Below are 56,166 nucleotides of genomic sequence, written 5' to 3'. Positions count from 1 at the left end.
CGACAGCACATGGCTGAATCAGGGACCCAGGCGGGGCGGCGCCCAAAGCGTTACAGCCGATGCCTGGTGAGACAATTATCTGGTGTTCACCATAGGGGATTGGTTGAGGCGGGACAGTGATCATCTGGAACGTGTTCCAGTCAAGAATCTGCATTTCTTTCGTCATCATGTCGCGGTCGATAACGAATGTCCCGGTGTACGTGTTTACTGAAGAGAAGTTGGTGCAGGGGCTGTTTGTGTTGATGCGGCAGTCATGAGGCATGACCGGCGTCAGTGAGTTCGTGTCTGACTCGAAAATCTGGTTCGTAGTCCCACTTACAGTAATGCTCGAGGACTGCGACCAACCCATGGTCGTAAAGCCACGAATGAGCTTGCCGGCGACGTTTTCCTGATACTTCACAACCACCGAGATCGTTTCCCCTGGGCGAACGTTTGCCGTAGTACTGCCATCGGCAAAGGTCACACTGAGGTAGGTGGGCTCTACCGTGGTGGCGCCTCGAGCAACTTGTGCGACTAGGCCCAACAGCAGAAATACCGTAGGTAATAACATCACGTAATTAAGGAAAGCTTTGAGGTGCACGCGCAAGTGCAGGCGGCCGGCTTCTTTGGTGTGGCCATGTTGGAGATTAGATTTGCCAGTGAGTCTTGCACTTCGCAGGGCGGTTGCTGGATACCGCCACCAGGTAGCTAATGCCATATCTTTAAGGTCCCCTTCAGGGTTTTGCACTATCTGCCTCGCCTGACACGCGTCATTTGATGGGCAAGATAGAAATAGCCGAAGGGTCCTAAGCAAAGGGGGCAGTTCGCCCCAGGTTCAGGGACGAAAAAATGGCACCACAAGGTACGCCTGGCAGGAATCTGGCACGTATAGCATTTTTCAATGGCATTTATGCCACTTGGCTTTTGGCCTTTTCAGCTTTCTCGACTTCCTAGGTCGCTAGGACCTGGCTTTCTAGCCGATGGTATTTGTGGGCTGGGGAAAATAGGTCGAAGATTCTTCGAGCGAAGAAACAGCTAGTTCGATGCGGAATCTGGAGGATTTTTTCTCATCATGTCCCTGAAAGGGAGCTGATTGACCTGTAGTCGTAATGCATGCGCGTATGATTCTCATTAACATATAATGAGGGTCTTCCTGTGGGATTTTTAGGGCTGCACCTGCTTGGCAGGTTGATGAAGCTGTCGGTTTTACTTTCACTCGTGCTGTCAGCGCTAGCCATGCCATTGCAGTCGATGGCGGCTACAGAGTGCAGATACAACGGAACCGCCCCGTACACCTTTTTAGGTTGGACAGTTTTCTACAATGGCAGCTTGGGCGAAAGGACGATCATTTGGTGGGACGGTGTGAACGTCTACCTGGGGAGCGGTCAACAGACCTCAGTCCAAGCTGGCGGTCACACGTACACGATGGGGGACTATGTCGGCGAGACCGAGGATAGTGTTGCTACGAACGCGACCTTCTACGTATGCCGCGAGTCTTCTAATCAGCCTCCTTCAGTCGGCAATGTTGGGCTCACTGCACAGGAAGACACCTCAGCTTCCATAACGCTCACTGCCTCTGACCCAGACGCCGGCGATTACCATTCGTTCCGGATCGTCTCATCTCCAAGCGCATCGGCCGGTTCGGCGGTGATCAGTGGCGCGACACTGACATTTACCCCCAAAGCGAACTGGAACGGAACCACGTCACTGACCTACCAGGCCACCGATAGCAAGGGCGTGGTATCAAACGTTGCGACGGTGACTATCACCATTACGCCAGTCAACGATCCCCCGATAGCACTTCCACTCAGCCTGACGGTCGATGAGGACGCTGTAGGAAGCGTTGCACTCGGGGCAACTGATATCGATTCACCGATACCGACAATCTTTCAGATCGTGACTGCGCCAAACCCTGCATATGGCTCGGCGGTCATATCAGGCGGATCGTTGATTTTCACCCCGGCCGCGAACTGGAATGGCACAACCTCGCTGACCTATAGGGCCCAGGACAACAGCGGAGCTTGGTCTACTCCTGCCGTGTTGACGATCACGGTCAGAGCTATAAACGACCCTCCAACAGTCGTGAATCGTGTGCTGAGCTTGATGGAAGACAGCCAGGCTGTGCTTCTCTTGAGCGCAATCGATGTCGATAGCTCAACGTTTACTTATGAGTTAGTGGCCCAACCAGTAGTAGGCAGTGTCAGCATTTCTGGTGCACAGCTCTCGTACACGCCTCCCCAGGACTGGTCAGGTGACACGAGTCTGACGTACAGGGCCAGGGACGATTCTGGTGCTTGGTCCAATGTCGCCACCGTCAACATCACGGTGAGCCCGGTCAATGACCCGCCAGTTGCGATGCCACTGTCCCTGGTGATTGATGAGGACACCCGCGGAGTCGTTACTTTGCTGGCGACGGATATTGATAGTGCCCAATCCTTCGAGTACGAGTTGGTCGGTCTTCCAGGGGGAGCTGTCGATGTTTCCATTGAAGGCGACCAGCTCGCTGTCAAACCATTTCTCAACTGGAGTGGAAGCGTGTCAGTTGGCTATCGCGCCAAGGATCAAGGTGGCGAGTGGTCTTCCACTGCGCTTGTGGCTGTTACCGTGCGCCCGGTGAATGATGCCCCGGTGATTTATCTGCCAATGAGGATCAAATCCCGTGAGTCTGAATCGGTGTCCGTGAAAGGGCGCGTGCAGTAGCAAACGGCGATTACAGAAGTGGGACCGGTCCGGGCTCAGTAATATGAGCTCGGATTTCGCGAAGGGAAGGGGCCGGCTTGCCATCCTCATAGCGATACGTGGAGTCCAGGGATACCTCATCAACCTGAGTGACATCTGCTGCAGAAAAGTCTTTGCGGGCCTCTTCACCAAAATGGGCAATGTGCAATTCGAAGGCTTCTTCTGCGCTTCGAGCTGCATAGATGTCACTGTCACCGACCCAGTAAAGCTGCAGGGGCGTTCCCTGCAGCGGGCTGGACATCTTAGGCAGTCGCTGGTCTGCGCTGTGCTGGATGTCGGTTACGATGGCATGCATTTCAGACTCCTTCAGCCGCCTTGGCTGGCCACTCACATTCGTTGAAACTTTCGCTCAGCATTCGAGTACTGAGCGATGAACCAAGCCTGCCATTCTCCACTGGCGCTCAGATTTGCAAGTTAGATTCTACGGTCACATGGCGTGGAAGCTCGTCAATTCTTCGGGTGCCTCGGCACTTGGGGAATGAGGTGCAGCCAAAGAACACCCTGTCCTTGATCCCCCCATTTTGCCCCTTACCGAACCGAGGCGTCATAACACCGGTGCACCTTGGGCAGGTGACCAGTTTTGCAGCGTCATAAATCGAGATCGGCGTGTTCGGCACATTGAGAGCGGCGGTCGCGCTGGCCGGCGAATCAAGAGGGGATTGAGGGACGGGTAGGGGGATACTATCGTGTGCCACAGTCTGACCTGAGGGCGAAGCCTTAAACATCTGGGCGAGTGCGGAGCCGTCAATAAGCTCCATGCTGGTGCCTTTGGCGAATCGAACAGCATCTGCTGTGAAATTCCCTGACGTGACTACAAAACCACCTGCTGCGCCTCTGGCGGACATCACGCCATAGAGTTCTCGCACCACCTGCACACTGACTTTCAGAGCTTTCCATTGTTTGCACTGTACGAGAAACAACTCGCCGCCTTTGTGCATCACGAGGTCGATGCCCCCGTCAGCACCTTTCGCGGTTTCCGAGACGGAATATCCGCGCCTGCGAAAGGCCTCTCCTACCATCTGCTCGAACTGCTCCCAGCTGAGGTTTCTAATGGCCTGACCAGTTAGGGGAGCGGAGCCGATCTTGTTGAACCTACGAGCGCGTGCTTTTCTTTGGATCCAGCCAATCACGCCTCCCAGGATGAAGATTGGTGGAATGATGAACTGGCCTATATGTGCCGCGATGGTTGCAAAATGAATAGCAAGCGTGTCGGCCAGGTGACCAGCATCGAAGGTTTTCATCACGGGGAACTCCTCGCCCCCGAAGAAGCGAAGAGTCGCAAACGTTACGCCAGCGATGATCAGATTCGCCCAGAGCGGGATCTTGATAGCAATATTCAGCAGATCATCGAGAAAGGATGTTTTGCGGCGGCGGGCCATGTGGGTCTCCTGAAAAACTGATTGATGCATGATGGAGACTCGGATCGAAAAGGGGCGCCCTATTGGCGCCCTTATCCGGTGCTAACCGGGCAGGATCCGGATGAAGTATCCAAATGGCTCGAACGCGTCGAAGGGCCAGCCTGATTCTCCGGCCGGGGGCTTCATGTAGCTCAATTGCGCAATATCAGGATCATGGATCACTACCTGAAACTCGGAATGGGGCTCTGTGACCACCCAATGCCAAGAGTTCTTTCTCCCATTGGCAACCTTCAAGATGCAAAGGCTATCCTCTGGGTGGTGCTCCCAGCCCCGCCAACGCTTCATCTCACAGCTAATGCCGTGCTCCCTAAGTCCGCTCATTAACTCGGAGAAATTGCTCGAGAAAGCGGGTTTGTTTCCTCTCTTTACCCCAAATCCCAGGCGCTGGAAGGTGTTTCTGGCTATGGGGTAGTTCGTGGCAGCAATCATTGCCAGGCATGCAACACCACAGCCGTGAGTATCTTCTTGTTGAACGGTCGCGACCTTTAGGTTGTGGAGTGATCTGCGGCGCATGGTTCAGATCTCGTTGCTAGTGGACAGGTACAAAGGCTGGTAGCCCGGCAGCTTGACGAGCATGTTGTCTCGATCCACTTGCAAACCACTTCCCTCGAAAAGGTCCGCGACCCAAAGAACCGATGAGTCGAACAGTTTCTTAGCCGATTCGCGGGCGCTCTTCACCAAACCGGACTCGTGGTATGCGATCCGCTCATCGCTTGCACACAGGAAAAGAACAGTGCGGCGTGGATGGCACATTTGATAGGCCTGGCTGAATTCGTGGGCCGCTTCTACTGGCGAGAGGCCGGTGTATCCGCGAGCCTCCATAGGTGTGGTAGCAGCAGTTGTTGCCCGGTAGGTGTCGTACTGTCTTTCAAGGGCTTCGCGCGCAATCCAGAAGCTTCTTTCGTTTGCTGAAAGCCAGTCGATTGCTTGGGGGGCGTCATGTGGGAGGTCATAGGCGTCTAGTAATGCCTCGAGGACATAGAAGCCCTGAGGAATTGAATTTATCGCTGACATGGTAAGAGCAAGCGGTGCCCAGTCAGGTTTTCCAGCGGCCCTTCGTGTCTGCTGTCCGTCCGAGACATAGAATCCGAACTGGTCAGCCTTTGCTTTGGAGTACTCAAAAGTCTGCTGACCAACCAGGTGTTTTTCGCCGCGGGCCTGGGGCATCAGGTTGTGATTGGTGTCCTGCCAGTGCTGCGCCACATCGTGACCAGGCCCGGAGTGACTTCGACGAGTCGCGAGTCCAGTCCCCAGCACGAACATTGCGCTCGGGAGGAGGAACAGGATGTAGATGACCCCCATGGCCCTTCTAGCAAGGGAAGCGAATTCTTCTTGCGATAGTTCTACGGTTTCCCACTCAGAGCATGTGACGCTAGGCAGAAGGCTCTGATCTGCCTCAAGCTGCATGGAGCTGGAAAAGCCTTTGCATTGCTCTGACTTCACACGCCCTTGCGCAGATGGGCTACCAAGTGACTGCAAGTAGGAGGTGGCTTCGGTCAGCAGTTTGGAAGGTGCAAGCTCCGGAGCGATGCTGCTTCCAAGCAGGATCAAGAGTCCCAGTAAAAGGCCTGGGACGAGAGTTGTGGTCAGGAAAGCGAACCTGAGTGCCCAGGTCAGTGTGGAAAATCGAAATGCTGTATACCGCTTTTGTAAGGTGCTCATGGCGTCTCTGCTCCATCTAGAGACCGCCATCCTCACATCGCGAGGTCGTGAGGGGACTGGGTATCTGCCCCGTCAACAGGGGCGGTTGAGCCAAGCCAGACCTTATGATGATTAGGGAGCAGAAAGTGCCGCGCTAAGGAGTTCCTCTGGGGAGAGGTTTGCTCCGAGAGCGTCAATGACACCAGGGTTGAAGGTGATGGCCACGCCTCGAGGAAGAGCCTGCACCATACTGGCGATCGGCGCTGGGGCTTGGGAACCATTTACCCGAAGCATTCTCTGCAAGAGGCTTCTCGCCTGGCTTAGTACCTGTTCGTGGTTGGACGCGGTGGTCAAAATCTGGACGCGGTTCTTCTGCATCGTTGCCTCAGCGATCTTAGGGCCAAAAGGCCGCATTCTGGTTCCTAGAAATTTACCTTGTAGCCGGCCTCTTTGGCTGCTGCTTCCAAGTGCTGGAGGTGATCCGTTGCCTCAGCTGCTTCGCCGTATGTTGGCCATTTGGACCCCGTAAGCTTTTCTGAGAGGGCGTTGGCCAGCATCTCTCTGATCTGAGTGTCCACCTCACCAAATTCCTGGATCTTCTTGTCGATTCCCGCCGGACACATCAAGGCGACTATTTGGGGTTGGGTTAGCCGAATGCCGGTAACAGACTCAAGCTCATCCACCGCGTCGCCAAGGAGGGCGCGATTGAGCGTGACGTTGGGCGAGGTGGTTACGAGGTGTTTTTGAAGGTGCTCCCGGCGGCGTGAGGTTCCGCTGGAAAGCTCAGCCGAGAGTGTGATTTTCCTCGCCTGTATGGCCCGAGGAAGGCGCCCAGAGAGCTTGTGGGCGTAACGCCGGGCCAGTTCGTACTCGAATGGATAGAGGCCGAAGCCATTGGCTTTGCGAAAGGCTTCCACGTCTACATACAGGAAGCCCTTGGTCCGAGCTTCCGCCTTCAAGCTATCTGAAAAAACAGAGCGGCCTTTGCCAGTTGTCCCGACTATGTGGGTGGTAACAAGAGAGTCGATCGAGGTCTCGATTTTTTCACCGCCCTGTGTGACAAACCGCATGCTGGCTGAATTTGCGAAGGGATGCATTGGCGTTCTCAGCTGTCTGATGATTGATGTCTACCTTGGGGTGACATGCTAACAATGAATTGGCGGTCCGCAACCGCCAGTGGGGGTGGGAAGCGGGAAGGGCTAGCGGGGCCAGCCCATTCCATATTACTGAGCAACTCGGAGCCGGAGTGTGGCCCGCTTGTTCTCGATCGTCTTAAGCTTTATGGGGGGAGCTACAAGCGATGGCGCATCATTTATGCTGCCGACCATTACAGGAACACTTATCTCCGCCGAGTATGTTCCGTTCGCATAAACGGCTTGATATTTGAAGTTTGTAGTGCCGTACCAGTTAGGTGCTGGAATGAACACGAACCTATCTCCGCTGATGCTTATTTTTCCGGCGGCAGTAGGAACATTGCTTGTGATCCTGAAATTATAGTTTGGCCCGGCTCCGGGTATAAGAACGGTTGTCTGGGTGTCTTCTTTCGTATCTACGGAGGGAGGCTGTATGACTTCGATGTACACCTTAGCCATTGTCGTTAGGAACGGAGAGGTTAGTTGTCTGAGGTGAGACCTGAAAGACGCTTTGCCCGTCCATCCAGGGTTTGGTTTGAATAGTGCAACGCCACCATATGGAACAGCGGCCCCACCAACTACATCGAACATGGCTGCTGGGCCGAAAAGATCTGCAGTGTTAGTGGTGTCAAAGAAAATCGTGGTGTACTCAGTATCTGCGGGTATGTACAGGTACAGATCCTTAGCTACTGGATAGGGCTCGGGGGCTAACTGGCTGCTCACTGTAATGCTTGCGGTAGCAATGTTAGAGACCTTACCCGTGCTGTCCTTTACCCGATACTGGATTGAGACGGGGCCTGTAAAGTCGTACGGCGGGGTCCAGAGGAACCAGTCTTGCGTACCTGGATAGCCAGCAACTGACGAGCTCACCAGCTCCCAGCCCACGATGCTGTTGCCGTCTGGTGAATAAGCGACGTCAGATGGCCAGAAGGTAAAACTCTGGTTCTTGTAAAGGGTGCGGCTGAAGTCATGCGCAACGGGAGGGGACTCCATCGACTTTACGGTAATTGGGACCGTGTAGTCTGCAGAAGCACCGCCGCTTTGGTAGTTAGCACGATATTTAACTGTTGTGGTGCCAAACCAGTTCGCTTTAGGTGTGAACGTGAGTGTGCCGCCGCTGATAGTAGCTGTGCCATTTGGAGACTGAGCAGTGACGACATAGGTATAGCCGGAAGTCGGGCCAAGGCTTACCGATTTTGCAGCATTTTCGTTTGTATCAATGGAGATATTCGGGGCGACGTAGATCGATGCTGTGGCTGTTGTAGTTGATGCGGTATTCGGATAATTCGCATCACCGTTAATGCAGTAGTACTGATAAGAATCTGCGCCGGTATAGCCAGTTGTTGGGTTGTAGACCATGGCCATGCCCCAGAAAGCGGCTGTGCCGTGTTGCGGCTGAGTCGCCGGAGGTGCATTTAGATTTGTAGTGAACCCATTGGTACATACCGCGCCCCCTAATCCTTGAGTGTTCTTCTGGGTGTAAATGAACACATTGCCGGCTTTAGGATGGCCAGCAGGGTTTAATGCATTTGCAATGGTTACATTGAATCTGACAATCGGAGATTTCTCTCCATTCTGATCGACGCCCCTGAGCTGGTATGTGGTTACCCCGCTGGCTCCCAGTACCTTCGGTCTAAAAAATATTGCGCCGAAGTTAGCCTCAACAATACCAATGCTAGGCTGAGAAATAATCTCGACGGTCTGGACTTTGCCACCATCAGGATCCTTAAACATGAGTTCGATGTTATCCATCGTCTCTTGGAACCGGTAAATGTTGACATTAACGTCGTACCCGACGGTCGAATACGGCGCTGCCGCAAATGCTTGGTTACCAAGCACTACAGCAACAATGACCATAAGGGCCTTTAGCACAGTCGACCTGACGACCGTCGACATTTTGCGGGTTGTTTTCATTTGGCACCTCGGTGAAAAGCATGTGGGGTGTCGTTGATTGTCTGATCGATGCAGGGCGAGTGAATTTGGGATCGCTGTCTTGGGCATCGAGGAGAGAGGTCTGACCGGCAGAAGCGCTTCTTCAACGCTTGGATCTTCTCAAGTGGGACATGCAAAAATGCATCTATTCGCCCCTGTGACTGGGCCAGTTCCAGGCAAAAATGTATTAAGTGGTGCGTCAGCAGCCGCGGGAGCTTGCGGTTTCCTATTCGGTGGCAGAGTGCATGGAGAGGTTTGACCCACCGATAGGGACGAATACGGCTTATGCGTACAACACAGGGCGTGAAGATAGAGGGAAGGGCGGGAGTGAGTTCTCCGCTGGTTACTTCAAGGGAGCTGAAAATGGAAAGCTGGGAGAAGGGGCCTCAATTCACCGTAGAAGGGCTTTCAATCAGAGTACTTTGCGCACACGGAGAGGATCCGGTAACGGCCGTATCTGCTAAGGAGGGGCGTTTCTACTACGCAGAAAAGGTGCAAGGCCTGCCTGCTGATGTCCTGGACCCAGGTCATGATTGGCTTACGAGATTCCTGGAGCGTGCTAAGCGCAAGAAGCTGCAGCAGGAAGAATTCCTCGGACGTCAGGCTAATGGACTCCAGCGGTTAGCGCTGGCTCGATAAGCCAGCGCCATAGGCCGACCATGTTGGTGATACTGAAACAAACCTGCATCGATAACATCCACCACGCGCGGATGTGAATCGCAAATCCTGAAAGCAGGACGTTGCTGATCGAAAACCCCACCCAGCCGTAGCTGGACACCGGGGTATTTGATGCAATCAGCGCGGCACCAATAATCCCCGCCACGGCGCCTACCCCTTCCATCACTCGAATCAAATTCATCGCCAAGGGCTCCCATCCGTATAGGACGATTCTCACGCCAATGGGATATAGGAGGCTGGCAATTGGGCCCAGAGAAGGGGATGGCCCGCCGCCTCACACGAGACTTGCTTTGAGTGAGGAGGCGAACCTGGTCGTGGTGTTTAAAGAAGAGGCCTGGCTAGCCGCGGCTTGTGTTCGGGTTAGTGAGTAGGCGGCGACAGTTTTATTGCGCGGCGGCGCTCTAGGCGCCATAGCAGCCGTCCAAGCAACCAGTTGAGGAGGGCACCTGCAGACAACGCGATCGCTGCCACTAGCAGAAGCTGGGCAAGGCGATTCAGGATTGGGGATTCCGACAGACCTAGGAAGAAACCGATTTCCTCCTGGTATAGCCAGGAGACGGACAACAGCGCCGAGAAAAGGATCACGCACATGGAGCGTGACAGGAATTCGATCAGTTTGATCATTGTGGTCTCGCAAAAGTGCCGCCGGCGAACCGGCGGCTATGGTTCAGGGCCTTAGAAACTATCGGAGGTTGAGAAGCCACCGCCGCCGAAACTGCTCGAGCTAGAGAATCCGCCACCACCGAAACCCGAAGAGCCAGAGCTGAAACCGCCTCCGCCAAAAGTATCTTCGTCAGGGATACGGCTGGCAGAACTTTCGACTTTGCTTGTCACAGAGCTCGACGACAAACTGCCTGCCATGTAGCCGATCAGGAGGCTGTCGAGGTCCAGTGAGTCGGAATACCGATATTTCGAGCTGTTGTAACTCGAGGTTTTGAGTTTCCTTTCGATGTCTTTAGCACGCTCGTACTGCCGAGATTGAGCCTCGCGCTCTTCTCGCAGCTTAGGTATAGCGTCACGAACCTTCCGTAGTTCCTCATACAGATTTCGGGCGCTGATAGCGTAGGCGTCATCAGCTGGGTTCTCAGTTTTCCGGCAAAGCTCTACCAGCTCGGAAATGGACTTCTGTTGTAGTGCGCCGACCATGAGGTCGTGTGCTTTACGGTGGTAGACGTCCGTTTTAGCAGAGAACTGATCGAGCTGCTGGTGGATGGAGTTTGCCTTCTCTTTAAGGTCGGCGATCAGCTGCTCTTTGGTTTCAATCTCTTTTTCGAGGTCGACCAACTTGAAGCGTTCGGCTGCATCCTGGCGCTGCTTAGCTACCTCCGTTTCACGAGCTTGGACTTCAGAAATGAGGTCGTCCATTTGCTGCTGGTTAGCGGTGGCCAGGGCGAGAAGAGTGTCGTAATTGGACTTGTTGCGGAGATAGTTGATGCGGCCAGCTACCCAGCGATCGAGGAAAAGAGAAACCTTGCTGCCCGCGTATTCTTGCGTACCGAAGCGTTGACGCTCCAGGTAGAGGAATAGCTTGCTGGATCTGAAGGCTGGAAGCTTGTGCTCAACTTCGGCCTTGATCTCAGCGTACGAGGGGGTCCCCAAGGTCGCAGCCAATTGAGCGTCGTCACGAGCGTTCACCGCGGCACGAAAAGCTTCATCGGCGCCCAGCGCCTTAAGCATCTCGCCCTCGATATCGTCGGATTTGTTTTTAAGAGCCTGGTGAGTGGAGATGGTTTGGCCTATCTCAGCTTCAACACGGGCGAGATTCTCTTGCAGATGCACGATTGCACTCTGCCGGGTAGCCAATGTGGTTCTAACCTCGTGGTTCAGCAGATTGCTGTCACCGAGTTGAATCGCGGCGATTTTGCTGAGCTGATCAAGGATCTGTTGCTCCAACTTCAACTCATCGGAAGTCGCCTGGGTCAGTGCTCTATCAGAAGCACGGAAGGTGCTTTCGAATTTGCGGGTGTTGTCCTGAACCCGCTGAATAACTGTACTTGCCTTCATTGGGTCACCATTCCAGGATCATGTTGTGAGACGGGTGGGCGCGATCGCTGTAGCTGATCTCGAAGGTTCGGTCTGCCTTTGAGCCCATGTCCCTCTGGTCAACCTTTCCATCAGCCTGCTTGTCGGCCTTGACTCGTTGGTACTCATCCGAAGGCACGCGGAGGCCAAAATACTTCACCTCGCGGGTCTGCCCGCTTTCTGAGCTGGTGATCTTCAAAGGCACGACGCGGCCAGTTGGATCGACTGCCTCGACTATCAAGTACCAAGCCTTTCCCTGTCCGGAAGAGGCGCCGTTCTGAATTCGCTCAGCCCCAGATTTGATCCCGGTCCGATCGACAATTCGCAGCTGGAAAGGGGTAAGTGCGTAGGACTTCATTGCCTCAAGCTCATCAATGACGCTCTCGGCACCGCGGATATCAAGCCCTTTGATAGCTTCTCTCGCCCTGTCAGCAGTGAGGTTGACCAGGCCGTAATCAGACTTGCTTCGCAGCTTCATTGCGTTGAAATCAGCGATCACTTGGTCAAGGTGCGACTCGGTAGCTTGTACACGCGCGCTGTCGCTAAGGAGCCTGGTCAGAGCAGCTACAGCTTTCCGAGCTGCTTGGAGGTCCGACTCCGTGCTTGCTTGATTGATCAGTCGTTCTGCTTCAGCCGCGGCCTTGGGAAGCGTTGGGTAACGACCCTTCATCGACTGATAGTCGGAACCAGCAACTGTCGTTGAGAGGTCTTCGTTTGCGCTAATGAGCGCGATCGCAGAGTTGAGGTCTTCTTTGGCAGAGTTGATTCGGTTGTACGCCTTGTCTAGACGTGCCGATTGGGAATCGAGCGTTTGCTGGTTCTCTTGCCGGGATTCGTAGCTAATGCTCTTGAGAGGCTCAATTACATTCAGCTGTTCAGCCTCGGCTGCTGATGCACGAGCTCTGAGCAGCATGCGGTTGGCAGCTGGGAGCTTCGCTTCGGCCAGCGAGCTTGCCAGCCTGGTGATCCTTACTTGGACATCCAGGATCTCAAGAGTGAGGTCTGCGCTGCTGCTCTTAAGAGTTGACGCAGTATCGAAAAGGGAAGCTACCACACCCTCCTGGTGCGTTTTGAATGCATACGACCCCAGACTGAAGCTCACAACACAAAAGAGGCATCCCAAGATCGCCCTTGGCACCCATACGCGACGCGATATGACAAGTGCTGCCCAAGTCCGCGAGAACATACCGAGCTTCGGGGCATCAAACATCAGACGCTTGGAGAAGTACTCTTTGACGCCCTTATCCAGAACGTCGCTGCTTACCTCGATGTTTTTGCTCTGGTAGTAGTCGCTCAGCCGGCGCACGACTTCTGCGCGGCGTTCTGGGAGATTCAGAAGGTCTTGCACAAGCAGCTGGCGATGTCGCAGTTCATCCACGACCCCCATTGCTCCCATTTGTTCGGAGAGAGTGATGCTGCCCATTTACTGCCCCTTGGCTACCAGTGCTGTGAAGCGGCGCTTTGCGGTCTCAGTTGCATCGGCGATCTCGTTTGCTGCAGCGGTCGACTCCTTCCGAAGCTCGTCGATGAGGCTGAGGCTGCTTTCCTGGAAGGCGACAACGGCATCTGCCAGTGCCTTCACAGACTCTACCTTCAGCGTGGAGCCATAGCCCGATCGCAAGGCCTGGTTGAGTTGGTCGGTACCAGTGGTGGCTAGGGCCTCAAGGGACTTGCCCATTCCGTCCTTCATTGCCTCCAGGGTATTGGTGGCCTCAGCTAGACCGCTGTTCGAGGTGAAGGCCGCGGCCAGCCCCGAGAAAACAGTTTCGTTTGTACTGAAGAAGGAAATGGAGCGCTGGCGGAGGCGCTCTTTGACTGTCTGTGCCTGCTGGAGGCGAGCGAAGACGACTTCTGCGGTGTTGTAGCCAACCTTCAAGTCATCCGCGATGTCCTTGATGATCTGGTAGGACTCGTCTTCCTGCTGCACTGCACGAAGGGCTTCATCACGCTTCAACTCAAGAGCGCTACGTGCAGCTTGGTCATCCCCAGTGGCGTCTGCTACCGCTGCACTTGCGGCTTCCAGGTCAGCTTTGCGCTGATTGAGGGCATCAGTAGCAGCCGAAAGAACCTGCTGTGCCTCAACTTCTGCACTTTTCAGCGCCATACGGAAATCTTGGTAGGCGCCCAGGATAGCGGCTTCGATCTCAAGCTGTTCCCCACAGGACTTCACGACCTCCAGATACGACTGGTGGATTTTGTTGAAGCGGTCTGGAATCGAACCACGGCTGAGCTTCATCCAGTTGAGCTTCAGCTTTTCGGTGAAGTCCAGCTTGCCGTCGGCCATCCACAGCGCCATTTCGGCAGCGTCGTCGCGAATGGAGTTGAAGCTGGTGGTGATTTCTGCGAAGCGAGTGGAAATCTCCATCCCCTGGATTTTCTCGCGGATGACCGCGTTGAAGGCAGAGGATTGCTGCAGAGTTGCGGCGATAGATGCGACCTTGTTGAGGTCGTACTTGGCGACTTTGTCCAACAGCTTAAGCACCGGTGCTTCTTGGACTTCAGGCTGGAAGAGAATGCCAACAGTGCGAAGCGTGCTTACAGCGCGATCGAGGTAGTTCATTCGAAACCCTTGGGATGACGTGGTTAGGGAAGGCGACTTTTCAGTGCACCCTGATCCTCCCATAGAGTTGGAATATGCAAGTCCCGCATTAGCGCCCCGCAGTGGGGCCAATTGATGGTCTGTACGCCCGCAGCGACCAATTGAGAGAAATGGGTCTGTAGGCAGCAGGTATTTGCCCCCGCTACCGGGCCGGATTCGCCCCCGAGCCAGGCGCGATATAGAAGAGACTGTTTCGAGATGTCCTGCAGGATGGCGCGGCTTCCGCAGAGCTCCGACCCACCAACACCCGCAGGCGGAAGATCATTTGCAAAGGACTTTCGGGCATGAAGAACATATGGGCCGTAGCTGCAACCGTTATCGGGTTCGCAGTCGCGACTAGCACTTATGTGGAGGCAAATGCAGGGCCAGCCGCTTCAGGGGTGAGGGCCTCGGCTGAGACTACATCTCAGGAAAGTGCTCCTGGGCCGCAAGCTCCGGTAAAAATCACAGACGTGCGCCGGTATATGTCGCAGTTCCGCCAGCTTTTACCAGGAGAAAAACGCCTTCTGCTGCCAATCAAACAGTGGAAAGTTTCTGATGATGGGACAGGATTCGATATCTGTGGCGGGGCTATCACAAGGGGTGGCGAATGCGAGGTTGGCGGTTTTCTATCCGCAAGCCGCACCATCCCATTCGTGTCCCCAGCCGAAGCTGTGACGGCCGCGGATCCGAAAGCCAAGCTCGTAGAAATTGAGCGAGAGAAGAGGTACCTCCGACTCATCTTCACGATTGATCCTGCATCAAAGGCCACGACGTCCTCGCTGCCAAGCGGGAGTGGCATTTCCTATGGCGGAGCTTTCCCCAATGCAGGATCGATACCTGAAGAGCCAGGCAGCGCAATCGAACAGATTGCGAGCTTCCTGACCTGGTTGGTTCCGCTAGGGACTCTGGGAGTGCTGGTCTCATGGCTAGTGTGGAGCTCCGGTCCAGCACCTTCATCTTCCCGCATGGTGAGTACAAGCTCTCAGCATTCATCCAGTCAGCGGCCCCAGCCTGTACCTCACCTCGAGCAGGTTATTGGCCAGGCTTCTTCGCCTCCCCTCCAGCTAGAGCCAGAGCCGATTGAGCCTCGCAGGCCGGGTTACCGAAAGGTGGTCTTGGACTGACCAATTCCGGCGCAACGAAGGTACTTCGCCTCTCAATTGGCTACCTCGTAAGGGGCAGATGAGCTCCCTCGCGAGCCCCAAAAAAAGAACAATGAGACATCCCTGGGCTTTGTGCCCTCTCGGAAATCGCTTGAGGACAAATTCATGAGCAACTCGATCCCCTCCTATGACAGCCTCGACATCCCGATCCGCCTCTCATTTCCCGTGATCAGTATCAATACGTTTGAGCTGTCTCGAGCAGAAAGCGCTGTACGTGATTCGGCAAAGCGGCTGAAAAAAGGCTTTAAGCTGATGGAGTTCAAAGCGCTCCCTTCGCCGAATTTCTTTACGGAACTGGCCGGTAAAGCGAGCGGAGACGACCTTAATGGTGTTGTAGTTCTTGATCGGTTCTTCTTCGATCGGGCAAAGGTTAACCCTGAAGCTATCCCGGCGCTTAAAGCCTCAATTGAAGAGCTGGAGAGACACGGAATAAATTACATCATTGCAGGACGCGATGACGTCAACGAAGAATTTGTATATCACCTTGATCTTCCGCCAATGGAGCAGGAAGAAATTACAAACCTCCTAAAGGAGTGCGAAGCAAATATCCCAAGCTCTGGGGAGCTTTTCCATGCGACCGAACGGGTGGTGATCGCTAATCATGCCCGCGGGCTTAGCTACACCCAGATGAAAAACGTCTTTAACTACATTGCATACCTCAAGTACAAAAACCAGGATTACCTGGGCGAGATTCGGCGCGAGAAGAACCACATTCTGCGCGATGTAGGGCTGGATGTTCTGGAGTCTGTACCAATCGGAAGTGTTGGTGGTCTGGAAAACCTCAAAGAGTTCTTGGACATTCGAAAAGCCGGCTGGGATCGAGATCTTCCGGTGAAAGGACTTCTGTTGGTGGGCGTTCCTGGAGGCGGTAAATCACTTGCCGCAAAAGCTGCCGCTGATGTATTTGGCACCGCTCTTGTAAGCCTTGATATGTCTCGGTTTTATTCAAAATTCCTCGGTGAAACTGAGGCTAAGTTTTCCCGTGCGCTGCACACCATCGAGCAGATATCTCCTGTAGTCGTATTGATCGATGAAATGGAGAAGGCTTTTGGAACCGGTGAAGGTGAGCACGAGGTTTCCAAACGGCTGCTGGGGAAATTCTTGAGTTGGCTTCAGGAGCGAAAGAAGAAGATCTTCATTGTTGGTACTGCCAACCGTGTCAGCGCACTGCCGCCTGAGCTTATGCGGGCTGGCCGATGGGATCGTTCCTTTTTTATCGACCTACCGTCCCAGGCTGAAAGAAGTGCGATCTTTGGGATTCATCTGAGGAAGAATCAGGCTGCCGTGGATGAGTTTGATGTGCCCATGCTGGTACGGATGAGCGAGGGGTATACAGGCGCCGAAATCGAGCAAGCTGTAATTGACGCTCTGTATTTGGCAAATGCTAAAGATCAGCAGATTAACCAAGGGATTCTGGTCGAGGCACTGCAGCAGATCACACCAACAAGCGAGACGAGAAAGGAAGACATCAATCGCATTCGAGAGCTGCGAAATAACGGCTTCTATCCAGCGAACCGCTATGAGGAAGAGACCCCTCAAGCAGGCCGTCGAATTAGCGTTTAAGAACTGAGGGAGTACCAAGATGAGCCACATCGTTAAAGGCAGAGTTTCCGTTGCTTACCAGGACAAAGATGTCCTCATCAAAGCGTTGCAAGTAGTTGGCAATGTTTATGTGGACGAGCGGCTGTACCGGGTAGGTGTAGGTTTCACCTCCGAGAAATACAGTTTGGTGCTGGTTGATAAGAGTGATACACACAAGCGGATTGGTTACAACCTAGAGAGTGGGGTGTGGAGCCAGTTTCAAGAAGACTGGGGAAGCTACGGGGAGTGGACAAAGGCCGCGGCGTCCAAGATCCAGGATGCCTACATTGCTTTCCACTACCAGAAGCAACTGGAAAGTGATGGCTTCAATGTGACAGTCACGCAACTGGCTGATGGTAGCCTTAACGTATTTGCAGAGGAGAAGTCATTTTGAAAAGTGTGACGATCAGAATCCACGAAGGGAAGATCAGCGCGGATTACACCGGTTTCGTGGGAAAGGCATGTGAAGCCCTGGACGATCGTATTCGTCCTGAGGGGCTTGTCGTTGAAGAGAAGGAATTGAAGCCTGAACATGGGTTTGTTACTGCAGGTGATCAGCAGCAAACTGTAGAAAGCAACTGGTGATGCTTATGAGCCGTAGGGGAATTCTCCTTCTGTGCGGGCTAGCAGTGGCGACTCTACCTGGGTTATCCCTAGGGGGGCCGTATGGGGTAAAGCCGGCTGAAATTCAGCCTGCTCGCATCCTCCTTGATGGAGAAAAGGTAGAAACCTACGGCCAAAACAAATGGGCACCATCATCTACTAAAGATGGTACGGGGATTGTGATCTGTGGAGGCCAGTTTAGTCGGGGAAAATGCAGGGTTGAATCGGAGGGCATGATGGGTGTGTTGGGGGCTAAAGAAAGCGCCCCAGTTCTTCCGCTGTCTGAGGCGATAGCAGCTGTTAATCCTCAGGCCAAGTTAATAGACGCACAGGTGCAAGGTCGTTCACTTAAAGTCTACTACAGGGTAGATACTGCAAAGCCTTCTGATCTGAGTGAGAAATTACCGACCGGCTTCGGTATTGATTTCAAAGGAAACAGTAGTGATGCCCCAATCATTAATTTCTGGGACTGGGTTGGGTTCTGGGCAGTCGTTCTCGCACTAGCGTCTGTATATGTGATCTGGTCCTTCAAGAGCACGTCGGTGCAGCGTGTGGTTGGGAATACAGCCCCCGTTACTCCTAGTGCGTTGAGTCATATTCCTATTCCAACATATCTGCCGACTTCGCAGGTTGCCAACAGTATTCATGCTTCAGATAGGTCGCAAACAGGCGGCCTGTCGCCAAACCACGAAATTGCCAAAAGAAAAATCATTCTTGATTAGGACATTGTTCCTCATGAAATCATTAAAAGCGACGCCAAACGTATTGGATGGACGTGCGGCATCGGTGAGGTGTCCACGTAGAATCGTAGTAAAAGATGGTGTCGTCTGTGGATTTCACGATGAGGTTAACTTCGAGGGGTTAACCCTCGAGAGCTACGAAAAAAAACGTGTATCAAAGATCATCCCAGACAACCTCTGTTTGAGGGTCTGCTTCTACATCTTGAGAATTGGCTTCGGCGAGGTTGGTATTGTTTCTGATTGGACCAGAAGTTGGCGGTGTATTTGGCTTCTGGTGGTTGATGCTGAATCTAAAGGGAGGTTTCATGATCGGCAAGAAGCGATCCGGTTCGAAAAAGAGTTAATATTCCAGCAAGGGAAACTAAATGTGGAGGGCGCAAATGCTTAATATCTGTCTGCGCCGCACAATTTTCTTTGTTTTTCTGTGTGGTTGGCTAATCACACCGGTAACAGCATCTGAGGATCGTCAGCCCGAACGAGTCCGTGAAATTAGCCTCCAACCTAATCAGTGGCGGGACACTTCTCATGGCGTTGAATATTGTGAGGGCGTTTTCAGGCGCTATGGCGGGTCTGAGAGCGAGGCTAAGTGCCGCGTTAGTGTCGGAGGTATTTCGGGTTTCATTGGCTCGATGCGTGATGGGAAAGCTATTCCATTGGCGGACGCACTAGTAGTAATGAATGGTATGAGCCTAAAGCGCTATCAGGGCAATGTTATTCGAACGCATGAAAAACCATCTCGTGGTTTAGTCGTGACTTACTCCCTTGTTGAGAGGCCTGGCGCAAATGCAGATGTGTCCCTTGCGGGTGAGTCGGAGAAGACGCCTGAGGTAGAGAAGAAAGAAAAAGACGTTCCAGGTTTTGTCTATTTACTCGCCATCATAGTAGTACTTGGCTTTGCCTTCCTCTCCTTAGCCTATCCCTTGTTCGGTCCGTTATCACTTGGTAGCGGACTGGTTATCGTTATAGCAGGGTTGGCTATCGGGGGGGACTTCCAATTTGGCAGTCGCATTAATTGGCTCTTTCTGCCTGCTAAGTTCGGTATGCATTTTTGTATTCTGCCATTTGAGGAGTAAGGCTGAACGAGCCAGGTACGAAGAGTACAGAGCCACGTATGTATCAAGTCTGAGATACACGTCAGAAGCAAGTTCGCTTCCTCCTGCTCCAGTTCCCCCCGTGGGGGAGATTTTGGGTGCAGAGCGTGGTGCAGAGTCAGTGGTCGTCGCGCAGTCGCCAGTTGATCTGGATCTAGGCCTGGACTCAGGTAGCAAACTCCCTCCAGGCCGGCGGCGCATTGTTCTTGATTAGGCCGAGCCCGCCGGCCGTCCCGTCGGTACTTGTGGAGAGTCATGCGTTACCTTCGGCACATACACGGCATCGGGTTCCAATGTGATGGAACAGGTTGCTGTATCGGCATGCTGTGCTCTTGGCGAACAGCCTGGACGAACCGTGAGCGTGAGAAAGTCCTTAAGCTGGGACTGACATCTATCGGGAGCAAGAAACTCGAGAGCTTCACTCAACTGGTAGCCGTTGAGGGCCATCGTAGAAACGCCGGTGTCACTTCCGGGCTGAAGGTGGATGGCCAACAGTTGGAGTATCGTAGCCTCAAGGGCGGCCGTGTCGCAGCCGGCAAGTCGAGTATCCGCTTGTAGGAGTTGATGAAGCCGGCCTTCAACGCTTCCTACTTCTCTGTTAGTGACGAGCCGAGGAGGGGATGAACTCCGAGGGCTGGCTGCCGATATCCAGGCTTCCAAAGGGCCGGGATCGACCTGAAGGGCCGCACATGGCGGCTGCTCGGTGCTGACGTGGTCGTGTAGCCAGTATCTCCCCAAATGCCACAGTGTCCCGCAGTTCCAGCATTGCTGGCTTCCCTCCAGGCCTGAGACCGAGAGGGGGCGGTAGTAGTGTTGTGCGCTATGTTCAGGTGAGTTCATGTTTGGCCTGACTATGAGGTAATTGGGCTACAGCTGACACGTAGGGATGAGCTCTACCGGAACCCCACGGGAGTCAATCAGGCTCTTCATCGCGTAGGGGTAGTTGTCGTAGATGACACCATTGAGATATCTCCCGGCGCGTTTCTTTCCGGCACGATTCATCCAGGCATCGTTCTTGACATCGCCAAGGTCAGAGGTGGCTCTATCCGTTCCGTGCTCTGTCACACACATGACCGGTACGCCATCTACAACGGGATGGCCAAGCGATTTGGGGCCGCGTGGACACCAAGCGCCCCATTGCTTGAAGAAGAAGGGCACATTCATTCGGGCGCACTGTTTCCGAAGGCTCTCTGCCCAGTCGGGATGCATTGGGCGAGCTTGATCACCAGACTCGCCTCCAACGACGACCCAATCAATTCCGGCTCGTCGGTATGCGATACCTTCCTTTTTCGAGAGGGAGTTGTAGGTGAAGTCCCCGTCCTGGACGCGCAGTAAGTCGACCGGGCCAAGAAGCGGTTCCAGACTCAGCCAACGAACTGCCGCGGGCGTATCGAGTAAATGAGAGATTCTGGCTGCTTGTTCTTGGTCTTCGACGCTCACGCCAAGCCAAAGATTAGGGAGAGGCCATACTGAGCGCAGATCCATTGCGTGGTCAGCACGAAGGATCTTCGCCTCAGCCTCAATACGATCTACAACGTGCGGATCGTTAAGGTAGTCGCGCATTCTTGATGCTCGCTTGGTGAGCACCTGGAACACGTGCGGCTTGGCCTGGGTCGTATACGCTAGCGCCATTACGGCAAAGATCTTGTCGATTACACTGAAATGAACGCTTTCGTGAAAAAGGTCTGACATGCTGTTCACGAAGATCATTTTCTGCTTTCTCCACCGGAGAGGCAGTTGCAGCGCTTTTTCTACGAAGGAAACCTTTCCATTCCACTGCCCGCCGCGAGCTAAGAGCCCGTCGTAGGAACCATGCCCCTCGGGTACGCCGCGGCCGCGCTCCATCAAGATGATTCTTGCCGCTTGGGTTTCGGCGTAACAGTGCATGCAACCCTTTGAAATTCGTGTACACCCGGCCAGTGGATTCCAACTAGCATCTGCCCACTCTATGTTCGTTTTGGAACTCATAATTCATCTCGCATCAATGCGACCTCAGGGTTCATTTGACATGAGCCTTGATCTGGGTACGCCCTAATTCGCCCCTCTCGGTGGGCACGGAAAGTTTCTCTATGCGCGATTTTCCTGGTCTTCTCAGAACTGCAACCTGGGATTGGTTCCTATGCGCGCATGTGAGCCAGAATTGGGCGGGTTAGGCATTTCGGCGGGGTAAAGGCGTGAAAAGATGCAGATGATCTGGCGGGGGGATTTCAAATGGGTGACGAATTTCTTGTGTGGTCCTTGGTAGGTTTGGCTTGGCTGATTCTTTTGCCCACGGTCTTGATCTTCATTGCGACGTGGACCGTTTCCAAAGTGGTTAAAGCATCGTTTGTCACTTATGCAGCATTGGGCTTTATTGGCGTTCCAATTCATGAACTCGCTCATGGACTGGCATGCCTTTTGTTCCGCATGCCGATAACTAGGATGCGACTATTTGCCCCAAACCATGAAACTGGAAATTTGGGTTACGTTTCCTTTGCTTACAATCCAAGGTCGACTTTCCATGCAGTTGGTCTCGTAGTACAAGGTGTAGCCCCGCTAATAGCCGCATGCATAATTTTAGGGTTTTTCTTTCCCATCCCGAGCGAGGGCGTCGTTTACTTGGGAGCTGTCGAAAGTAACTGGTTAGTGAGGTTCACCGCAGAGGGCATCAATCAGGGCTTATCGCTCACGCTTGGGAATCTGGTGTTAGGTATGGAAGGAGCGGGGTGGGCAATACTTGCGTTGCTTATCGCTGCATACTCTATCCCCAGTTGGTCAGATGTGCGCATTGCTCTGCGAGGGGCAGTTGTGGTCGCGATTATTTTTGTAGCGGGTTGCGCTTTGCTTTCCATCGCAGGGGAGCTTGCTCCACTTAGTCTAAAGGGGGAGGTTGGTCTGCTAGAGGGGTATCTGAAAGATGCACTCATGGACGCGGTCGGTGCAGCGATTCGGGGTATCTCAATGGTGGTTTTTGTCTCCTTGACTGGCCTTGTAGTCATCCAGGTTTTTCCTGCCCTAATTGGGCATATGATTAAAACGCTGATGTCGGCCTCGCGCGAAACGAGTGACGACGAGAAAGAAAATTGCCGGCCCGAAGGACCGGCAAATATTTAGATGATTACAGCATCAATGCACCAGTCAATTCCTGAGAGTTTTCTTTTCATGATTGGCTGGTGTTTTATTGCGTTTTCAGTTTCGCTGAGAATCTGACGCTTGAATCGATCTTCAAGCATGAAGTCCGGCTCATCAACGTACTGTCTGTCAAACTCTCTTTCCGAGATAGGCGTTAGCCCTCTCCTGGTACCGCGTTCCACAATTTGAACGAGAAAGGTCGCGGTGATTTTTGCAGTGAGTTTGCTTTTCATTGTAGGCCTCGAGTAGCGCAGGCCTTCCCAGCTGGGAAGAGCCCCAGTGGGTTAGTGGAAAGTGATTTCGATGTGTCTGTAACTCACGCCGGCACGCTCGCAGACCCGCAGTGTGGGTTCTTGGCCGCCACGAGATGCTCGCTGGTTTAGTGCCCACGAGAGAGCCTGGTTGTAGGTCATCCGTTTAGGCAGATGCCCGCAGCCGACTTTTACAGGAAGTGCCGGATCAGGGCTTTCATCAATGAAGAAAGGCATGGTGTGTCTCCAGTGAAGAAGGACACACCAACCCAGAGGGCAAGTGTGCCCCTGGGGGATGGCGGTTAAGCCGTGGATGCTGACAATACAGGTCAGCTGCTGACGTCAAGACCTGCTCAGCAGGGTCTTGAAGATTGAAGCCAGGCGATAGCCTGTGTGCTGCGTTTAACGGTACCCCAATCGCTTGAGTTCGGAAAGAACCGTTTCCTCCGCAAGGGCTCTGATCTGCGGATTGCCCTTGGTGAGCCTCTCAATGAGTACCTGCTTTTCCGGAACGTAGACAGCTGCGAATTTTACGGCGCGGTCAACGATTGAGCTGACGTTGACGATGATGTCGCACAGCTTGACGTCATGCGCGTCAGCATTGCCAAGTGCGTAGTGCTCAATGTCAATTGCCACTCGTGTGGCTCGATCGCCGTCCTCTCGTTTCGAAATCTTGCTGACCATCTGGACGATTGTGGCCACCTCGATTCCAAATTCCCGGCGCAGCAATTCGTAGCTGACATGCGTGTCTTCGATCACGTCATGAAGCAATGCTGCAGCTAGGACTGTGGAATTGGAGGTGTACCTCGAAAGCAGCTGCGATACAGCTTCGAGGTGGGTCGAGTAATCCTCGCCTGTGTAGGGGGTCTTCTGCCCGATAGCTGCATGAGCCCCCACGGCGAAAGCCCTGGCTCTGTTCAGCAGGGTTTCGTCCGTTGACCGGGACTCCTGGTTGCTCAACGTTGTCATGCTCTACGCCTTGTGGGTTGGTAGCGTGTATTTTCGCGCAGTCGGCCAGAATGCAACTGCGCATAACCAAAAAGCCCGACCTCTCTTTAGGAGTGGTCGGGCTTGATCTTATGTGCCCTGGTGGATGATCAGGTATCCAGCGTGGTCTGCTCGAGCAGAGCTGATCACAGGCACCAGTTTTTCAGGAATGTCATCCCAGCTGTTGGCCAGATTCAGGACGAATTCCCAGACGCCGTCTTGCCCATTGCGCGCATGAACAAAGCTGGCTTTTTCCTCGACCCATTTCCACTCAGAGACCTCTTCGGGGATATCGTAGTCACCTACGATATCTTGCATCATTACCGATCTGATCTCTTCTTTCGTTGCGCCGTGGAATGCCTCGAAAGGCTCGCGGGCGTCCTCGACCGTCACCCCAAAAAACTGAGCAAGCTCAGCAATGGACAACTGCTCCGTTTCGAACGGCGCTCCGCTGCTTTTGGCGTGGCCGGCGAACCAGAAATCACGAGAACTTACGTTCAGCGTTTCGCCATCGATCTCGAATTCGGCTTGATAGTCGACAGTCCGATCCAGCTTCTCAACCTTGTGGAGGTTGCTCGCTTTGACGAGAACGCTCAAGCGAACGATTTCAAGAGCCTTGTTTCGATCAAGAGCGAATGTGGCGGAGGAGGGGACTACGCCATCAACCTGGTTGCGCAGCTCAACGTCGTAGGATTTAGTTGTGTTCATGTGGATCTCCTTGAGGAAGGAGTCCTGGCCCGCTAGGGGTCAGAGACCCCTAGGGTTTGTGTGATGCTTCTGAAAGGGTGAAGCTACCCTCGGCAGGCAAGGTGCCTGATGAGGTTCTGATGGTTACATAGCGACTCTGCCGCATGCAAGACGCTAAGCTGCGTTCTCCTTTCGCCATCTGAGATAATCGCCAATGTCGGTGAAGCCGGCATTCCAGGCCAGGGTGTCAAGCATGTCCATTGTTTCACCGGGCATGGCGAGTTCTTTGAGCTCCTTAGGGATTTCTTCAGCTTGCTTGGAGACCTCAGATTCCTTGCCAGATAGGCGCATCCAGATTTGCTTCAGGTGATCGTCGTCGTGCGCCATGTGGAGCTCGTAAATGAACTCCTCGGTGATCTCGTCCGGCTCAACCCCCAGTTGGCGGGAGTATTCGGAACGCCAGTGGGTTAGGTCGGCATTGTGCCTTTCGAAGGCCTCGATGAATTCCTGATGAGATTCCTCGTCTTCGTAATCGTCTTCATGTTCATGCTCACGCATAAACAATTCTTCGGCTTCTCTTTGCTTTAGCAGTTCAGCGTCAAGCTCTTTCTGTCTTTCAGCAGACTTTGAAAGTACCTGCGTCCATTCAATCTGTTCCCCTTGGTCAACGCGAGACTGAATGGACCTGTTGACTGAACGAAGCAGTGCATCAGAGTCCCGGTTGTCAGCGAATGCGCTTAGAGTTTCGCTTGAGATTTCATCCGCAATTGCAGGTAAATTTCGCTTCTCTAGCTGATCGTTAGCGCGGTTCAGCAGGGCGTCTGCAAAGCGCAAGCTTCCTTTTAGCCGACGAGACTCGACCTGCATTCTGTAGGTGTAAGTGCGCAGCCAGAGATGAATGAATTGCTGCCGATCTTGGGCGTACTCGATGTTGATGTCATGAAAGCGACTGAAGAACTGGCCGTCATGGCCGGCATCCATGCTGTCACCCTCATGTGCAACCTCGTGCTCCAGAAGGGAGAAGAGGAGATGGGCAGTCTTTAAGGGCTCTGAGGCTAGCTTTCTAGCCAGGTCGATGTTGAATGCGATGTACTTTTCGCCGTCGGTCCAAGCCCGCATGCTGTTTGATTCGCCAAGGAGAATCTTGAAGCGCTTCCCGCGGTGTACTTGAAAGTTCCCATACACCCGGCCGCCGGTGATCACAGCGGCATAACGCTCCAGGGCTAATCGCATAGGGCTCCAAGCCCGGTACTGCGGTTTTGTAAGGGCTTTTTCCGCGCTGACTACACCGACCTTGATTTTGAAAGAGTCACGGATGGTGTGGTAATCGAGAAGGTTTGGCGCCCCCTCTCTGATATACCAAGCAAACCTGGCCGGAGATCCAGGCTCGACGCAGCCTGATTGGTTTGGCAGTTCATCAAGAAGTCCGGTAAGCGTTTTAACAATGCGATCGAGATCATCACGAAGCTCGCCGGCGCTGTAGCACCCAAACCGATACATGGTTGAAGGGTGGACAAGAAGGGCAATTCCTTCCCGTGCGATGGCTTCGCCTTTGGGGACATCCTGAGCCCGCTCAACGACTGCGTAATTTTTTTCATGGGAGAAACTTCTACGGATGAACTCCGCGAAGGTGACATGCTTTTTCCCTGGAAGGAGCGTAATCACTTCCTCTTCTCCGAAGATTCGGAGGCTATCAGTGTCGCCGCCCAGCAGCGCTCTAGCAGACTGCTCTCTTCGTGCCTCGGTTTTTCGGTGATCGCCAATCCGGCCGTTCAATTCGTCAGCCATCACTTTGAGTTGTGCAGCGATGGCTTTCCAGACAGGGCAGGTTTTCCTGAGGATCTCAGTTCGGGACACGTTGAGACCGATTGGCTTCTTCGTGACGACCAACCCACCACACCCCCACATGTGACTGGAATCGTTGCGTACCAGAACGCCTTGGTTATAGATGCCAACTGGTCCGTCCGGCTTTACTCGGTAGTAGGCGTTCTCGTCCTGGTAGTCCCAGTTCTCTTTTGATGGATCCTTCGTAATCGGCGCCCCGTTGAGCGATACGGCGATCGGGGTATACCTCACAAGATCCCGAACCTCTTGAAGACAGATCATGAGGTCGGTGTACTCAAGTACTTCGTACCATTTGCCCGTGATGTTGCACCCTGGCTCGGGCGCTTTTAGTTCTTCCAGGTCGTAGCTGTATCCCATCGAAAGGGTATCGACTGACATCTGCCAGCTGTTGGACCTCCAGATCGTCGCCGCATGGGCCATGATTTGCCCGCGGCCGAGACGGAAGCGGCCGTACTTCGCGTCTCCCTCAACGTGAGGCGTTCCAAACCTGCCGAAGTATCGAATGACGTCACTGTGGCTCGCGAAGCCTTGGCCGTCGTCCGAGCATTCGAAGCCGCTCTTGTCGATGGCCAGTCGGACGAAGGTCGCACCTGCATCGACAGAGTTCATGATCAGCTCGATAAGGGCTTTACCGATAGAGCCTGCCTGGTGATGGATGATGCTGTGAATTACTGCAGGGTCGAGCTCAAAAGGGTGGCGCATCACATTCTCCGGTTCAGAAGCTATGCGCCTATCTTGGGGACCCTTCCTTTACGCTTGGAGTTAATCCGCCCCTGGCCGGGGGCAGATGACCTAGCCTGATGTGGCAGTCAGTTACTGCTGGAAGTTGGGGTGAGGTTACGCTTTAGCAGCGCGATCCTAAGCTGGATGTAGTCCAGCGTCTTTCCAGATTTCCCCTCTACATGTTCTTTGAGGGGCTTCAGCTTATCGAACCCGTGGATGGCCATTGCTGCGGGGAGATAGGCATCCAGGACCTCCTGAGCATCTGGATCAACGAAGGGTTGATATGCAATGCGGCGTTGCGCAATAAGTTGTCCGAGCGTGATGCTAGCCTTCGTTTCTGTGGTTTCCAGGGTTCTGGCCAGGCTGCTGATCGAAAGCATGTCGGGATCCTGGGTATCGTTCGTCTTCAGGTATTGCAGAAGACGATCGCGCAGGTCTATCTCTCTCTTCCGTTGCCGCTTCTCCTTCTCGGAGCGCGGCGTCGCCCCAGCTCTCTCGTTGCGAAGGCCAGCAGTGGGCGCATACGGGTACTCGTTGATCACAATGTTTTTGGCAAGTACTTCATAGCCGTGTCGCCAGAGCATTGCCTCATGGATTTTAGCCATCGCAAGTACGGCTTCTTCCCCACGAGGATGGTGACCGACTTGGACGTTGTACATCGCACCGGCTGCGGTTATCTCTCCTGCTTCAGCTTTCAGAAGCTGCCACCAAGCTCTTTGTAAATCCAGATGGGCCTTGGGGCTGAGAGCAGGCGACCCCTCGGCACTCATCAGCTTCAGCAATAACGGAATGTCAATGCGCCCACTTCCGAATCCGACAACGATTGTCGAGAGGAAGGCTCTACTAAGGTGTTCGTAGAGCACGCCAAAACTCACGGCGTCTCTTGTTTCCCTTAGGCCTACAGTTCGCCGTACACCTGCGCTGGCTACCGCTTCAGGACTTAGGGAGTTCGCCTCTGTGAAGAAGCTTGACCAAGATGAGGCGCCAGTCGTTGAAACAGACAGTGTCACGACCTCAATTAGCCGAGCCTGTTTCACTGCAGCTGACTCGACAAGCTGCACAGAGATGATGGTCAGCGGTGAGCGAATCTCCTGGGCAAACCGGGTTAGCAGAGGGAATATTTCACTCTGAGGGTTGCGCGCATTTGAAGTTGCAATCATGGCTCTGGCCCGCTGATGGACGTTGATGGGGGAAGTTTCCTCGTTCCTGTCCGAAAGTGGAGCCCAATTAGCGCCGATTCGGGGGACGAATCTGGGCTCCTATTTGCAGGATATCGGTCTATCTCGATAGATGGCCCACGCAGCCTCCCAGCCCTGCTCGTGCGTAGCCTTGACCTCGCGCAGTTCAAGGCATTTCGCATCAGGCATTGAAGAGGTAAATGCCTGCGCTAGGCTTGCCGGGATGACCGGGTCGAGTGTGCCCACCAGGTGGCGCTGGGGGATGTGACGCAGACGATCCCTGTAATCGACCGGCTCCAAAGCTTCAGAGAGCGGTGATAGCTGGTGAAGTCGAACCCACCCTGCAGGGGACAAGTTCCCCGCTAGAGTTTGGACTGATGTCACGTCAGATCGTCTTGCGGCCAGCAGGAGTGCTATGGCTCCTCCGCCTGAGTAGCCGACAAGCTCAACATGACTTGCTCCCATTTTCAGCTTGATCTTGTCCAATGCAGTCGAAATGCTTTCGACTGCTTCATCGCTGAACCGGCGGTCTGTCCAGATTTTGTAAGTGCAGTGATTGTTCATCACGTACTGGCACGGCCTGGCGATGTAGGCGGATGGAGCGGGATCATTGGCCGCCAGCTTGGAAACTAGTGGAACCGTCGGTGTAGGGTCGGTGCTTGGCTGTGTTCTAGTTGCCCAAGCTTTGCCGTCCCCCTCGAGGTACACGCGGAGACTGTCTGAGTCCGTGTTACCTGGGATCACTGTCTGTATGAGAAATCTCCCTGTGTCGATGACTAAAGGCAGGCGCCCTTGCTGAGCTGCGTCTGAGTAGAGAAGCTGGGTATGGTTTGTGCAGCCAGTGACACCCACGAGTGGGAAAAAGAGCCAGAGAATTGCGTTTTTGATCATGTGTCTTGTCGCCCGGCAGGATCCGTATTCTTAGTAGAAGCATCGCTCATCTCGTAATTATGCAAGTCTTCTTCAATCGTAAATTCAGGCAAAAAAAACCCGGCCGAAGCCGGGTTAAAGGTTTGGTTGGTCAGAAGTCGTAGCGAACTTTGCCGATGAAAGTGTCGGAGTCGAACCCGGACTTGGTCAGACGCTCATAGCTTGCACCGACAGTGACGGCGCCCAGTTTGTAGTCAGCCCCCAGACCCAGCTCGTAGCTGTCACGAACCGGGTTGGCGCCAGAGACTACGAAGGGCAGGCCGCCCTGTACGAATGCGCTGGTGCTTTGAGAGCGGTCAGCAGCAAAGTCGTGGTATGCCATTGCCTTCAGCTCAGGTGTCAGTGTGCCGTTGCCCAGTTGCAGATCGCTGGCGATACGGAAGCCAGCGCCTACTTCGGCGACTTCGTAGCGCTGATCCTGGATGGTGAGGGCCGCCGAAGATCCTTTTTCGGAGTAAGAGTCGATCGAGATATTGCTGTAGCGGGCTGCTACGCGCGGTTCGACAAGCAGATTGCGATCGACCTGGATTCCGTAGCCGGCGAGAAGGTTCACACCCAGCATATCGCTGTCATAGCTGCCTTTGGCGGTGGTGCCAACAATGTTGCGCTTGGAGTCGTTGTCGTTGATCGAGTAGGTGAGGCTGCCGTCGACGAAGAAGCGACCTTGTTCCCAGCTGCCGTACAGGGTCAACGCATTACCATCCACATCCACCTTGTTACCGCTGTCCGACTTCACGTTAGTAGTCAGGTAGCTGTAGGCGAGGCCTACGGTGGTTGCATCGTTTACCTTGCCGTCAACACCGATAGCGATACCGTTGGTGTCTGCATCGAAACCTTCGACTCCACCGCGCTCGTTCTGATCAGAGTTGTTGTTCAGGATCTGAACCCAGGCGCCGGTCTCTGCGAAAGCTTCACCGGAGGACATGCCGCTGCGCAGGGAGCTGGTGCGATTACCGATCGCACTGGCCACTACGTTTTGGCCGGAGAGTGCAGCTTGGGTGCTACCGCCATTGATCTCAGGAAGCAGTTGTTTGGCAAGTGCAGCACGCTCTTCTGGGCTGGCATATACGAAGGCCTGGTACACGGGGTCGTTTACATCCATTTTCGACAGGATGCTGACCAGCGACAGGAAGGACGCTTGGCTGTTCGCATCGGCACCACTTTGCTCGATGATTTCCTCGATCTGCTCTTGCTCGAGCATGCCCAGGACCGCAACCAGTTGGTTCCCCTCTTGCTGGAAGCCTTTGACCTCGAGCAGGTACGAAAGCGAGTTCACCCGCACGCCTTCGTCTTCCAGGCTACCGGCATCTACCAGTACATAGCGCTGACCTTCTGCACCAGGCGCGAAGTCAATAGGGCGTGCCGCCAGGTTGATGTTGGAGCCTTCGCCAAAACGAGCTGTTTTACTTACGGTCAGAACACCTTGATCCGGATTGGTGGTCGGCGTGATGTAGAACTGGAGGGAGCCGCCGGCGGCCACATCGATATTGCCGTCGATGTTCACGTGCTCTTTGTCGAAAGCCAGGTAGGACTGGGAGCCGACGTTAACAGTACCGCCTACAGACGGGGTGGCGCTCACCGCACGAATGCTGTTTCCGCGGAAGCCGGCATAGCCGAGTACGTTCACCGTCCCGACATCCAGGATGTCCCCATCGATGTCTCCGCCACGCCAATCCAGCGTGATGTTCTCGCCGGAGCCTTTGATTGCAGCTTCGCCGCCGCGAATGACGCCACCGTTTTGGTTGATCACCAGAGAGCTGGCTTGTTGCGCGTCAGTGATTTTGATGCCGTACTTGGCGCCGTCGATGGTTCCGGAGTTAACCACGCCATTTTGCTGCGATGGCAGTTGAAGCTCGGTCAGCTGGGTCCGGCCGTCGATGTCGACTGCAATAGAGGCATCCCCGGTGGCCTGAATGGTGCCGCTGTTGATCAGTGTGTTGATCAGGGAGTCGGTTACACGGACGCCGCGGGAAGACTCGCCATTGGCTTGAATGGTGCCATGGTTCACGATCGAAGAAACTTCCGACTCTTCAACGTAGATGCCCATAGCGCCGGCGCCGGTTGCCGCGATGGTGCCGGAGTTGATTACGTACCCACCAAGCTGGCTATCGTCCACATTGATGCCGCGACCTTCCGCACCTTGAACTTGGATGGTGCCGTCGTTTCGTACGTCGCCCAGGACGGCGCTGGTGTCGATGAGATAGCCGATTGGTCCCTTTTGGTCCAGTTCGTCGAAAGCACCGCTGACGTTGATTGTGCCGCGGTTGTTGAGGCCGCCATTGATGGTAGAGCCATCAATCTCGTAAGCGATAGAGCGCTTGCCGCTGATATCCAGGGTGCCCAGGTTGGTGAGGTTGCCGAAGAGCACAGTCTCACTGTTGAGATCAAACCCGGTGCTGTAGTCGCTGACGCTTACGAGGTTGGCGGCGTTGACGACGTCGCCCCAGATCTCCGAGCCACTGAACTCAGCGATGTCGCTGTCCAGAGTGCTGGTGCCGGTCAGGGTGAAGCCGTCGACTTGTTCTTGCCCGTACTCCAGAGCCTGAGTCTGGCCGGTCATGTCGATGTCGGCGGCCTGCGCGCTGATAGCTGCCGCCGAGATGGCCAGCGCGAGCAAGGATTTCTGGACTGTCTTCTGCATGTACGTTCCCTTTCTACTTTTGGATGTGGGCTCAATAAGTGTTGGAGCCGCCTCGTTTGAGGTGAGTCCATCGTATGAGGGTTTCCAAAAGTGCAAGGGGGGTGTCCGATCCAGAATTGGGATCATGGAGTCGGCTTTTTAAGAGAGGGCTTCGATAGGCGCCACCGCAATGCTACGATCTATGCTCAATTCCTCTTCGGAGGCAGGTCAGCTTGACCTGGGCTTGTCCGATTAAAGCAACCTAAACCCACAGGGGCTCCTAACCCCTATGGGGCATGGAGTCCTCCAATCGCTAAGGAGTCTCCATGTTTCTATACTTCGTTGCCATGTACATGAATTCTTTAAGGTACGAGCCGGTGTTCACCACTTGCGTCGTGGTTGGAATTGTCGTCAGCGCATGTACTCTGACCTATCTGATCGATCGCCTGGTTTACCGGAAATGAAAAAAGCCCGCGGCTCTTGAGCACGCGGGCTTTTTTTTATTTCGAGTGAGGCGGGACGGGCTGCTGGAAGAAAGCTGGCAAACCCTACTCCCGGAGGTGCCCTTGGTAGAAAGAGCTGCTCAGCGAAAGCGCCTGGTCAAGGACGTCATCCAGTGAATCACCCAGCCCATGCCTCGGGTGCCCCACAAATAGCCCGAGGTACGTCTCCTGCAGCTGGAAGGGTAAAGCAACTGCATCTGCAAGAAGCTCACAGACTCTATTGAAGTTCTCGCTCAGAAGGCTCGTAGCTTCACCCAGTATGAGGTCGGCTTTCTGGCCAGAGATTGCCAGTGCATGCTTAAAGTCACCTTTCGCCCATGCCGCTACGCCGAGAGTGATGCGCTCCCCTGAGCAAGGGATCAGCTCCGCATAGATCGGAACCCATGTCGCTTCAACTGGTGGGAAGGGAGGAATTTCGAGATTGTTCATCGCGGAGACCTTGTTGATTTCATAGGTATGGAGTTGCGCGCATATGAGAAAATACTTTCAGCTAGTCGTTAAAATGCAAGTCTCCTCTGGCTCAGTTCTGGTCAGATATTGCCGCGCGAATTCGGGCCCCATCCTCGTGAGAATGGCGTCGAGCAATCGGGCAGTCGTGAGCACGTCGCCATGTGCTCGATGAGCTGGTCCTGACTGTACCTGGTACTTGTCCGCCGCTTGCCCAAGGGTTCCCTTTTTGCCGTGAAGCCCTACCCAAATGTCCCTTACGTCAAGCTGGTTCACAGCTATCAGCGGATCCAAGCCATATCGCTCGGCATTTCCCTGTATCACCTTCAGATCATAAGGTCGCGAGTTAAATCCGCAGACGAGAGTGGTGCTAAGCCCCTTTCGCAGTCCGTTAGCGATCCCAAGAAAGGTTGGGGCGCCCTTCACGGCCGGTTCGTCAATTCCATGCACTTTTGTCGCTGCCCAGTGAATAGGAACCTCTGGGTTTACAAGCGTGCTAAAGGCAGTTGATTGGCCGTCGGGTGGAATCTGGATGCTGGCGAACTCTACGATTCCCAAGGACCTATGAGCACCAAATCCTGTCGATTCAAGGTCGATAACCCAAACAGGAAGGTTGATGAGTGCAGCCAATTCCGCAATCGCTGGAAAGCACTCAGCAACCTTGGTTGGGGTGGGTAGCCTAGAGGGACCGTTCATTGGGTTCATTCCGGATGCACGAAGTACCTTCGTGGTGGTTTTTGCAGAATCGTACAAAGTGACCGTCGCGAATTACGGGGAATCCGCTACCTCCTGGGGGAGCGGTTCCCACTCTTTGGGTCTGATTGGCTGCCTGGAAATTTCTGTTAGCCAGAAAATCGGGTTCATCACAGACACCCAGAGAAGAGGTAGTAATGAGTCGGGCTGAAGAAACTCTTGAGCACCTGGTGCGAGATCTCATCCGAGAGCGGAGAGCGTCGCGACGAAACAAGATGCTGATGTGGGGTGGGGCCTTCTTGCTGTTTGCGGCTGCCCTGGTAGCAGAACGTTTCGCAGCAGGCGACTTGGATAGTGCTACAGAGTTCACTGCCAGGGTCGACATCAACGGGCCGATTGCCGATGGTGAGTCCGCCAGCGCCGAAAGCATCAAGAAGAGCCTGGCAAAGGCTTTCGATGACAAGCGTACCAAAGCTGTTGTACTGAAGATCAACAGCCCAGGCGGCAGCCCGGTCCAGGCCGGCTACGTGTACGACGAGTTGAAGCGGCAGCGGGCCCTGCATTCAGAGGTAAAGGTCTACGCCGTGATTACGGATTTGGGTGCTTCAGGTGCCTACTACATTGCAAGTGCGGCCGACGAGATCGTTGCTGACAAAGCGAGCCTTGTAGGATCTATCGGCGTCACTGCCGCGTCCTTTGGCTATGTGGACCTGATGAACAAGTTGGGCGTGGAGCGACGGTCTTATGTTTCGGGTGAGCACAAGGCCTTCCTGGATCCGTTTCAGCCGCAAAGCGATGAAGAAACGCAATTTTGGGGCAGCGTTCTGCAGACAACCCACAAGCAATTCATCAACGCGGTCAAGGCTGGCCGAGGTGAGCGTTTGAAGGCTCAGGATCACCCTGAACTTTTTTCTGGTCTCATTTGGTCAGGTGAGCAAGCGCTGGAATTGGGCCTGATCGACCGACTTGGTGATGTCGATTACGTGGCGCGTGAAATTGTGGGCGTCAGCAAGCTGGTTGACTTCACCGCCAAGGACAGCCCATTTGACCGCTTCGCTAAGCGGATGGGGGCTTCGGCAGCAAAAGAGCTTTCGATGAGTCTCGGCCTGGATGGGCTCAAAGTAGAGCTGTGACCAGCAGCTTGCTCTTTCGGGAAATGCAGTACCTTGGAGTGACTAAAGTTTAGGACGCCCCTTATGCTGAAAACCACATCCGATCTCTCCCTCCTGTTCCATGTGCTCCGTGCAGCTATTTCCCATGAAATGCCGGCTCTCAATCCAGCCGAAGTATCTGCCGTAGTCGAAAGGTGGGAGAGGCCGGATGGGGTCGTGAGTGCGGAGCGGATCTGCACTGCGATTCTGCTTGCCGCCGAGAGTTTCCTTGATTCCATTGGGGAGCTAGTCGGCGCTGACAAGGCAGGCGCGGACTCCTGGCTAAACAGCTGCTCCCCGCTGATCTGTGGTGCGCTGCACGACATATTTGAGCATTGCCTGGCGCAGAGATCCCGAGATCAGAGGGTCCTGACGTTCGATTTTCTTGCTGGGATGTCAACCTTTAGCAAGGTTCTGCAGCATGTCGCAGAAACAGGTGAAGATATCGGTCAGGCCCGTGTAAGAACGGCTCGAATGACCCATGGGCTACGGCGGGTAGCTTAGATCGATCCTAGTTAGGACCGGCTTAGGGAGCGGATAGCCCCCAGACCACTCCGGCCGACAGTTACCTTAAAGGCATTAGGTGAAGCACATTGCGCTTCCTTCTGTCTTCAGGGTACTGACGGTTAGGCATGAAAATTCATTTTGGCTTTAATGCCGCGGATTGGAAGCAAAGGAAAGAAAAGGTCCCAGTGATCTGGGATTCTGACGCCCTGGTAAATGGCCATACCTTGTTGGTAGGTATGAGCGGGGCTGGCAAGACAACCCAACTTCGTAAAGCAATCAGCCACATGCTCCAAACGGCTGACTGTGTCCCTCGCGTCCATGTGTTCGATGTGCATGGCGATATCGAAATTCCAGGCTCAAGCTCTGTTCGGTTCTCTGAACAAACGAATTTCGGATTTAATCCTTTGCGAGTCAACCCTGACCGTGACTTTGGCGGGGTCCGCAAACGAATTCAGTCTTTCATGAGCACCATGAACAAGGTCATGAGGCAAATGGGCCCAAAACAAGAGGCCTGTTTGAGGAACCTCCTGTTGGATGTTTATGAACAGTTTGGTTTTAGTCTGAAAGACCCAACCACCTGGGTGGTAGAAGAGGAGACCGCTGTTCTCCTTACCGATGGGTCTGACAGGCTGTATATCGATGTGCCGCGCGGGGAAAAAGATGAAGCGAAAACTCTTGGCGCAAAGTGGAGCGGGGCTCCGTTGTACTGTTGGTACATAGCGCCTGACGATTATGTTGGGGCTATTACCCGTTGGCCGCCGAAGCTCATAGCGCGCACCCATCCAACTATTCAAGATGTGCTTCGCTTCGCCAAGAATGTTCTACAAATGAGCTTTCTTGGAACCGGGGCCGAGGCAGTAACCAATTTGGAGATTGCGTGTAAGGCAGCAGCTTCCTACAGAAAGAAAGTAATTGCCGAACTCCGAAAGGGGAATACAACGTTTGAGGATGCTTCCGCAAAGGCGGATCTTGATAAGGCAAAGCGTAAGGCAATCGATACCTTTACGACCTATGCAGATTCAATTACGACAGGTAAAGAAATTGCCAGCTTGATGAAGTACGACTCTACGGATGTTTTAAAGTCTGTAGTGGATAGACTTCAGAACCTTGATGCCATCGGGATATTTAAACCGAACTCACCTCCGTTTGATCCTGGTGCCGCTGTATGGAGGTACGACATTAACGCGCTCAGCATGGAGGAGAGAAAGCTCTTTGTTCTATTCAAGCTGGAGGAGCTTTTCCAAGCGGCCGTTGAGCGAGGCGTGCAGGAAAACATAGTCGACGTAATTGTCCTCGACGAGGCACACATCTATTCCGATGACGACCCAGACTCGATCATCAATACAATCGCGAAGGAAGCTCGAAAGTTCGGAGTTGCATTATTCTGTGCGTCTCAATCGCCAACTCACTTTACTAGTGATTTCATCGCTTCAGTGGGGACTAAGATCGTGCTGGGGATTGATGAGGGTTACTGGAAACAGTCGGCAACCAAAATGCGCCTCGCAGAGGAGGCGCTAGCGTGGGTGCGAGCTACACAGACAATGCTCGTGCAACTGAAGACCAAAGGAGAGACTAAAAATGACTGGTATTGGACAATTATTAGTTCTTCTCAGGGGGCGGTAGATCAGGAACGAGTGGCTTAAAGTGTGAGTACTCTTCGAGGGTGGGCGTGTAAGGATTAGGCATTAAAGGATCAAGATCCGGAAACTCTTCTCTTGCCTTGGCTAAGGCTGCACGAAATGCGCCCTCAAAGCCCCTCTCCAAAATTGAGAATTGCTTCGTAGTTGGTCTGTCGGAGTCGCCTTGGTACCTGACCAGGAAGATCAGCTTGTTGGTGGCTATGTCCGAGATGAGGCTTATCCGCTTAACCCGGCCCTTTCTGATAGTAGGTGCTTTGCGAATCTTTGCACTGCCCTTTATCTCAAAGAGATAGTTGTCACGTATCCAGCGTGCCCTCTTCTTGGCTCTCTCTAGCCCCATGCGCTTGATGCTTACCCTTGCAACATGCTGCCTTGATACAACCACGCGTATAGAAGTGGTTCCAATCATCTCCAGGCAGGCGTCGCTTTGGTCGCCTGAGTTTTCAATTTCGAGCGCCACCTGACCAAGCCCATCCTGGGATATCCCGCCCTCGCGTAGCGCACGAAGAAGCCCTAGCGCGATGTTGAAGCTAGGGTCCGTCATTTCGCTGAAGCGTTGGATGGCGAAGTCGTAAACCTCCGGATTTGAAATGTTGAGAATAAAGTCTCTCAGAGCACGCGAATCCTGAGTGTTTGCCAACCTGAGCTCTTGAAGCACGCTTACTGTTATGCCGGTGATGTGCTGAACATCCATCCCTTCGGTACCTCGCAGTTTGCCCCTCTCGTAGGGGCGAATCAGCTGCAACCGAAACCCAGGGCGCATGAAGATAGGTGCAGGAGGAGTTTCCCATGCAACGTATTCAGGCTCTGTTATTCGGTTTAACTGCAGCTTTACCTTTCACTGCATTCGCAGACCCGGCAGCCAGTGATGCGCTAGTCGCCCGCTTTGCTTCAATCGCGCTCCCAATAGCAAAGGGAGCAGTGCTTGAGGACAGTAAGGGCTGTTTCTGGTGGGTTCGAAATGGAGAGAAGGCGCCTGAAGTTGTCGCCTTAGTTGATGATCAAAAAGGCATTCAACTCTGTGTTTCTCAGCGACCAACTTTGCTTGGCCCAGAAGTAAGCGGCGGGGATCGGGAGTGAGCTCGGCTAGAGCTGCTGTCGTGAAATGAAGCTGCGGGGGTTGTATTCATTTGCGCCTGGTCCTGGTCGAACTCTTGCCGATGCGGCAAGCACGAACCTAGTTTCCAGTAGTTCTGAAATATGCAACCCCTAGGTGCGGCGCGGGCTAGAAGCCAAAGAATCGCTTTATTGACCCCAGGACCGAGTCGCTAGCTTGTTGGTCTGAGTGCGTTTCCAATGCTGTTGCGCTACGGTATGCCCGGATCAGAACCCCATCCCTGGCGAGCATTCTATAAACGCACATATTGGCCTCTGGAGTCGGTTTATCCAGTTGATAGCCATAGTGAGTGCTGATGAATTTTGCGACGGCTGCGCTTCTTGATTTACCTGCTTGGCAATTAACTACGATCGGTTGTCGCAACTCGACGATGGCCGCGATCCTCTGGCGCATGACCTCTGCCCGATCCTCCAGAAAGTAGTCCCTAAACCGCGTCTCAAAGTCACCGCCATCACCGCCAAACAGAGCAATCGTGTCCTCGTCAAAGCCGGCGTCGATGAAGTAGTGGTAGCTGACGCTTGCCCATCTGCTTTCGTCTATTGCTGCTTTGTCCTCTGGGCCGTCTGATATGGAAATCAGATGGTATCCATCCGAGGGCAAAGCTTCCTCTGCATCCCTTCTGGAAAGGAACGTTACCTGCATCAGCGTTACTTCGAGGAAGCGACTGTGGGAGGGTTGAAGCAGTAGCCGCCGTCGGGGTTGTCCAGGTGAAGAGATGTACCCGCTAGAATGGCGTCAATGTCGCCAGCTGTCATGGATTTGCTAATCATCTTGCAGCCCTTGCTCGCTATGGCGATCGGATTCACCAAGCCGTGACCGTTGGCGATGATGATCGTGCCGAGGGCAACTGCGCAGGCTAGACCTGCAGTCAGGGCGAGCTTCTGTTTATTGAGCCGGGGGAAGGCGGTGGTGTTCATGTCGGGCTACCTGATAAACCATGTGTACCGACTCTATTCCTGCTGAATGGCAACGTGGTTTGGATCCGCCCCATTTCGTGGAACGCGAAAGTCCATTTTCAAAGCCTTCCTCAAGATCCTCTATTGGGTGCGGATTGAGGAGTGGGCGAATACTCCCGGCCCTAGGATGTCATGCAGACAAAAAGGAGGTTGGCCGTGTCGGACTACGAAGCGCCTGGTGGTGATGTTGTTGAAGTAATTGGGGTTGAGGACCTCCTCACCTCTCCTGGAACCAGCTACTGGTTACGAGACGCGATCAACTCTTCGATGAAGCGAGACCCAGTAGACGCTTTGTCTGATGCCGAGGTTTTGCTTGACGTGCTCCGCCGGCGACTTTCCCTTGTCGAGCTCGAGTCCATGAAGCTCTTCAGTAAGCCTTAGGTGCAAGACTCATCCCGCCGGAGCTGTTGGAGTCGAAGTACCTTCGTCGACGGTTTTTCTCTTGCCCGTGGGGCCGCATTACATCGGACCCGCGGTCGTTTCGTGTTTTCCTGTTTTCACGAAATGTGTAAACCTGCTCCCCCTTGCGGTTTTGGAAGCGGTGGTAGCCTCAAGCTACCTTTTGACAAGAGAAGTCAGCGATGTCGGCGACGGAAATTTTGGACACCCAAAGGATTCATTGGGGATTATGGAAGGGTTGGTTTGCAGGCGCGTGGCCGCTTTTCCTGAATGTGCTGCCCTTATACCTGGCTGTGACCTTCAGCTTTGCAGTTTTCTCGGTGGGGTTGCTGCTGGTGCTGGGTCAGACGGTATTTCATGTTTTCTCCCTTTCCAGCCCCTTGATCTTCATCGTACTTGCAATATGTATGTCGCGAGCCGGGCTTCTGCCTCGCGATAGGATTGTGGGCTGCAGTGTTGGGCCAGGCTCGCCGTGGCGGTCCTGCTTCCACATGGCCACGCCATTTGCGCTTGTGATTGCCTTGCTGCTGAACACGATTGCTGTGGCGATCATGCTCAAGGCAGATCTGGCGGCGTGGGGGAGTGGAGCGTTGCCTCGGCTTAGCATTCCGGCCGATCTCTTCACAAGCGAGAAGAAGTATCTTCTTGTCATCCTGTACACGACTGCCATAGAGCAGCAGCTCGGTTTCATGCCGTTCATGGTCATCATGGGTGGCAGGTTTGAGCCTCACTTGGTTGGCCGAATGATGGCAGGGCAGTTGACCTGGGCCCAGGCAAAAGCCAAGCAGGCGTTGCTGTCCAAGAAAGAGAAATTTGTGCTTGGCCCATTTCGGCTCTTGGTGCTTGGAGGGGTTGCGCTCCAGTTCTCTGCGAAACACATGAACGCCGCAGTCAACCACTATGCGCTTTGGCTTTTGATTGGAAGTATTTTGGGGTGGCTTTTCTATGCCTGCCTGCTGGCCCAGGCGAGTCGAGATATTTCTGACTGAAAATAAAAAACCCGGCCGAGGCCGGGTTTTTTATTGAGCAACTCTTGCGATTGAGTTTTGAAGCAAATGTGAGAGCCTGGCCTGCCCTTTACGGGAGACCCCTGCAATGCAGGGAGGAGGTGGGCTGCTCGTACCTTTCGATCATAAGATCTAATCGGTGACACAGACCCAACAAGCCATCTCTGCACTGCAGTTGTTATTTCGGAGCAAGCTCCGGAGGCACCGACTGCGGGCCACGCTGATCACTCATACTGACGTGAGCAGGTCATTCGCACATGACACCCTCTATGGCGGGCCACCGTCTGGACGTATCGTATTCATTGTCGCCGGCAGAGAAGTGCGCTCGTTTGCAGAACGCTTGCTGCTGGCGGAGTAGCTTCAATTGCAATCAACTGACGAGCAGTCGAGGCACTCATGAGAGCCTGGCTTTCGTTAGTCAACGAAGCGAGGGTGTGAGAAAGGTGTTTTCGTTCGGGAAGACCCATGGAGAGTCGCCACGAGCAGGAAGATTCCTGCAAAAAGATGGGTGCTGGGAAGCAGCTACGGCGTGAGCCGGGTCAGCAGAGCTGACGAAAGAGACCGCATCATGCCAGCGGCGAAAGCAGGACGCAACTGCCACCAGAAAAGAAAAACCCCGCCGTAGCGGGGTTTTCATCGGCGCTAGGGCTTAGATGATTTCTGCCCAGCTTTCGACTGTGTCTGCACCCCACTTGGCCTTCCATTCCTTCAGCGTCTTGTGATTGCCGCCTTTGGTCTCGATGACTTCGTTGTTGTGTGGGTTGGTGTAGCGCTTGACTTTCCGGTTGCGTTTACCACCGGCCGGGGTGACAGCAAGGCGGGGTTTCCGCGCGCTTTCGGGATCCAGGATGGCAATGATGTCGCGGAGAGATTTCCCATACTGGCCCATGAGCTCGCGGAGCTTTTCGCTGAACTCGAGTTCCTTCTTGAGCTGATCGTTGTTTTCAAGGTTCTTCAAGCGACCTTGAAGCTCCTTAATGGCTTCCTCAGTGGCGCGGTACTCATTGATAAGGGACATGCCTGGCCTCGTTTGGCTTTGTGAGTAAGAAGGATAGTATCAGGGTGGTTTGAAAAATTACAAACCTTGATTCGGTGTGGCTTGGCGCCTCCGCTTAAAGCGAGCTTGAAGCTTAGAGATCAGGCCTTCCCCAGTGTAATAACGATACTCGTGGCCGGACGCAAAAACCGCAAAACCGACCAGTATTTTCCCTGCTCCGTAAAACAAGATAACCGAAGTAATGTAGACCCCGATTGGCATCGCAGAAAGTATGTAGGCAAAGATAAGCATTAAAGAAAGATTTGCTTGGAAGCGAGCACTATCAGTGAGTTGAGGCATATGGTTGGCGGCTCGCGCCCGCGCATAGAGCATGATTAAGCCGGTGATAATCAGGCCTAAGGCAGGAAGCCACAGATTGGCAAGCCCTAAAGCATGGATGATAAAAGTGGACGGAGATTTCTTAAGTTTTCTCTCCTGCGCTCGCCCCTTGCATATACCTTTCCAGATAGAGGCGTGTCTTGCGGTAAGAAAAACCGGAAATCCAATTCCGAAAACGATCATTATTTGCTTTAACAAGGTGTCAGAGATTCCTTTGTTAAAGCCCAAGGCTGTTGCGCCTACTTCAATAAGGGTTGCACCAATTAACCCCCATAGCGCCAGGTGTTTCAGGTTTTTTCTCCAACCAAAGAAGAGTCCCAGCGCAATGGCATAACCAATAGTTAACATGAGAAGTAATTTGGGGGTCATATCTGAATTCCAGTTGATTTCTGAAATCCATTATGAGGCTGGAATCAATGCTCATTGAGTCCATCTGGCCCTACTGAGGGTACCAATTCCTGACTAGAGGCCGGGGCACTACCTCATTCTTGTAGGGTGAGGAGGGCGTATGGTCGATTTGGTTCGTCAGGCCACGGACAAGGTTCGTGAGTCTTTATGCATCGCGGAAAGGCACTTTTCGAAATCGTTCGCACTCGACGACGTGCTTTTCGATCTAGGAGGGGAGGCAGCGGGGCAGTTGGTCTATAGCAAGAAGAGGGCATCCTACAAGATCAGGATCAACCGCAGCCTGCTTCAGAAGGACCCGAATCATGTGATTAATCAGACGATTCCCCATGAGGTCTCACACCTTGTGGCCTTCCAGGTTTATGGGCCAAAGATTGCACCTCATGGACGCGAGTGGCAGTCCGTGATGCGTGATGTGTTTGGGCTGCGCCCTGATAGGTGTCACAGCATCGACACCTCATCAGTCTCTCCGAAACCTTTCGTTTACACCTGCACTTGCCCCAAGCTGTTTCGGTTGTCCAAGCGAATGCATACCAAGCTTGCGACGAAGCGTAGGACCTACAAGTGCAAGCAGTGCTTGGGTCCCTTGGTCTATAGCCACGAAGAAAAGCTTCATGTCGAGTCCCGCGTGATGGAACATTTGCTCGTTGTCTCCAAGGGCCAGCCATTCAGTGCTGAGCATGCGAAAATGCTACGGGATCTTGTGAAGGGATTTTCAGTGGGTAGGGTATCCGTCAGATACGAGGGTGTCCGTGGTAGGGGGATTCGATCCCTGATCTCAGCCCTAAAGCTCGATGAAAGCGTGGTGTCGGCCGAGATGATTGGTAAAAGCTTACCTGGGGCCGTGTCACACGCAGTTTTCTTTGCATGCCCAGGTGACGAGAGATCACTACAGGCGGCGAAAAAACTCCGGGAGCGATCGGCAGTTGTGCGTGTATTGAGGCATCCAGGTTATGAAGGCTGAAGTTGAGCAGGTGAAGGGTAGAAAGCATAGGCGGCGTGGTGTGCAGCTTGACCTGTTTTCTCCTGTAGATGATGCCGGTAACCTGCTGACCTGCAGTGATGGTACGGCGCAGCTGCATTTTGGCTTGATGCCGGACACAGCCCTGCGGGTGCTAGACGGAGCAGATATTGGTTTCATGTGCGGAGAACGTTTTATCGAATCGGGAAGCCCTTGGTAGCGGCATAAAAGGGGGCTTGCAGTTTTCAGGGCTGTGAGAAGCTTAAGCCGTACTAGTTGCTGAGGCTTTCCCCATGTCTGAACAAGCTATTGATCTCATCGCTCTATCTAAAGCTGTGCCAACGCTGGATTTGAAGGTCAAAATTGAGGACGAAGGCAAGAAGTTTTTGATGGCTGGCGAAGAGCCTATTTTCCGGTGCCGGTCTAACGAGCTCGGAGATGCCTACGGCTTGTTGGTCATTGGTGCACTTGCTCTGCTCCCTCAAGCTCTGAATGCGCAGCACCCCTCCCAAGATGCGGGATTGCCGCTAAGCCTTGATGAGCCTCTCAAGGCCGAAATTACTTCCAGGGTCGTTCAGGCGCTTTCACTGCAGCCGGACCTTCGCCAGAAGGCGGAACTCGCAGGTAAACTCGTCTACGCGGCTATTGAGCCCTATGTGCGTGGCCCTGCTGCTGATGAAGGCTTTTCGATTACTGAACCAGCACGCTCACAAGCCCCCGCTGTTGACGTGATTGGACTGCGAAGAGATGCAGTGCAGGACTTTGCAAGCTGGCTTTCGGAGGATGGGCGGCTTAGCAAGCTTCAGAACGAACAGGACCTGGCTGATCTGTGCGACGAGTGGGACGAATCTAAAAATGCTTGATTCTCAGGCTTCAAGCCAAAGCGTATTGGACGAAGTATTTGTTGAGTCCGTTGAAGAGGCTCGTATGTATACGAAGGTTCTTCTGAGTTCAGCAGCCTCGGACTTTCAGAAATTTGCGTCCCAGGCTGTCACCTGCCCGAGGACCGGGCGTAGCTACTCCGGGCGAGTCGTTTATGGGGAGCGGTCGTACCACAGCGATGCTTCTCCGCGGCCAGTTGTGGGGCAGTATTTGCTTATGGGTGTTGCTGCCATGGGGGAGGTGAGAGCACTTCAAACGCTAGCCATGATTCGAGACGAGCTTAGGGCGTTCTTCACTCTATCCGCTCCGAGCCGGGCGCTGGAAAACCAGGAAGCTGACGGCTTTAAAGTTACCCTCAAGAACGGAAGTCTGACGGTAACTATCGAGCGATCGCACGGCGAATCAATGCTGGCGGTAATCTCTTAGCCCCCCAGCGCCGATGTGATCGCGGCCGCCGCGATGGACAGTCCAAGGATCGCCAGAACAACGCGCTCCACTGTGCCTAAATGATGGCGGTGAACCTGGACTAATGGCGGAACAGATGAATTCAGAGTTTCATCGTGGATGGTTGCGGAAGGTACAATAGGTGCATCACTAGGGCTTGAAGCGATCGTCTCTTTCAATGCATCTAGTTGGCCCTGCAGGGGCAGCAGGTTAGAGACCTGCTCCGTAAGTTGATCGATCGTTTCTTGTTGGGTCTTTTCCTTCGCCTTCAAAGCCACCACTTCGGCAGCTATAGAACCATGCCCGTCTAGCTGGCGCTGCAACTCTTGAGCGTGCGCCTCCATGGCTTTAGCCCCGGCCCGGATCTCCTCTTGACCTGCCACTGTTTCGTTAAACAAGGATGCCAGCCGGGAGGCCGGCAGGAATGAGATTTTGTCTGAGTTCCATCGCTCGGTCAGGGAGCTAAAGCGCTGCGCGTTCGCGACCAGGCCAGTAGCCGTTTTGCTGACATGAAAACCATGGTTTTCCAAAATGGCAGTTGTCTTGCGAGATCTAACTTCCCATTGAGCGGACGCTTCTGGATCGACCGGTTGTGACGGAAATGGAAGCTCAATGATTCGATAGGAGCCTGGGTCTTCTTTTGTGCGTATCAGGCGAATCAGCTGACCAAAGACGTACGGGCCAATTCCTGCGCCGTCCTCGGAAACCTGGATGCCATCCTGGGGGCCGAACAGGATCGATTTAGATTTGTGATCGATGACCGCCCAGGCAGAGTCCATGTCTGTACCGGTGTAAGCGCTCGAGTCGCCGGCGGGGAGGATGGCAACTTTATAGATCGTGGATGTGCCTGACTGAGCGGTGTAGGCACCGACGGTCCGCGCGTGAGGGTGTGGGCCGGTTGGTGTGAATAGGCAATACCGTTCGCCTATAGAGCGCAACGCCGGAAGAAGGCGGTTGGCCACAGCCTGAAGCGATTCGCGCTGCGTTAGTTGTCTAACGGTCATTTGCATACTGCACCAGTAGCCTTCATTGAGTGAGTAGGCTAACAGTATGCGGTCGCTCACCAAAGCTCGTAGGGGTTATCCGGCCTAGGATGTGGGGCGAATAGCTCGAATCTGAATGGCCTCTCTGCGATCATGCTTGCATTCTGAGAAACCCGGTTAATCTGGGTGCACGTCAAAAGCACAGGATCCACATCTCATGAAGCACTTAGTAGTAGCAACCTCTGTATTGGCCCTTTCTGGCATTCTCACGGGGTGCAGTTCGCTGCCAATGCCAGACAGCACCGAGTTCACTGAGGCAGGTCGCAGTTATCAGTTTCAAACAACCCCGTCGACCATGCGGTTTGCGAACGCGAGCCCTCTGGAATTGAAGGAAGGTAGCGAAACCACCCGTGTGCTTGCGTTGTTCGGCATGCCCGATTTTCAGGCTGTGAAGCCAGGTGACTTCTCGAATTTCCTTTTCACTACATCCGAGATGGGTATCACCCAGCATTACATAGCTCCTGCCGTCTCGAAGCGGCCTGAGAAATCTGGCCCAACCAATACCGATTTTGCTGCAGTCAGCGTCAATGCGCTTTCCGGTACCGGACTGGGGGCTGGTGCGGTGGGTGCTGCGGGCGCAGCGTTGATGATCGCCGGCACCGACACCAGTCCAGATCCGCGAACCCTGGTTGGAGCAGCAATTTGCTATCGGGCGGTTTCTGAGCAGCCAGATATCAAGAAAGCCTATGTTGAATGCGTCGATAGTGTTGCGGAAGACCTGGCCAAAGCGCTTGGCCCAGATGCTGTCGTAAAGCAGGGCCAGGATCTAATCACCATTTCCGGCAGTGTCGATGTCCCGACATCTGGAAAACAGCCGGTTTCTCTGCTGGTAGGGCGCATGTATAACCATGCAGCTGAGGGATACGCTCCGCAAGACAAAGGCGCCTTCAAGGCTTACGTGTTTGCCGTTCAGGTAAAGCGATTCGGTGATCTCCAGGCTTCGAAAGCCACCGTTGCTGATATCGGCCAGGCAATCCGCTCAGCGAAGCGGCAGACGATCTCTTACCGGCTCAATGGAAGTGACGACTTCCGTAAGGTGAAGAATGCGGAGCCAGTAGGGGTTTACTAATAGGCCGCAAACTTGAGCGACCGTCCTCCACAGGTGTATTGTGGAGCTTCTTTAGCCCCTCCCATGCGAGAGGGGCTAGGTAGCTGGATCACCAGCATCCTTCTATAGGCCACCTACTGGTGGTCGTCACAGCGATATTCGTCGCGAAACCCAACTGGGACCTATCCCCAGTCGGGGCATGGTCTCAGCCTTATCTGGAGAGAACCATGCAATTCAACAACGCAACGTCCCATCCCTACCTTGCCAGCAAGACAGCTAGCTACGAGGGATTTTTCGCAACCATGCCTACCACTGCTGAGGGGCCTGCACTTGGCTCGTTCCTGACCTACCACATCAACCTGGATGAGGAAGGTGAGTTCTATGCAGATGTGCGGGATGCCTATGGAAAGACTGTCTTTGAGATCGACGGCACGGTCGATAAGCCTGGTGTTATGGCTCATGAACGTGATCTGGATGGGCTCAAGGGTTACCTAGTCCGGCTCGGGGTGATGAAAACCAGCCAAGACCTGGTGATGGGGTAGGCTGATGAGAGACCCTATCGTAGTCAGCCATCAAACCATCGGTGTGGATCAGTACTTCGCAACCGCGGAGCAAGCAGAAACCATTCTGGTGGGACTTCGAAACTATGGCTTCCTGTTGAAGCGCAATGACATGCAGCCCCGGCGCTATACCTTCGCTGCTTTTGCTGACTGCATTGAGTCCAGTTGTGATTCTGGCTCGCCGCAGACAGTCGAGGTTGTGAGAACGCTGAGGGAAGTTCATCAGCTTCAGCAGAACAGAGCAAACTTGCAGTAGAGAAAGGCCGACCCATTTGGGTCGGCCTTTTCTTTTGCCCCTCAAATGGGTGCCAACTGGTCTATGCGGCTGCGTCCTCATGGATAAGATGACGCATCCTCGGCGGACACATCACCCATGTTGAATAGGCACTGGCTGGCTTTATCAATCGCGACAGCACTGGTTAGTGGGCCAGTCGGTGCGGCCGTGGTTTGTGAATTTGAACCTACTCCCGACATGGCCGACTGCAGCCGTTGCTTCAAAGCCGACATTGACGGGTCAAGCCTATTCCTTGGGGGAAAGCGTGCTGCGTCCGGCACGGATCCGGAGCGTTTTCACCAGATTCGTGTGGGTTCGGTGGTTTATCAGCGAGGTGTCGAGAAGGCCGCATACTCCAAGCGCAATGGAGTAGCAAAGCTTTTCGAGGTTTGCTACGAAAATGCGCCCACGGTTAAGGCCTCGAGCATCGTTCTGGATATGGATCCGGATGCTGATATCCAGGAGTTCGAGCTGCGAGTGGATAGGGGTTTACCATCAGCCGAATACGAATTTGCTCTTGTAAGCACACCAACACCTGCGGAAGGTGCTGCAGGTGTGTTCGGCAATACACTCGTGTTTTCACCTTCGTCCCAATGGTCGGGGAAAGCTGTTCTGAGCTACTCCGTGGCGGGGCCTGATGGTCGCGCCAGCACTGGGACGATCACAATCCAGCGGCAGCGGACGCCTGTTGAAGCTCCAGTGGTGAAATCCGAAGTCGATGTACTCGCCGAGCAGTTGGCGTCTCTTCAAGCCAGTCTTGAGAGCCTCCAGCTACAGCTAGCTGAAGAGACGCAATTAGGTTCTGAAAGCCTCGAGCAGATAATGCTCCTGGAGGAGGCTTTGGCTGACCGTTACAGGGCCGTTGCTGATCTCGATCGCCAAATCGCTCAGGCCGAAGCTGTACTTCTGAAAAGACGTAAAGCGAGCTACATCGCTCGGCTGGAAAGACTCTTTGGCGTCTCTCTTGCACAGGTGGAGTCCGCGTCAGCACTGGGCCTGCATGCGCTTGACCTGTCGACAATCCCTGCAAGCCCTCTATGGATGCCAAGCGGCTCCCCAGTCCAGAGCTCTCAAACTACCTTTCTCGTCCCGTATTTTGGCTCACCTGTCCCTTTCAGAAGGTCCTTCGATCTTCAACCTGGTGGCGCCTTGGATAAGAGCAGGAAGCGTAGGCTAAGAGCGCAGCGTGATCAGGATCAGCCTGTAAGGCGCAGGCTTACTAAGCGCGACAAAAAGTTGGCCAAAAGGGCCCGCAAGAAAAAGGCCCCGTAGAGTTACCTGTTGGGCTCATGCATCTCATAACTTTGAAATTCGCCAATCTGCTGGAGGGACATCTATGCGCAGTGCTTTGATCGCCGCTGGCCTCTGTTTCATGTTGGTCGCCCCGTTCGCAGCTGCTGAAGAAATAAGCTGCAGGGTCGTCGGCATAAGTGATGGGGACACCTTCACCTGTTTGACCAGTGCAAAGCGCCAGGTCAAGGTGCGGCTGGCCGAGATCGACACACCAGAGTCAAAGCAACCCTATGGATCTCGGGCGCGACAAGCGCTAAGTCAAATTGCGTTCGGAAAAGATGTGACCTTGAAGGTGAAGGACACTGATCGATATGGACGGACCGTAGCGCGGGCATTTGTTGGTGATGCGGATATTAACGCCCACCTTGTCAGCAGCGGTGCAGCTTGGGTGTACCGCCAGTACAGCAAGGACCGCGACTTGCTGGCGCTGGAGAGTGCGGCACGCGAGGCGCGGGTTGGATTGTGGGCATTGCCTGAGTCGGAGCGCATGCCTCCATGGGAGTGGCGGCGGGCGGTGCGAAAGTAGAGCCAAAGGCACAGAAGAGAAGGGGGCTGGGGCAGCCCCCTTTTACTGCTAGGCCGCAGCGCCTGCAGGTGTGAGGACGGTACGAGCACCTTGCTGGTTCATTGCAGAGACCACCCCTTTGGCCTCCAAGCTCTCAACAAGGCGAGCGGCCTGGTTGTATCCGATCTTAAACTTGCGTTGAATCGCTGAAATTGATGCTCGCTGGGTATCAACGACAAACTGCTCTGCCGCTCGAATCAAGTCCTCCACGGCCGTTTCAACTGACTGGGCTGTGCCGGCTGCATCATCGATCGAAGCCGGTACTTCTTCCCCTCCAAGCGCCTCGAACAGATTCGGCAGGAAATTGCGGAGCGTGAGAATCGACATCACGAATGTGGCGCAGTATTGAGATGCTGAGTCATCACCACCGTCTTTGCTAGCCTGGTCGAGCAAAATGTCCTCGAGGCGAAATGCCTTAATCTGCATGTTGTCCATCAGGGTGAAGCTGAGCTTATCCTCAAAAGCCAGGCGGAGTTTCGTCACCATCTTCCCAGCTCGGAGATGGTTGAGAACTTCTTCACTACTGAGGTCCTCATTGGTGAAGCGAACTACTGAGACCTCGTCAGCGATGGTTCGCATCTCGCAGTCGCTGAGGATGAAGAAGCCGTTAGTGGTCTGCTGGTTTTTGAGCCAGTCAGTGAGCGTGGCCGAAGGCGAAATCTTCACCGATACCGGTCGAACTGGGAGGCTGCCAATGGCCTCTCGGAGAGTGCTCAGTAGTGCTTCGGCTTGTTTGTGAGTGTTGGCGTCGACGTACACCAGGCTGTCTTTCAGGTCGATAGCCGCGTACGTAGTTGAGCGCTTGGAAAGTACCTTCGGCAGGTACTCCAGCAGCACTTCGTCTTTGATCTGGTCCTTTTCCTTACGGTAGACCTTGCGCAGCTGACTTTTCTCGATCTCGGTTACCTTGTCCTTCACTTTTTGGTTGATGGCAGCCGTGGGAAGGATCTTCGATTCGGTCATGAGGCATATCAGGACGCAGTTCTCAGCCCACAGGCTAAGAGCAGGTGTCTCGTTGCTCTCCTCGGTTTTAGTGGCCGGCAATGCACTTACGAAACCTGAGGTGCTGGCTTCTTGGCTCTCGCAGGGACGAAAGCTTTTAGTGGCCAAGGCTTTCTCGAGTGCATCCTGGTCGATTTGAAGGGGTTGGGTAAGCCGGTAGGCGATGATGTTCTTGAACTGCATGATGGTTCCTTGGTGCAACTGATGGTTGGGGTCTCCCTATCATTCATGGATTGCTGGATATGCAAGTCACCAATCTGCCCCTGTAATACGGCAGCAGTTGGTACCGCCGGAGGGGGCAAACATCCCTCTGGCCTGCAGCTGCTCCGTAGATACTGAGCTCAAGGGGAAGGCACTGGACCAGGCCCCATTTGTTCTATTTACGGGCTGGGAGGGTGTATGACGAAGGAAGAGTTGCTCGCGATGCCGGCGGCCGACTACATGAATGACGTGCAGTTGGCGTTCTTCCGAAACCTACTGCTGGCGCGGCTCGAAGAGCTGCATGTTCACTACCGCGATGGCAAGGTTCAGCTTGAATCGCTTGAGAATGCTGCAGACCCAGCAGATCAAGCCGGTGTGGAGGAACAGCGCATGTTTCTGGGTCGCTCGCTGCAGCGTGATGCAGCGGCCATACAGGAGGTCAAGGTGGCTCTGAACGATATGGAGTCGTCGTACGGGTTCTCGGTGCTCACCGGTGAACCGATCGGCCTGGAGCGGTTGCTTGTGTGTCCAACCGCGATGTACACCGTCGATGAGCAGAACCGGCGTGAGCGGCATCAGCTTCATCTTGCACGTACGGCGTAACAGCAGCTTTGTATTTTGGCCCGGATGATTCCGGGCCTTTTGCTAGGGGTTGCACTTTTCAAGGTTCTGTCAGGCTGGTGTTATTCAGCTTGCGAGCCTACCGAGATGAAATACGGATCTGAGTACGACAAACGAATGCTTCGTGTCTGTGGACATGGAGATGCCTATAGCTTCGCTTACACCAATCAAAAGCAACGCCTACAGCAGGAGCTTCAGGCAGGGCGTACCCTGTGTGAGGATTGCAAGGCAGAGATCAGGAAGGTGCTTGATCTCTGCGCCCTTGGGCAAGTATGTGATCCACTGAGTCTCTCAAGAACTCAGCGGCTTCCAGATCTGCTCGGCACGCCTTCGCAAGTGAAGTTCGGTTTAGGAGTTCGAGCTAAGCTCGCAAGCAAGCTTTTCTGCGTTATGGCTGCTTCTGAGCAGTCAGATACTACCCTTCCAAAGGCAGTGCACTATGCCATCAGGCTTCTGTTTTCGATTCAGAGCTCGAGATACTGGCTAGACCATCGCGAAGAGTTTGGTACAGCAGCGTGGCTCATTCGCGAGTGCGAAATTCTGCTCAGGACAACCGACACACTTTGTGGGCCTCTTCCGGACGCATCTCCCTATGCGTACTGGCTGAAGAAGGATCAGCGTGTGGCCACGTCTGCCCGTACTAATTCGAGAGCATCCGCAAAATCCGCACGATCGTCTGGAGTTCATTCAGCTAACGTACCCCAGCTCCGGGACAAACTTGCGATTTCCGCCAACATTTAATGGGTAGATTAGAGCCTCAAACTATGGCGATGAGACTCGTTGTGAACGCTAATTTCCGACCAGGTTATTCGGTATTTCTGATGCTGCGTAAGGAAGCTCGTGCCGCCTACGCACGCTACCTGGCCTCCAAGGCGGCTTTGCGCCGGGTTGAGCGCAAGCTCGGCAAGCTCGATGCGATAGGTGCTGGCCGTGGACTGCCCAGGAGAGATGTTTTTCAGTACAACTCATACGTCCGCGAGGCCAGGCTGCTTTCTGAGCAGCTTGAGACACTCTGCGAGATCCTGGGCCGGTATGGGCAACGGCTGGAGGATGAGATGAGGGCATTGTCATCTCGCACACCGATCTTGACGAAGCTCTCCTTAATTGGCGCTTCTTCAAGTTTGGTCAGTCAATACGAAGGTACTTCGCCTGAACTGTGCGACTTGGTGCTGCGCGATCGCCTCGAAGATACTTCGGGGGGAGCTGTCGGAGGTCCCGTTTTGGCTTGTTTGCTGGCGTCGCGCGGTGAGCTTTTGGAGAAGCGCAGTCTTCCTCGCCAGGCATTCCAGATGCATCACTTCGAGCACCTCGAAGGAATGCCTGGTTGCCTGAAAGCAGTAGCGGGAAGAGATCTCTAACTGACCCGGTTTAGGGTGCCGACTCGCGGCATGCACGATGGCCAAGGGATTACGCTTTGGCCATCGTTGTTTACCAAGGACCGTCGGACCCACAATGAAACAGTTCATCAAAGCTAATGGCGCTTCCATCCTGCTGAGCGTCGCCATCTCTCAAGTCATCACCATTGCTGGTCTGGCTTTCTACACCTCGACGGAATCTTTCGACAAGGCAATCAACTCGGCAGTGAATGAGGCCGTTGCCACGAAAGAAAAAGCTCAAATCGAGGAGTACAGAACGTCTCGATTCGCTGACTTCAAAGAGGCCCCTGATGAGGTGCCCGGCAATGCGCGGGTCTACGGGAGCCTGACTGCTCGCTTTACCCTGGCAGAATTCAGCGATCTGGAATGCCCATACTGCAAGGGCCTTCACGGCACCCTGAAAGAAATCGTTGACCGCTCCAATGGTGCAGTCAACTGGCAGTTCCGGCACATGCCCTTGAGTTTCCACAACCCTGCAGCGACAACTGAAGCGCACGCAGCGGAGTGTTATGCCGACCAGTTTGGCAACCGCGGCTTCTGGGTGATGCTGGACGAGGTTTTCCAAAAGTCCGGGGGTAACGGCGCCGGCGTATCCGACCTGGAAGAGGCTGTGCGGAAACTCGGCGCAGACACCGGGAAGTTCCAAGAGTGTATGGCGAGCGAGCGATATAAGGGTCATATCGAAGACCAGGCCAAGCTGGGTGCCAAGATCGGTGCAACTGGCACGCCGGCCACCGTTTTGATCGACAACCTGACCGGTGAGAAGGAATTCATCAAAGGCAATCGCCCGACCAAAGACTTCATTGACGCGATGAAGCGGATGATTTCCGAGTCCAAGGTCAAGGATGCCCAGGCTAAGGCCAAAGAGAATGGTGAGCCGGTCGATCCGGGGAGCGTGATTACCAAGCAGCTTCTGGGCAATCCACCAGCAGCCGCCGAACAAGAGAAAGAACCCTCGAAGGCGGCTGAGTGAGACTGAATACCTGAGGGGGTTGCATATTTGGCCCTTCCATTATTGTGGAGGGGTCTTTATGCAAGGAATCCACATGTCTCATAACTGCATTATGGCTACGGCCGGTAACGTTCATATTCGCGCCATCCCGTCTGAAGCCCTGAGTCTCTACGCGCGCGCATACGCTGAATTCAATCTGACCCGACGCAATCCGCGGCACCCCGGCATCCTTACCCGGAACACTATCTGCCCCGAGTGCAGCAGGAGCGTTGGTGGGGATCTAGTAGCCACCGAGTTGTTGCGATTGGTGGGTGAGCACGAGCAGCAGAAGGACCCTCTTAACGCACTCGCTGGGTCCCTCGATGCCTGGTTTGACTTCCAGGCCAATAGCCAGCGCTCCCCTGTCTAAGGCACCAATTGACCCTATTGGTTTGGCTTCCTTCAGTAGCATCGCTATTGGAGGTGGCCCTTATGCGCAACCAGGCTTTGAACACCATGATTAGGAAATTTCGGCGGTTTGTAAGTCACAGACGTGCGCCCTTGGTGGCCGGCGCCCTCAATATGGAGGGAGTAAAGGCTACTCGAAAATCTCGATCTGTCGGCGATCTGAGCGATGGCAGAAGGATTGAGCTCCTGGCCTTAACAAAGGTTGTGGGTAGTTGGCGTGAACTGGATGCCGAGTATCACCGCCGAGGCTTTGAAATTGTCCATGTTGGCGATCGCCTCTATCTGGCTGAGTTGTACCCCGTGCGAGAGGTAATCTGCGAGATGTCGGAGCTGGGGTATGGGGCGACGCTGAAAGACCTTAGCCTTCGGTTTGGCGGGCTGCGGAGTCAGGCGTAAGACTCCAGGGTTGCAGCCCTTGCAGCCTCTTTTTCTGCAGCAACAGCCCTTCGCTGACTTTCCCTCATCAGCGATATCACGATTGAGTTCACGGCGGTCAGAAGCTTCCCGCGGGTGACCGCCACGTACAGAAGGTTGATTTCTGCGTCTGATTCCTCGCGCTTCATCTCCGGGTCGAGCGGATCTGGGAAGTCTTCCATCAGCTGAATATTGTCCCACTCCAAGCCTTTGCAGCGGTGAGCGGTGGTGACGACGACATCAGCTTCGGACTCATCCTTGACAGTCATTTTCCGCAGCTGATCGAGCTTGGCCATCAGGTCGTCATACCCATTGACGATTCTGAGTGCTCGGTTCATTTCGATATCTTTTGTGTCCTCCGCGACCTGGGTGTAATGGTCGAAGGTGTGGTACTCGTTGGTGATCCGAGGATTCTTGATCTTGTCTGTCTCTCCGGTCGCCAGCCAGTACAGATCCGCAATGTCGTCAATCTGGTACGACTTGCTCTCGCCAACCCAATAGATCTTTTTCCCAGCCGTGGCGAAGAAGAGGGCGGTCTCAATAACACCCATGACGGTTCTGTTGATGTAGGTCGCCTTTTTTGTATCAGCGGGCAAGGCAGTCTTTATCTGTGTTCGAGCCCCGCCCCCAACTACCTGGGTGGTCTCCCCCTTGAGCGCGAGGAGAAGGTTGGCGACGTGGGCTGAAGCAGGACCAAAGCGGAACGAAGTCGTCAGATGCATGGTGACCGCATCCGAGAAAAACTCATGGTCAAGAGCATTCACAGCGTTTCTGAACTGGAAAATGCTCTGGTGAGGATCACCTACGACGATGATCTGAGTCGTTTGTAGAAGAAGTAGAGAAATGCCCACAGGGTTCGTGTCCTGACCTTCGTCCAGCAGGACTGCGTCGTACTGACGTGAGAGATCAGGCTTGCTCAGGACGAATTGCTTTAGGTACCCATCGTGGAGCATTGGAATCGAGCGATCTTCCAGGTCGATCATGCGCCGCCAGATATCCTCGGCTGACGAGAAGATCCTTTCAAAGTACGCGGAGGATTGCTTGCGGATGAAATCCATGTGCTTTGCAGGTAGGTGCGAGCTATCAATCTCGTCGCTGCCGGAGCAAAGGTAATTCGTGAGAGTGTCCGAGACGATCCGAAGGAAGGTCCAGTCGTTGCTCTCCAGGGCTTTGGATATCGCAGTAAGTCGAAGGTTCGGTGCCAGCTTGTGCTGGTACAGCTTACGGTATGTCTTCCATGCCAGTTGGTGTGTACTTAGGCACACAACATTCTTGGGAAATTTAAGGGCTGCTTCATCAGCCACAGACCTGGTGAACGCCAGGTAGAGAAAGCGCTTCTTTGGGTACCGTTGTGCATAGCCGATGAGCGACGTCGACTTGGCCGCCCCGGCGAACGCGATGACTCGGATTTTCTTTGCCTCGCAGCCATGAAAGGCCAGCTGCTGCGGCGTCCAGTTTACTTTGAGCACGGTAGACCCTCTTCTATAGCTTCATTGAACTCCACTAATCATCTGCAATGGACGGTATCTGACCCGATTGCTGGGCTAGTTCGAGCAGCGATTGAGAGGGATCACTACCTTCTTCAGGGGCGGATACCGCCTATCAGGCCCGCCTTTTTTTGTAGATTCAGGCCATGAACTGAGTGGTCTGAATTGATGAAAGCCCTACTGCTTCCCTTGGTCTCGCTTTTTATGGTTGGTTCGGCTTATGCCGATGAACCGATATCCGACATTGAGTATCGGCTTGCAGCCGCGGTCTCGATGAACGATGAGCGTGAACTCGGCCTGGCTATGGCCGACTTGGTAGGTCTTGCATGCGGCGGGGATGCGAAGGCAGCCGCCGTGCTTGGTGATCGCTATATGTCTGGCTCAGCTGAGTTCGAACAAGCACCTGGAAAAGCCCTGGTGCTGCTTCGGTTCGCATCACAATCTGGCGATCCGCGCTCGATGCCTGGGCTCGTGCTCCTGTTATCTCGAGAGGGGGCGTCCCAGGCGGAAATCGAAGAGGCCGCTAAGTGGAAAAAAATCGGGGAAGCGCTGCTGCCAGGCAGGGTCGAAATGGCTTTGGCATCGCAAGCTGCGGATTCCACGCTGACTCGGACACCCATTCCACGCGCATCCGGACAGTGATTCCACGCTGATCCGGACACTCATTCCACGAGCATCCGGACACCGACTCCACGGTCATCCTGACACTTTTCTGGCAGGCAGCCACGCAGGATTTATTCACTACCATCGATCTCTTTTTCGA

General features: G+C 54.1%; 55 protein-coding genes and 1 pseudogene (1 of these 56 only partly in view). 25 read left to right on the top strand and 31 right to left on the bottom strand.

The annotated features are described in order from the left end of the window. Window positions 1-727, bottom strand: partial view of an Ig-like domain-containing protein gene (locus A9513_RS25025; protein WP_141678517.1) — the beginning only. Its footprint begins 1,250 nt before the window's first position; 727 of the gene's 1,977 nt are visible here — the first part of the coding sequence; it begins with the start codon at window positions 725-727; the stop codon falls past the left edge of the window. Between the two features lie 443 nt (window positions 728-1,170). Here A9513_RS25025 and A9513_RS25020 point away from each other — a divergent pair, with 443 nt between their 5' ends. Next, entirely contained in the window at window positions 1,171-2,679 is a 1,509-nt protein-coding gene (locus A9513_RS25020) for an Ig-like domain-containing protein (protein WP_141678516.1), read from the top strand. Between the two features lie 10 nt (window positions 2,680-2,689). On the opposite strand, the gene A9513_RS25015 is transcribed toward A9513_RS25020, so the two are convergent. From A9513_RS25015 to A9513_RS24965, 11 genes are all read right to left on the bottom strand, one after another. Beyond that, window positions 2,690-3,013: a hypothetical protein gene (locus tag A9513_RS25015; protein WP_065085853.1), complete on the bottom strand. Its 324-nt coding sequence runs from the start codon at window positions 3,011-3,013 to the stop codon at window positions 2,690-2,692. Between the two features lie 106 nt (window positions 3,014-3,119). Then, window positions 3,120-4,097 (bottom strand): restriction endonuclease, encoded by a 978-nt coding sequence (locus A9513_RS25010; RefSeq protein WP_065085852.1) that lies wholly within the window; start codon window positions 4,095-4,097, stop codon window positions 3,120-3,122. Window positions 4,098-4,178: 81 nt separating this feature from the next. Beyond that, a complete protein-coding gene (locus A9513_RS25005; RefSeq protein WP_083196211.1) occupies window positions 4,179-4,649 on the bottom strand; it encodes a cysteine peptidase family C39 domain-containing protein in 471 nt (156 codons plus the stop codon). 3 nt (window positions 4,650-4,652) lie between these two features. Then, complete coding sequence (locus A9513_RS25000) at window positions 4,653-5,798, bottom strand: hypothetical protein (RefSeq protein ID WP_065327861.1); 1,146 nt, start codon at window positions 5,796-5,798, stop codon at window positions 4,653-4,655. Between the two features lie 401 nt (window positions 5,799-6,199). Then, window positions 6,200-6,874: a hypothetical protein gene (locus tag A9513_RS24990; RefSeq protein ID WP_083196210.1), complete on the bottom strand. Its 675-nt coding sequence runs from the start codon at window positions 6,872-6,874 to the stop codon at window positions 6,200-6,202. Window positions 6,875-7,000: 126 nt separating this feature from the next. After that, window positions 7,001-8,824, bottom strand: coding sequence for an Ig-like domain-containing protein (locus A9513_RS35805; protein WP_141678515.1), 1,824 nt, complete (start codon window positions 8,822-8,824; stop codon window positions 7,001-7,003). Window positions 8,825-9,446: 622 nt separating this feature from the next. After that, window positions 9,447-9,701 (bottom strand): hypothetical protein, encoded by a 255-nt coding sequence (locus tag A9513_RS24985; RefSeq protein ID WP_065085848.1) that lies wholly within the window; start codon window positions 9,699-9,701, stop codon window positions 9,447-9,449. A 179-nt stretch (window positions 9,702-9,880) separates the two neighbouring features. Then, on the bottom strand, window positions 9,881-10,144 hold the full coding sequence (locus A9513_RS24980; protein WP_065085847.1) for a hypothetical protein: 264 nt from the start codon (window positions 10,142-10,144) through the stop codon (window positions 9,881-9,883). 51 nt (window positions 10,145-10,195) lie between these two features. After that, window positions 10,196-11,524, bottom strand: a complete 1,329-nt coding sequence (locus A9513_RS24975) for a hypothetical protein (protein WP_065085846.1) — start codon at window positions 11,522-11,524, stop codon at window positions 10,196-10,198. Between the two features lie 4 nt (window positions 11,525-11,528). Continuing rightward, on the bottom strand, window positions 11,529-12,965 hold the full coding sequence (locus A9513_RS24970) for a DUF6384 family protein (protein WP_065085845.1): 1,437 nt from the start codon (window positions 12,963-12,965) through the stop codon (window positions 11,529-11,531). After that, window positions 12,966-14,102, bottom strand: a complete 1,137-nt coding sequence (locus A9513_RS24965) for a merozoite surface protein 3b (RefSeq protein WP_065085844.1) — start codon at window positions 14,100-14,102, stop codon at window positions 12,966-12,968. Window positions 14,103-15,391: 1,289 nt separating this feature from the next. On the opposite strand from A9513_RS24965, the gene A9513_RS24960 reads away from it, so the two are divergent. Genes A9513_RS24960 through A9513_RS35795 form a run of 6 tightly spaced genes read left to right on the top strand, consistent with a single transcriptional unit; the run spans window position 15,392 to window position 19,283 of the window. Beyond that, window positions 15,392-16,849, top strand: a complete 1,458-nt coding sequence (locus tag A9513_RS24960; protein WP_065085843.1) for an AAA family ATPase — start codon at window positions 15,392-15,394, stop codon at window positions 16,847-16,849. Between the two features lie 19 nt (window positions 16,850-16,868). After that, window positions 16,869-17,261, top strand: coding sequence for a hypothetical protein (locus A9513_RS24955; RefSeq protein ID WP_065085842.1), 393 nt, complete (start codon window positions 16,869-16,871; stop codon window positions 17,259-17,261). Window positions 17,262-17,266: 5 nt separating this feature from the next. Beyond that, window positions 17,267-17,452 (top strand): hypothetical protein, encoded by a 186-nt coding sequence (locus A9513_RS24950; RefSeq protein ID WP_255302893.1) that lies wholly within the window; start codon window positions 17,267-17,269, stop codon window positions 17,450-17,452. Beyond that, complete coding sequence (locus tag A9513_RS35800; protein WP_141678514.1) at window positions 17,452-18,192, top strand: hypothetical protein; 741 nt, start codon at window positions 17,452-17,454, stop codon at window positions 18,190-18,192. The genes A9513_RS24950 and A9513_RS35800 overlap by 1 nt, the downstream gene beginning before the upstream one ends. Window positions 18,193-18,205: 13 nt before the next feature. Beyond that, the gene (locus A9513_RS35215) at window positions 18,206-18,598 is read left to right on the top strand and encodes a hypothetical protein (protein ID WP_198731442.1); all 393 of its coding nucleotides are present in this window, start codon (window positions 18,206-18,208) and stop codon (window positions 18,596-18,598) included. Next, window positions 18,591-19,283, top strand: coding sequence for a hypothetical protein (locus A9513_RS35795; RefSeq protein ID WP_141678513.1), 693 nt, complete (start codon window positions 18,591-18,593; stop codon window positions 19,281-19,283). The genes A9513_RS35215 and A9513_RS35795 overlap by 8 nt, the downstream gene beginning before the upstream one ends. An 885-nt stretch (window positions 19,284-20,168) precedes the next feature. Here A9513_RS35795 and A9513_RS24935 read toward each other — a convergent pair. Then, on the bottom strand, window positions 20,169-21,269 hold the full coding sequence (locus A9513_RS24935; protein WP_083196209.1) for a DUF5131 family protein: 1,101 nt from the start codon (window positions 21,267-21,269) through the stop codon (window positions 20,169-20,171). 243 nt (window positions 21,270-21,512) lie between these two features. On the opposite strand from A9513_RS24935, the gene A9513_RS24930 reads away from it, so the two are divergent. Then, window positions 21,513-22,394 carry a hypothetical protein gene (locus A9513_RS24930; protein ID WP_065327857.1) on the top strand — a complete coding sequence of 294 codons (882 nt, stop codon included), beginning with the start codon at window positions 21,513-21,515 and terminating at the stop codon, window positions 22,392-22,394. Here A9513_RS24930 and A9513_RS24925 read toward each other — a convergent pair. The 9 genes from A9513_RS24925 to A9513_RS36805 form a co-directional block, all read right to left on the bottom strand. Then, window positions 22,391-22,645, bottom strand: a complete 255-nt coding sequence (locus A9513_RS24925) for a hypothetical protein (RefSeq protein ID WP_065085839.1) — start codon at window positions 22,643-22,645, stop codon at window positions 22,391-22,393. The two genes, A9513_RS24930 and A9513_RS24925, sit on opposite strands and share 4 nt — an antisense overlap. Before the next feature lie 51 nt (window positions 22,646-22,696). Further along, window positions 22,697-22,900: a hypothetical protein gene (locus tag A9513_RS35790; protein WP_141678512.1), complete on the bottom strand. Its 204-nt coding sequence runs from the start codon at window positions 22,898-22,900 to the stop codon at window positions 22,697-22,699. A gap of 165 nt (window positions 22,901-23,065) precedes the next feature. After that, window positions 23,066-23,632 carry an HD domain-containing protein gene (locus tag A9513_RS24920; RefSeq protein WP_065085838.1) on the bottom strand — a complete coding sequence of 189 codons (567 nt, stop codon included), beginning with the start codon at window positions 23,630-23,632 and terminating at the stop codon, window positions 23,066-23,068. Between the two features lie 108 nt (window positions 23,633-23,740). Beyond that, on the bottom strand, window positions 23,741-24,358 hold the full coding sequence (locus tag A9513_RS24915) for a hypothetical protein (RefSeq protein WP_065085837.1): 618 nt from the start codon (window positions 24,356-24,358) through the stop codon (window positions 23,741-23,743). A gap of 153 nt (window positions 24,359-24,511) precedes the next feature. After that, window positions 24,512-26,884 (bottom strand): ATP-binding protein, encoded by a 2,373-nt coding sequence (locus A9513_RS24910; protein WP_065085836.1) that lies wholly within the window; start codon window positions 26,882-26,884, stop codon window positions 24,512-24,514. Window positions 26,885-26,991: 107 nt separating this feature from the next. After that, window positions 26,992-27,780, bottom strand: coding sequence for a hypothetical protein (locus tag A9513_RS24905; protein WP_065085835.1), 789 nt, complete (start codon window positions 27,778-27,780; stop codon window positions 26,992-26,994). 1,324 nt (window positions 27,781-29,104) lie between these two features. Next, window positions 29,105-31,654 (bottom strand): autotransporter outer membrane beta-barrel domain-containing protein, encoded by a 2,550-nt coding sequence (locus tag A9513_RS24900; RefSeq protein ID WP_065085834.1) that lies wholly within the window; start codon window positions 31,652-31,654, stop codon window positions 29,105-29,107. A gap of 527 nt (window positions 31,655-32,181) precedes the next feature. Further along, on the bottom strand, window positions 32,182-32,565 hold the full coding sequence (locus A9513_RS24895; protein WP_065085833.1) for a hypothetical protein: 384 nt from the start codon (window positions 32,563-32,565) through the stop codon (window positions 32,182-32,184). Between the two features lie 57 nt (window positions 32,566-32,622). Continuing rightward, entirely contained in the window at window positions 32,623-33,279 is a 657-nt protein-coding gene (locus A9513_RS36805) for a 3'-5' exonuclease (protein WP_065327856.1), read from the bottom strand. Between the two features lie 194 nt (window positions 33,280-33,473). Here A9513_RS36805 and sppA point away from each other — a divergent pair, with 194 nt between their 5' ends. Beyond that, a complete protein-coding gene (sppA, locus tag A9513_RS24885; protein WP_065085832.1) occupies window positions 33,474-34,409 on the top strand; it encodes a signal peptide peptidase SppA in 936 nt (311 codons plus the stop codon). Between the two features lie 650 nt (window positions 34,410-35,059). Further along, window positions 35,060-36,577: a helicase HerA-like domain-containing protein gene (locus A9513_RS24875; RefSeq protein ID WP_065085830.1), complete on the top strand. Its 1,518-nt coding sequence runs from the start codon at window positions 35,060-35,062 to the stop codon at window positions 36,575-36,577. On the opposite strand, the gene A9513_RS24870 is transcribed toward A9513_RS24875, so the two are convergent. Beyond that, window positions 36,534-37,268, bottom strand: coding sequence for a hypothetical protein (locus A9513_RS24870; protein ID WP_065085829.1), 735 nt, complete (start codon window positions 37,266-37,268; stop codon window positions 36,534-36,536). The two genes, A9513_RS24875 and A9513_RS24870, sit on opposite strands and share 44 nt — an antisense overlap. Before the next feature lie 95 nt (window positions 37,269-37,363). Here A9513_RS24870 and A9513_RS35785 point away from each other — a divergent pair, with 95 nt between their 5' ends. Continuing rightward, window positions 37,364-37,654: a hypothetical protein gene (locus A9513_RS35785; protein WP_141678511.1), complete on the top strand. Its 291-nt coding sequence runs from the start codon at window positions 37,364-37,366 to the stop codon at window positions 37,652-37,654. 145 nt (window positions 37,655-37,799) lie between these two features. On the opposite strand, the gene A9513_RS24865 is transcribed toward A9513_RS35785, so the two are convergent. Next, window positions 37,800-38,333, bottom strand: coding sequence for a hypothetical protein (locus A9513_RS24865; protein WP_065085828.1), 534 nt, complete (start codon window positions 38,331-38,333; stop codon window positions 37,800-37,802). Between the two features lie 5 nt (window positions 38,334-38,338). After that, a complete protein-coding gene (locus A9513_RS24860; RefSeq protein WP_065085827.1) occupies window positions 38,339-38,608 on the bottom strand; it encodes a hypothetical protein in 270 nt (89 codons plus the stop codon). Between the two features lie 195 nt (window positions 38,609-38,803). On the opposite strand from A9513_RS24860, the gene A9513_RS24855 reads away from it, so the two are divergent. Both A9513_RS24855 and A9513_RS24850 read left to right on the top strand, forming a co-directional pair. Beyond that, a complete protein-coding gene (locus A9513_RS24855) occupies window positions 38,804-39,028 on the top strand; it encodes a hypothetical protein (RefSeq protein WP_255302890.1) in 225 nt (74 codons plus the stop codon). Between the two features lie 200 nt (window positions 39,029-39,228). After that, window positions 39,229-40,035, top strand: a complete 807-nt coding sequence (locus tag A9513_RS24850) for a hypothetical protein (RefSeq protein WP_065085826.1) — start codon at window positions 39,229-39,231, stop codon at window positions 40,033-40,035. 667 nt (window positions 40,036-40,702) lie between these two features. On the opposite strand, the gene mvaT is transcribed toward A9513_RS24850, so the two are convergent. Beyond that, window positions 40,703-41,071 carry a histone-like nucleoid-structuring protein MvaT gene (gene mvaT / locus A9513_RS24845; protein WP_065085825.1) on the bottom strand — a complete coding sequence of 123 codons (369 nt, stop codon included), beginning with the start codon at window positions 41,069-41,071 and terminating at the stop codon, window positions 40,703-40,705. A 57-nt stretch (window positions 41,072-41,128) separates the two neighbouring features. Then, window positions 41,129-41,797, bottom strand: coding sequence for a hypothetical protein (locus A9513_RS24840; RefSeq protein ID WP_065085824.1), 669 nt, complete (start codon window positions 41,795-41,797; stop codon window positions 41,129-41,131). 139 nt (window positions 41,798-41,936) lie between these two features. Here A9513_RS24840 and A9513_RS24835 point away from each other — a divergent pair, with 139 nt between their 5' ends. From A9513_RS24835 to A9513_RS24830, 3 genes are all read left to right on the top strand, one after another. Beyond that, on the top strand, window positions 41,937-42,797 hold the full coding sequence (locus A9513_RS24835) for a SprT-like domain-containing protein (protein ID WP_065085823.1): 861 nt from the start codon (window positions 41,937-41,939) through the stop codon (window positions 42,795-42,797). Next, window positions 42,787-43,014, top strand: coding sequence for a hypothetical protein (locus tag A9513_RS35780; protein ID WP_141678510.1), 228 nt, complete (start codon window positions 42,787-42,789; stop codon window positions 43,012-43,014). The genes A9513_RS24835 and A9513_RS35780 overlap by 11 nt, the downstream gene beginning before the upstream one ends. Before the next feature lie 73 nt (window positions 43,015-43,087). Continuing rightward, window positions 43,088-43,657 (top strand): hypothetical protein, encoded by a 570-nt coding sequence (locus tag A9513_RS24830; RefSeq protein ID WP_065085822.1) that lies wholly within the window; start codon window positions 43,088-43,090, stop codon window positions 43,655-43,657. 441 nt (window positions 43,658-44,098) lie between these two features. Here the strand turns inward: A9513_RS24830 and A9513_RS24820 are convergent, their stop codons facing one another. Then, window positions 44,099-44,899: a hypothetical protein gene (locus A9513_RS24820; RefSeq protein WP_141678509.1), complete on the bottom strand. Its 801-nt coding sequence runs from the start codon at window positions 44,897-44,899 to the stop codon at window positions 44,099-44,101. A gap of 421 nt (window positions 44,900-45,320) precedes the next feature. Between A9513_RS24820 and A9513_RS24815 the strand changes: the two genes are divergently transcribed. The 5 genes from A9513_RS24815 (at window position 45,321) to A9513_RS24795 (ending at window position 48,864) form a co-directional block, all read left to right on the top strand. Further along, window positions 45,321-46,232 carry a hypothetical protein gene (locus tag A9513_RS24815; RefSeq protein ID WP_065085819.1) on the top strand — a complete coding sequence of 304 codons (912 nt, stop codon included), beginning with the start codon at window positions 45,321-45,323 and terminating at the stop codon, window positions 46,230-46,232. Between the two features lie 206 nt (window positions 46,233-46,438). Beyond that, window positions 46,439-46,753 carry a hypothetical protein gene (locus A9513_RS24810; RefSeq protein ID WP_065085818.1) on the top strand — a complete coding sequence of 105 codons (315 nt, stop codon included), beginning with the start codon at window positions 46,439-46,441 and terminating at the stop codon, window positions 46,751-46,753. Window positions 46,754-46,757: 4 nt separating this feature from the next. Then, window positions 46,758-47,027, top strand: coding sequence for a hypothetical protein (locus A9513_RS24805; RefSeq protein ID WP_065085817.1), 270 nt, complete (start codon window positions 46,758-46,760; stop codon window positions 47,025-47,027). 117 nt (window positions 47,028-47,144) lie between these two features. Then, window positions 47,145-48,317: a hypothetical protein gene (locus tag A9513_RS24800; protein ID WP_141678508.1), complete on the top strand. Its 1,173-nt coding sequence runs from the start codon at window positions 47,145-47,147 to the stop codon at window positions 48,315-48,317. 64 nt (window positions 48,318-48,381) lie between these two features. Then, a complete protein-coding gene (locus A9513_RS24795) occupies window positions 48,382-48,864 on the top strand; it encodes a thermonuclease family protein (RefSeq protein WP_065085815.1) in 483 nt (160 codons plus the stop codon). A gap of 48 nt (window positions 48,865-48,912) precedes the next feature. Here the strand turns inward: A9513_RS24795 and A9513_RS36645 are convergent, their stop codons facing one another. Then, a complete protein-coding gene (locus A9513_RS36645; RefSeq protein ID WP_255302892.1) occupies window positions 48,913-49,113 on the bottom strand; it encodes a DNA translocase FtsK in 201 nt (66 codons plus the stop codon). A gap of 39 nt (window positions 49,114-49,152) precedes the next feature. Further along, window positions 49,153-50,088 (bottom strand): annotated as a pseudogene (locus A9513_RS24790) (recombination-associated protein RdgC); the annotation flags it as partial. A 216-nt stretch (window positions 50,089-50,304) separates the two neighbouring features. Between A9513_RS24790 and A9513_RS24785 the strand changes: the two are divergent. The 3 genes from A9513_RS24785 (at window position 50,305) to A9513_RS24775 (ending at window position 53,076) form a co-directional block, all read left to right on the top strand. Continuing rightward, the gene (locus A9513_RS24785) at window positions 50,305-50,709 is read left to right on the top strand and encodes a TraR/DksA family transcriptional regulator (protein ID WP_065085813.1); all 405 of its coding nucleotides are present in this window, start codon (window positions 50,305-50,307) and stop codon (window positions 50,707-50,709) included. Between the two features lie 839 nt (window positions 50,710-51,548). Beyond that, the gene (locus A9513_RS24780; RefSeq protein WP_141678507.1) at window positions 51,549-52,085 is read left to right on the top strand and encodes a hypothetical protein; all 537 of its coding nucleotides are present in this window, start codon (window positions 51,549-51,551) and stop codon (window positions 52,083-52,085) included. Between the two features lie 94 nt (window positions 52,086-52,179). Next, on the top strand, window positions 52,180-53,076 hold the full coding sequence (locus tag A9513_RS24775; protein WP_065085811.1) for a thioredoxin domain-containing protein: 897 nt from the start codon (window positions 52,180-52,182) through the stop codon (window positions 53,074-53,076). Window positions 53,077-53,888: 812 nt separating this feature from the next. Here the strand turns inward: A9513_RS24775 and A9513_RS24760 are convergent. Beyond that, window positions 53,889-55,385, bottom strand: coding sequence for a UvrD-helicase domain-containing protein (locus A9513_RS24760; protein ID WP_065085808.1), 1,497 nt, complete (start codon window positions 55,383-55,385; stop codon window positions 53,889-53,891). A 186-nt stretch (window positions 55,386-55,571) separates the two neighbouring features. Between A9513_RS24760 and A9513_RS24755 the strand changes: the two genes are divergently transcribed. Next, window positions 55,572-56,045, top strand: coding sequence for a hypothetical protein (locus tag A9513_RS24755; protein ID WP_065085807.1), 474 nt, complete (start codon window positions 55,572-55,574; stop codon window positions 56,043-56,045). The last annotated feature ends 121 nt before the right edge of the window (window positions 56,046-56,166 follow it).

Origin of the sequence: Pseudomonas sp. AU12215 (genome assembly GCF_001675465.2) — a bacterium.
GTDB lineage: Bacteria > Pseudomonadota > Gammaproteobacteria > Pseudomonadales > Pseudomonadaceae > Pseudomonas > Pseudomonas nitroreducens.
Note: the sequence above shows the minus strand (reverse complement) of the source record. Positions and strands in the feature narration are given on the sequence as shown.

Excerpts from the sequence above, each read along its gene's own strand:
- A9513_RS35215 (WP_198731442.1), top strand. The coding sequence starts at position 18,206 with ATGAAATCATTAAAAGCGACGCCAAACGTATTGGATGGACGTGCGGCA.
- A9513_RS24930 (WP_065327857.1), top strand. The coding sequence starts at position 21,513 with ATGGGTGACGAATTTCTTGTGTGGTCCTTGGTAGGTTTGGCTTGGCTG.
- A9513_RS24755 (WP_065085807.1), top strand. The coding sequence starts at position 55,572 with ATGAAAGCCCTACTGCTTCCCTTGGTCTCGCTTTTTATGGTTGGTTCG.
- A9513_RS24985 (WP_065085848.1), bottom strand. The coding sequence starts at position 9,701 with ATGAATTTGATTCGAGTGATGGAAGGGGTAGGCGCCGTGGCGGGGATT.
- A9513_RS24990 (WP_083196210.1), bottom strand. The coding sequence starts at position 6,874 with ATGCATCCCTTCGCAAATTCAGCCAGCATGCGGTTTGTCACACAGGGC.
- A9513_RS24850 (WP_065085826.1), top strand. The coding sequence starts at position 39,229 with ATGTCGGCGACGGAAATTTTGGACACCCAAAGGATTCATTGGGGATTA.
- A9513_RS35800 (WP_141678514.1), top strand. The coding sequence starts at position 17,452 with ATGCTTATGAGCCGTAGGGGAATTCTCCTTCTGTGCGGGCTAGCAGTG.
- A9513_RS24935 (WP_083196209.1), bottom strand. The coding sequence starts at position 21,269 with ATGAGTTCCAAAACGAACATAGAGTGGGCAGATGCTAGTTGGAATCCA.
- A9513_RS24775 (WP_065085811.1), top strand. The coding sequence starts at position 52,180 with ATGAAACAGTTCATCAAAGCTAATGGCGCTTCCATCCTGCTGAGCGTC.
- A9513_RS24870 (WP_065085829.1), bottom strand. The coding sequence starts at position 37,268 with ATGGATGTTCAGCACATCACCGGCATAACAGTAAGCGTGCTTCAAGAG.
- A9513_RS24875 (WP_065085830.1), top strand. The coding sequence starts at position 35,060 with ATGAAAATTCATTTTGGCTTTAATGCCGCGGATTGGAAGCAAAGGAAA.
- A9513_RS24830 (WP_065085822.1), top strand. The coding sequence starts at position 43,088 with ATGTCTGAACAAGCTATTGATCTCATCGCTCTATCTAAAGCTGTGCCA.
- A9513_RS24960 (WP_065085843.1), top strand. The coding sequence starts at position 15,392 with ATGAGCAACTCGATCCCCTCCTATGACAGCCTCGACATCCCGATCCGC.
- A9513_RS35790 (WP_141678512.1), bottom strand. The coding sequence starts at position 22,900 with ATGCCTTTCTTCATTGATGAAAGCCCTGATCCGGCACTTCCTGTAAAA.
- A9513_RS25005 (WP_083196211.1), bottom strand. The coding sequence starts at position 4,649 with ATGCGCCGCAGATCACTCCACAACCTAAAGGTCGCGACCGTTCAACAA.
- A9513_RS24800 (WP_141678508.1), top strand. The coding sequence starts at position 47,145 with ATGTTGAATAGGCACTGGCTGGCTTTATCAATCGCGACAGCACTGGTT.
- A9513_RS35780 (WP_141678510.1), top strand. The coding sequence starts at position 42,787 with ATGAAGGCTGAAGTTGAGCAGGTGAAGGGTAGAAAGCATAGGCGGCGT.
- A9513_RS24805 (WP_065085817.1), top strand. The coding sequence starts at position 46,758 with ATGAGAGACCCTATCGTAGTCAGCCATCAAACCATCGGTGTGGATCAG.
- A9513_RS25000 (WP_065327861.1), bottom strand. The coding sequence starts at position 5,798 with ATGAGCACCTTACAAAAGCGGTATACAGCATTTCGATTTTCCACACTG.
- A9513_RS24820 (WP_141678509.1), bottom strand. The coding sequence starts at position 44,899 with ATGGACTCTGCCTGGGCGGTCATCGATCACAAATCTAAATCGATCCTG.
- A9513_RS35805 (WP_141678515.1), bottom strand. The coding sequence starts at position 8,824 with ATGAAAACAACCCGCAAAATGTCGACGGTCGTCAGGTCGACTGTGCTA.
- A9513_RS35795 (WP_141678513.1), top strand. The coding sequence starts at position 18,591 with ATGCTTAATATCTGTCTGCGCCGCACAATTTTCTTTGTTTTTCTGTGT.
- A9513_RS35785 (WP_141678511.1), top strand. The coding sequence starts at position 37,364 with ATGCAACGTATTCAGGCTCTGTTATTCGGTTTAACTGCAGCTTTACCT.
- A9513_RS24780 (WP_141678507.1), top strand. The coding sequence starts at position 51,549 with ATGCTGCGTAAGGAAGCTCGTGCCGCCTACGCACGCTACCTGGCCTCC.
- A9513_RS36805 (WP_065327856.1), bottom strand. The coding sequence starts at position 33,279 with ATGAACGGTCCCTCTAGGCTACCCACCCCAACCAAGGTTGCTGAGTGC.
- A9513_RS24810 (WP_065085818.1), top strand. The coding sequence starts at position 46,439 with ATGCAATTCAACAACGCAACGTCCCATCCCTACCTTGCCAGCAAGACA.
- A9513_RS24965 (WP_065085844.1), bottom strand. The coding sequence starts at position 14,102 with ATGAACTACCTCGATCGCGCTGTAAGCACGCTTCGCACTGTTGGCATT.
- A9513_RS25015 (WP_065085853.1), bottom strand. The coding sequence starts at position 3,013 with ATGCATGCCATCGTAACCGACATCCAGCACAGCGCAGACCAGCGACTG.
- A9513_RS24975 (WP_065085846.1), bottom strand. The coding sequence starts at position 11,524 with ATGAAGGCAAGTACAGTTATTCAGCGGGTTCAGGACAACACCCGCAAA.
- A9513_RS24900 (WP_065085834.1), bottom strand. The coding sequence starts at position 31,654 with ATGCAGAAGACAGTCCAGAAATCCTTGCTCGCGCTGGCCATCTCGGCG.
- sppA (WP_065085832.1), top strand. The coding sequence starts at position 33,474 with ATGAGTCGGGCTGAAGAAACTCTTGAGCACCTGGTGCGAGATCTCATC.
- A9513_RS24815 (WP_065085819.1), top strand. The coding sequence starts at position 45,321 with ATGAAGCACTTAGTAGTAGCAACCTCTGTATTGGCCCTTTCTGGCATT.
- A9513_RS24895 (WP_065085833.1), bottom strand. The coding sequence starts at position 32,565 with ATGAACAATCTCGAAATTCCTCCCTTCCCACCAGTTGAAGCGACATGG.
- A9513_RS24840 (WP_065085824.1), bottom strand. The coding sequence starts at position 41,797 with ATGACCCCCAAATTACTTCTCATGTTAACTATTGGTTATGCCATTGCG.
- A9513_RS24970 (WP_065085845.1), bottom strand. The coding sequence starts at position 12,965 with ATGGGCAGCATCACTCTCTCCGAACAAATGGGAGCAATGGGGGTCGTG.
- A9513_RS24865 (WP_065085828.1), bottom strand. The coding sequence starts at position 38,333 with ATGCAGGTAACGTTCCTTTCCAGAAGGGATGCAGAGGAAGCTTTGCCC.
- A9513_RS24920 (WP_065085838.1), bottom strand. The coding sequence starts at position 23,632 with ATGACAACGTTGAGCAACCAGGAGTCCCGGTCAACGGACGAAACCCTG.
- A9513_RS24785 (WP_065085813.1), top strand. The coding sequence starts at position 50,305 with ATGACGAAGGAAGAGTTGCTCGCGATGCCGGCGGCCGACTACATGAAT.
- A9513_RS24795 (WP_065085815.1), top strand. The coding sequence starts at position 48,382 with ATGCGCAGTGCTTTGATCGCCGCTGGCCTCTGTTTCATGTTGGTCGCC.
- A9513_RS24925 (WP_065085839.1), bottom strand. The coding sequence starts at position 22,645 with ATGAAAAGCAAACTCACTGCAAAAATCACCGCGACCTTTCTCGTTCAA.
- mvaT (WP_065085825.1), bottom strand. The coding sequence starts at position 41,071 with ATGTCCCTTATCAATGAGTACCGCGCCACTGAGGAAGCCATTAAGGAG.
- A9513_RS25010 (WP_065085852.1), bottom strand. The coding sequence starts at position 4,097 with ATGGCCCGCCGCCGCAAAACATCCTTTCTCGATGATCTGCTGAATATT.
- A9513_RS24910 (WP_065085836.1), bottom strand. The coding sequence starts at position 26,884 with ATGCGCCACCCTTTTGAGCTCGACCCTGCAGTAATTCACAGCATCATC.
- A9513_RS24980 (WP_065085847.1), bottom strand. The coding sequence starts at position 10,144 with ATGATCAAACTGATCGAATTCCTGTCACGCTCCATGTGCGTGATCCTT.
- A9513_RS24955 (WP_065085842.1), top strand. The coding sequence starts at position 16,869 with ATGAGCCACATCGTTAAAGGCAGAGTTTCCGTTGCTTACCAGGACAAA.
- A9513_RS24835 (WP_065085823.1), top strand. The coding sequence starts at position 41,937 with ATGGTCGATTTGGTTCGTCAGGCCACGGACAAGGTTCGTGAGTCTTTA.
- A9513_RS25020 (WP_141678516.1), top strand. The coding sequence starts at position 1,171 with ATGAAGCTGTCGGTTTTACTTTCACTCGTGCTGTCAGCGCTAGCCATG.
- A9513_RS24915 (WP_065085837.1), bottom strand. The coding sequence starts at position 24,358 with ATGAACACAACTAAATCCTACGACGTTGAGCTGCGCAACCAGGTTGAT.
- A9513_RS24860 (WP_065085827.1), bottom strand. The coding sequence starts at position 38,608 with ATGAACACCACCGCCTTCCCCCGGCTCAATAAACAGAAGCTCGCCCTG.